At 69.8% G+C, this 52412-nt stretch carries 42 protein-coding genes and 1 pseudogene; 19 read left to right on the top strand and 24 right to left on the bottom strand.

The genetic code is table 11. The features are described 5' to 3' along the window. Positions 1–606: 606 nt before the first annotated feature. Positions 607–753 (bottom strand): hypothetical protein, encoded by a 147-nt coding sequence (locus ACWFR1_RS30170; RefSeq protein ID WP_453556757.1) that lies wholly within the window; start codon positions 751–753, stop codon positions 607–609. Between the two features lie 127 nt (positions 754–880). Further along, the gene (locus ACWFR1_RS30165) at positions 881–1117 is read right to left on the bottom strand and encodes a hypothetical protein (RefSeq protein ID WP_453556756.1); all 237 of its coding nucleotides are present in this window, start codon (positions 1115–1117) and stop codon (positions 881–883) included. Positions 1118–1226: 109 nt separating this feature from the next. Between ACWFR1_RS30165 and ACWFR1_RS30160 the strand changes: the two genes are divergently transcribed. Beyond that, positions 1227–2036, top strand: coding sequence for a Scr1 family TA system antitoxin-like transcriptional regulator (locus ACWFR1_RS30160; RefSeq protein ID WP_453556754.1), 810 nt, complete (start codon positions 1227–1229; stop codon positions 2034–2036). Then, a complete protein-coding gene (locus ACWFR1_RS30155; protein WP_453556752.1) occupies positions 2029–2211 on the top strand; it encodes a DUF397 domain-containing protein in 183 nt (60 codons plus the stop codon). Before ACWFR1_RS30160 ends, ACWFR1_RS30155 begins: the two co-directional genes overlap by 8 nt. A gap of 63 nt (positions 2212–2274) precedes the next feature. Here the strand turns inward: ACWFR1_RS30155 and ACWFR1_RS30150 are convergent, their stop codons facing one another. Together ACWFR1_RS30150 and ACWFR1_RS30145 are read right to left on the bottom strand one after the other, a co-directional pair. Beyond that, positions 2275–3300: a hypothetical protein gene (locus ACWFR1_RS30150; RefSeq protein ID WP_453556750.1), complete on the bottom strand. Its 1026-nt coding sequence runs from the start codon at positions 3298–3300 to the stop codon at positions 2275–2277. 120 nt (positions 3301–3420) lie between these two features. Beyond that, the gene (locus tag ACWFR1_RS30145; protein ID WP_453556748.1) at positions 3421–3915 is read right to left on the bottom strand and encodes a DUF3237 domain-containing protein; all 495 of its coding nucleotides are present in this window, start codon (positions 3913–3915) and stop codon (positions 3421–3423) included. A 320-nt stretch (positions 3916–4235) separates the two neighbouring features. Here ACWFR1_RS30145 and hutH point away from each other — a divergent pair, with 320 nt between their 5' ends. After that, positions 4236–5777, top strand: coding sequence for a histidine ammonia-lyase (gene hutH, locus ACWFR1_RS30140; protein ID WP_453556761.1), 1542 nt, complete (start codon positions 4236–4238; stop codon positions 5775–5777). 101 nt (positions 5778–5878) lie between these two features. Here hutH and ACWFR1_RS30135 read toward each other — a convergent pair whose 3' ends face one another. Next, positions 5879–6148, bottom strand: a complete 270-nt coding sequence (locus ACWFR1_RS30135; protein WP_453556747.1) for a hypothetical protein — start codon at positions 6146–6148, stop codon at positions 5879–5881. Positions 6149–6258: 110 nt separating this feature from the next. Between ACWFR1_RS30135 and ACWFR1_RS30130 the strand changes: the two genes are divergently transcribed. Together ACWFR1_RS30130 and ACWFR1_RS30125 are read left to right on the top strand one after the other, a co-directional pair. Continuing rightward, a complete protein-coding gene (locus ACWFR1_RS30130) occupies positions 6259–6621 on the top strand; it encodes a hypothetical protein (protein WP_453556745.1) in 363 nt (120 codons plus the stop codon). Between the two features lie 211 nt (positions 6622–6832). Then, positions 6833–8104: a L,D-transpeptidase gene (locus tag ACWFR1_RS30125; RefSeq protein ID WP_453556743.1), complete on the top strand. Its 1272-nt coding sequence runs from the start codon at positions 6833–6835 to the stop codon at positions 8102–8104. 70 nt (positions 8105–8174) lie between these two features. On the opposite strand, the gene ACWFR1_RS30120 is transcribed toward ACWFR1_RS30125, so the two are convergent. Continuing rightward, positions 8175–9044 carry a helix-turn-helix domain-containing protein gene (locus tag ACWFR1_RS30120; protein WP_453556741.1) on the bottom strand — a complete coding sequence of 290 codons (870 nt, stop codon included), beginning with the start codon at positions 9042–9044 and terminating at the stop codon, positions 8175–8177. Positions 9045–9172: 128 nt separating this feature from the next. Here ACWFR1_RS30120 and ACWFR1_RS30115 point away from each other — a divergent pair, with 128 nt between their 5' ends. The 4 genes from ACWFR1_RS30115 (at position 9173) to ACWFR1_RS30100 (ending at position 13102) form a co-directional block, all read left to right on the top strand. Continuing rightward, complete coding sequence (locus ACWFR1_RS30115; RefSeq protein ID WP_453556739.1) at positions 9173–10228, top strand: NAD(P)-dependent alcohol dehydrogenase; 1056 nt, start codon at positions 9173–9175, stop codon at positions 10226–10228. Then, positions 10225–10734, top strand: coding sequence for a CGNR zinc finger domain-containing protein (locus ACWFR1_RS30110; protein ID WP_453556759.1), 510 nt, complete (start codon positions 10225–10227; stop codon positions 10732–10734). Before ACWFR1_RS30115 ends, ACWFR1_RS30110 begins: the two co-directional genes overlap by 4 nt. A gap of 159 nt (positions 10735–10893) precedes the next feature. Further along, a complete protein-coding gene (gene metK, locus ACWFR1_RS30105; protein WP_453556737.1) occupies positions 10894–12117 on the top strand; it encodes a methionine adenosyltransferase in 1224 nt (407 codons plus the stop codon). A gap of 1 nt (position 12118) precedes the next feature. Next, a complete protein-coding gene (locus ACWFR1_RS30100; protein ID WP_453556735.1) occupies positions 12119–13102 on the top strand; it encodes a carbohydrate kinase family protein in 984 nt (327 codons plus the stop codon). 104 nt (positions 13103–13206) lie between these two features. Here the strand turns inward: ACWFR1_RS30100 and erm are convergent, their stop codons facing one another. From erm to ACWFR1_RS30085, 3 genes are all read right to left on the bottom strand, one after another. Next, positions 13207–14115: a 23S ribosomal RNA methyltransferase Erm gene (erm, locus tag ACWFR1_RS30095; protein WP_453556733.1), complete on the bottom strand. Its 909-nt coding sequence runs from the start codon at positions 14113–14115 to the stop codon at positions 13207–13209. Positions 14116–14493: 378 nt separating this feature from the next. Next, the gene (msrA, locus tag ACWFR1_RS30090; protein ID WP_453556731.1) at positions 14494–15162 is read right to left on the bottom strand and encodes a peptide-methionine (S)-S-oxide reductase MsrA; all 669 of its coding nucleotides are present in this window, start codon (positions 15160–15162) and stop codon (positions 14494–14496) included. 180 nt (positions 15163–15342) lie between these two features. Beyond that, on the bottom strand, positions 15343–16452 hold the full coding sequence (locus ACWFR1_RS30085) for a hypothetical protein (RefSeq protein WP_453556729.1): 1110 nt from the start codon (positions 16450–16452) through the stop codon (positions 15343–15345). A gap of 72 nt (positions 16453–16524) precedes the next feature. Here ACWFR1_RS30085 and ACWFR1_RS30080 point away from each other — a divergent pair, with 72 nt between their 5' ends. Beyond that, on the top strand, positions 16525–17679 hold the full coding sequence (locus ACWFR1_RS30080; protein WP_453556727.1) for a cystathionine gamma-synthase: 1155 nt from the start codon (positions 16525–16527) through the stop codon (positions 17677–17679). Positions 17680–17737: 58 nt separating this feature from the next. Here ACWFR1_RS30080 and ACWFR1_RS30075 read toward each other — a convergent pair whose 3' ends face one another. The 4 genes from ACWFR1_RS30075 to ACWFR1_RS30060 all read right to left on the bottom strand — a co-directional run bounded on the left by ACWFR1_RS30075 (position 17738) and on the right by ACWFR1_RS30060 (position 19393). Continuing rightward, complete coding sequence (locus ACWFR1_RS30075; RefSeq protein ID WP_453556725.1) at positions 17738–17929, bottom strand: DUF1059 domain-containing protein; 192 nt, start codon at positions 17927–17929, stop codon at positions 17738–17740. 46 nt (positions 17930–17975) lie between these two features. Continuing rightward, a complete protein-coding gene (locus ACWFR1_RS30070; protein ID WP_453556723.1) occupies positions 17976–18227 on the bottom strand; it encodes a hypothetical protein in 252 nt (83 codons plus the stop codon). Next, positions 18224–18706: a sigma factor-like helix-turn-helix DNA-binding protein gene (locus tag ACWFR1_RS30065; RefSeq protein ID WP_453556721.1), complete on the bottom strand. Its 483-nt coding sequence runs from the start codon at positions 18704–18706 to the stop codon at positions 18224–18226. The genes ACWFR1_RS30070 and ACWFR1_RS30065 overlap by 4 nt, the downstream gene beginning before the upstream one ends. A gap of 150 nt (positions 18707–18856) precedes the next feature. Next, positions 18857–19393 carry a MarR family winged helix-turn-helix transcriptional regulator gene (locus ACWFR1_RS30060; protein WP_453556719.1) on the bottom strand — a complete coding sequence of 179 codons (537 nt, stop codon included), beginning with the start codon at positions 19391–19393 and terminating at the stop codon, positions 18857–18859. Positions 19394–19541: 148 nt separating this feature from the next. On the opposite strand from ACWFR1_RS30060, the gene ilvA reads away from it, so the two are divergent. Beyond that, the gene (ilvA, locus tag ACWFR1_RS30055; RefSeq protein WP_453556717.1) at positions 19542–20771 is read left to right on the top strand and encodes a threonine ammonia-lyase; all 1230 of its coding nucleotides are present in this window, start codon (positions 19542–19544) and stop codon (positions 20769–20771) included. A 144-nt stretch (positions 20772–20915) separates the two neighbouring features. On the opposite strand, the gene ACWFR1_RS30050 is transcribed toward ilvA, so the two are convergent. Then, entirely contained in the window at positions 20916–21461 is a 546-nt protein-coding gene (locus tag ACWFR1_RS30050) for a helix-turn-helix domain-containing protein (RefSeq protein WP_453556715.1), read from the bottom strand. A gap of 229 nt (positions 21462–21690) precedes the next feature. On the opposite strand from ACWFR1_RS30050, the gene ACWFR1_RS30045 reads away from it, so the two are divergent. The 3 genes from ACWFR1_RS30045 (at position 21691) to ACWFR1_RS30035 (ending at position 26619) form a co-directional block, all read left to right on the top strand. Continuing rightward, positions 21691–24651: a BTAD domain-containing putative transcriptional regulator gene (locus tag ACWFR1_RS30045; protein WP_453556713.1), complete on the top strand. Its 2961-nt coding sequence runs from the start codon at positions 21691–21693 to the stop codon at positions 24649–24651. A 94-nt stretch (positions 24652–24745) separates the two neighbouring features. Then, positions 24746–25816: an ATP-binding cassette domain-containing protein gene (locus ACWFR1_RS30040; protein ID WP_453556711.1), complete on the top strand. Its 1071-nt coding sequence runs from the start codon at positions 24746–24748 to the stop codon at positions 25814–25816. After that, on the top strand, positions 25813–26619 hold the full coding sequence (locus ACWFR1_RS30035; protein ID WP_453556709.1) for an ABC transporter permease: 807 nt from the start codon (positions 25813–25815) through the stop codon (positions 26617–26619). Before ACWFR1_RS30040 ends, ACWFR1_RS30035 begins: the two co-directional genes overlap by 4 nt. A 111-nt stretch (positions 26620–26730) precedes the next feature. On the opposite strand, the gene ACWFR1_RS30030 is transcribed toward ACWFR1_RS30035, so the two are convergent. The 4 genes from ACWFR1_RS30030 to ACWFR1_RS30015 all read right to left on the bottom strand — a co-directional run bounded on the left by ACWFR1_RS30030 (position 26731) and on the right by ACWFR1_RS30015 (position 32715). Continuing rightward, on the bottom strand, positions 26731–29028 hold the full coding sequence (locus tag ACWFR1_RS30030; protein WP_453556707.1) for a protein kinase domain-containing protein: 2298 nt from the start codon (positions 29026–29028) through the stop codon (positions 26731–26733). A 49-nt stretch (positions 29029–29077) separates the two neighbouring features. Next, positions 29078–31507: a protein kinase domain-containing protein gene (locus ACWFR1_RS30025; protein ID WP_453556705.1), complete on the bottom strand. Its 2430-nt coding sequence runs from the start codon at positions 31505–31507 to the stop codon at positions 29078–29080. Positions 31508–31627: 120 nt separating this feature from the next. Next, positions 31628–32125, bottom strand: a complete 498-nt coding sequence (gene greA / locus ACWFR1_RS30020) for a transcription elongation factor GreA (RefSeq protein WP_453556703.1) — start codon at positions 32123–32125, stop codon at positions 31628–31630. Positions 32126–32313: 188 nt separating this feature from the next. After that, the gene (locus ACWFR1_RS30015) at positions 32314–32715 is read right to left on the bottom strand and encodes a DUF4307 domain-containing protein (protein ID WP_453556701.1); all 402 of its coding nucleotides are present in this window, start codon (positions 32713–32715) and stop codon (positions 32314–32316) included. Between the two features lie 98 nt (positions 32716–32813). Between ACWFR1_RS30015 and mca the strand changes: the two genes are divergently transcribed. From mca to ACWFR1_RS30000, 3 genes are all read left to right on the top strand, one after another. Continuing rightward, entirely contained in the window at positions 32814–33695 is an 882-nt protein-coding gene (mca, locus tag ACWFR1_RS30010; RefSeq protein WP_453556700.1) for a mycothiol conjugate amidase Mca, read from the top strand. Continuing rightward, on the top strand, positions 33688–33933 hold the full coding sequence (locus ACWFR1_RS30005; protein WP_453556698.1) for a hypothetical protein: 246 nt from the start codon (positions 33688–33690) through the stop codon (positions 33931–33933). The genes mca and ACWFR1_RS30005 overlap by 8 nt, the downstream gene beginning before the upstream one ends. A 441-nt stretch (positions 33934–34374) precedes the next feature. Continuing rightward, positions 34375–40749: an RHS repeat-associated core domain-containing protein gene (locus ACWFR1_RS30000; RefSeq protein ID WP_453556696.1), complete on the top strand. Its 6375-nt coding sequence runs from the start codon at positions 34375–34377 to the stop codon at positions 40747–40749. Between the two features lie 70 nt (positions 40750–40819). On the opposite strand, the gene ACWFR1_RS29995 is transcribed toward ACWFR1_RS30000, so the two are convergent. Continuing rightward, positions 40820–41221 carry a hypothetical protein gene (locus ACWFR1_RS29995; RefSeq protein ID WP_453556694.1) on the bottom strand — a complete coding sequence of 134 codons (402 nt, stop codon included), beginning with the start codon at positions 41219–41221 and terminating at the stop codon, positions 40820–40822. A gap of 100 nt (positions 41222–41321) precedes the next feature. Next, a complete protein-coding gene (locus ACWFR1_RS29990; RefSeq protein ID WP_453556692.1) occupies positions 41322–41888 on the bottom strand; it encodes a Uma2 family endonuclease in 567 nt (188 codons plus the stop codon). A 132-nt stretch (positions 41889–42020) separates the two neighbouring features. Between ACWFR1_RS29990 and ACWFR1_RS29985 the strand changes: the two are divergent. Further along, positions 42021–42176 (top strand): annotated as a pseudogene (locus ACWFR1_RS29985) (DUF255 domain-containing protein); the annotation flags it as partial. Between the two features lie 377 nt (positions 42177–42553). On the opposite strand, the gene ACWFR1_RS29980 reads toward ACWFR1_RS29985, so the two are convergent. Then, positions 42554–43189 carry a DUF4276 family protein gene (locus ACWFR1_RS29980; RefSeq protein ID WP_018847249.1) on the bottom strand — a complete coding sequence of 212 codons (636 nt, stop codon included), beginning with the start codon at positions 43187–43189 and terminating at the stop codon, positions 42554–42556. After that, on the bottom strand, positions 43186–44598 hold the full coding sequence (locus tag ACWFR1_RS29975; protein ID WP_390822613.1) for an AAA family ATPase: 1413 nt from the start codon (positions 44596–44598) through the stop codon (positions 43186–43188). The genes ACWFR1_RS29980 and ACWFR1_RS29975 overlap by 4 nt, the downstream gene beginning before the upstream one ends. A gap of 292 nt (positions 44599–44890) precedes the next feature. Here ACWFR1_RS29975 and pglX point away from each other — a divergent pair, with 292 nt between their 5' ends. Beyond that, positions 44891–48457: a BREX-2 system adenine-specific DNA-methyltransferase PglX gene (pglX, locus tag ACWFR1_RS29970; protein WP_453556689.1), complete on the top strand. Its 3567-nt coding sequence runs from the start codon at positions 44891–44893 to the stop codon at positions 48455–48457. A gap of 96 nt (positions 48458–48553) precedes the next feature. Here pglX and ACWFR1_RS29965 read toward each other — a convergent pair whose 3' ends face one another. Continuing rightward, positions 48554–50338 carry a UvrD-helicase domain-containing protein gene (locus ACWFR1_RS29965; RefSeq protein ID WP_453556687.1) on the bottom strand — a complete coding sequence of 595 codons (1785 nt, stop codon included), beginning with the start codon at positions 50336–50338 and terminating at the stop codon, positions 48554–48556. Further along, positions 50335–52326 (bottom strand): ATP-dependent nuclease, encoded by a 1992-nt coding sequence (locus ACWFR1_RS29960; protein WP_453556685.1) that lies wholly within the window; start codon positions 52324–52326, stop codon positions 50335–50337. The genes ACWFR1_RS29965 and ACWFR1_RS29960 overlap by 4 nt, the downstream gene beginning before the upstream one ends. Positions 52327–52412: the final 86 nt, after the last annotated feature.

Below are 52412 nucleotides of genomic sequence, written 5' to 3'. Positions count from 1 at the left end.
GAGTGTCCGGGGAGGGAAAGCTGCCAGTTGAGGATGCGTGCGGCATCGGAGTCGAGGCGCGGATGCCGGATGATGTCGTTGGTGAGCTGGGTGAAGTCGCGTTCGGGCGCGATAAAGTTGCGGTAGATCACGGTGGAGTCGCATTCCACTAGTGGTTCAGGCCCTCGACGATGGGTGCAACCATCGCGGGGGCCGTTTTGTTGCGAACGTACCGCACGGCATATGCCCGGGACGACACGCAGAGTGAAGACCGCCCGTACGAGTGAAGTGCGCTGCGGATTCGTACAGTTGCCCGCCAGGGAGGCCGCGTCTCCGAGTTGACTGGGGGTGGGCCTGCTGCGTGGGCTTCTGGTGGGACCGCCCTCTTTCCGAGAGTCGCACCTTCCGTCACCGCGTCAAGGGCGAGTCGGCGAAGCCGATGGCCTACGGCCACCCTTGACCCGGCGACGGAAGCCGCGCAACAACGCTCGGAGGGCGGTCCGGGGGCCGGGGTCACGCCCCCCGGCCGCCACCCTCGGAACGAGGGCGGCCGCACCAGAAGCCCGCCAGAGACGTTCACCCCCAGAGCCTCGCGCCGACTGCCGCCGCCCTGCCCTGTCCGTCGGGCTACGGGGTGCGCAGCCACAGGGCGGCGCCGAGCGCGCCCACGGCGACCGCGATCAGGAAGAGGGCCGCGCGGGCGAGGTGCTGATGATGCGCACGGCCCCGCGCGGGGTCAGGCTCGCGCGTTCCTCCGGGCTTGCCGACCAGCAATGTTCGACCGCCGCTTCCCAGAGGTATCCGCTGGGGCGCACCAGGGTGAGCAGATTCCCGTGTACGTCCCGTACTTGCCCGGTGAGCGCCCGCTGCGCGTCGGTCACGACGTCGCCGACGCGGTACCTCACGGGGTGGGCCGGGCGGTGCGGAGGAGGGCGGTCAGCCGCTTGGCGCCGCCGAGGCTGACGACACCGAGTCCGTACCGGTGGACGTCGCCACCGGGCGCACGCGTCACGTCGCGGTAGAGGCCGTTGGTGGGGAGCCCGGCGGTGTCCATGGCGGCCTTGAGGTCGCGGTACACGCGGGCGGCCTCGGGCTCGGTGACGGGGCGGATGGGGGGTGTGGTGAGGGGCGTACGCATGGAGGGCTCACTTTCTGATGGATCTCCTCCGGGATGTCTCCACGATGGCGCGGACAGTCCTACTCTCACCAGGAGTTGGGTTTCCGAAGGGGATCAGGAAACGAGGCATATGCCAGCCGAGAAAGAGATCGACCCGAGCGAGAGCTTGGAGAGCTTCATCGCGGACATGGTCCGGGACGCGCGCAAGCGGCACGGATGGCGGCAACAGGACCTCGCGGCGAAGGTGTTCAGCAGCACCACCCGGATCTCGGAGATCGAGAACGGCGACCCGCCGGAGCTGAAGCTCGGCCGACAGCTGGACCAGGTCCTGGAGTTGCGCGGAAAGCTGGCGAATCTGCTGATGATTCGAGACCGGGTGGCATTCCGCGACTATGCGCAGGAGTTCCTCCGGGACCAGGCGCGGGCGCGGACCATACATGAGTTCTCGCTCGTGGTGCCTGGCCTGTTGCAGACGCCCGGCTACGCAAGGGCGATCATGCAGCTTGCGGATCCGGATGGGCGGACCGACATCGAGGCCTCCGTGCGGCGACGCGCCGAGCGGCAAGCGGTGTTCGACGGCCCCCAGCCTCCGTGGCTCTGGGTGGTCCTCGACGAGAACGCGCTGCTTCGGGTCATGGGGTCGAGGCACGTCATGCGAGAGCAGATCGAGAGGCTTCTCGAAGCCACCGAGCGTCCGTACATCAACGTGCAGATCTTGCGCACCGACCGTGCGGCCATCCCGGGGTCAGTGAGTCTCCTGACCTCGCCGTCGGGTGAACTCACGGCGTACACCGAGGGATTCAGTACGGGCCGCTACATGGTCGAACCAGCCGACGCCGACCGTTTCCAGAGGATCTATGATCGGCTCCACGCCGACGCCCTTGGGATCGTTGAGTCACATGAGATCATCCGCGACGCACTGGGGAAGCACGATGACTGAGCCGAGCTGGCACAAGAGCACGTACAGCGGCGACAACGACAACTGCGTCGAGGTCGCCGACAACCTCCCCCGTGTCCATGTCCGCGACACCAAGGACCACGCCCAGGGCGAGCTCACCGCCCCCCCCGCCGCCTGGGCCGCGTTCATCGCGTTCGCGCGGGCGCACGCGATCTGACCCGCGGCCCCCGGCGACTCCCCGGCCCCCGCCACACGCGGGGGCCTTCGTCGTGCTGACGGTCTACTGCACGCTCCAGCGGGGCGGGTGTCCAGGATCGGTGGGGCAGCCGAAGATGTTGAGTTCGCCGTGGTTGCCGACGACGACCCCGGTGGGCAGGGCGAAGGGGTTGGGGCGCAGGCCCTGATCCTCGACAGGGATCCAGCTCCCGCTTCCGCCGTCCCACTCGCCGGTGTCGACGGTCAGTAGCAGGTGCATGGGGGTCGCGCAGGTCAGGCAGTTCATCTCGTACGGGTCGGTCGCGTGCCAGGACGCGTACCCCCCGGCCCGCCAGCCGGGCGGGATCGACAGGTCGTACTGGTAGGCGACGGGCTCGGTCTCGTCCTCCCGCTCCTCGGCCTCCTCTTCCAGAGCCTCCTCCCACGCATCGATCCGCTCGCGCAGCTCCTCGGGCAGCACCCCCGCGAACGGGTACGTGACCACCTGCTCCGGGTGCAGCTCGCAGGGCTCGGGGACGTATCCCTCGTAGCCGACCACCGCAGGCTCAGGGGGCGAGGTCAGTACTGCTCCCACCTCCGCCGCCCTGCGCCAGCGCAGGTGGAGGAACATGCTGTGCCCGGTGGGGCGGTGTGCGTCGAAGGGGCACCAGAACACCTGGAGCAGATCGGCGCCGTCCGGCCCCGGGGGGAGATCCGGGACGTCCCGCGTGTAGAGCTGCGCGAGGCCGATCAGGGGCAGCGGGTCGGTCTCGCTCGCCCCCGGCACCAGGTGGTCGCGACCGAGCGCCGTCACGAGCGTCCGTTCCTCTTCCGTCAGGCCTTCGTACGGTTCCCGCGTGTACGCCGAGGCCAGGACTTCCCGCTCCCGACGGATGTCGGCGGGGCGCCTCCCGCGCCCGCGTCCGTGCGCCTCGCCGCACACCGGCCACGGCTCGTCCGCCGGCCACAGCATCGGCCCGCCGACGGAGCTCGCCGACGGCCCCGGGTGCCCCGGTCGCGGATGCAGCCGGGTGGTCGTACCCCGATGGGCGGCCAGTTCCGGGAAGAGCGCCTCGACGTCAAGTGGCCGTGGCGGCGTGGTCCTTGTCATGGAAGGACTGTAGAAGTCAGTCATCTCATCCGGCTTCTCAGGGCCCGTCGGCATGATCGGCTGCTTGTTCCGGCTGGACGTGCCCGGGCGGCCTTCCCTTGCGGCTTGTCGCGACGGTGGTCAGGTCACGGAGTAGAAGCGGATGGCGACTTCGGAGTCGTCGCCGCGGGCGAGGCCGATGAAGACGGTCCGGGCGAGCCAGAGATGAGCGGGGGCGGCGGTGCGGAAGACGGGGGAGGTTCGGTAGTACACACCTGCCTCGGACACCTGTAGGGCGCCGTCGTACTGGGCGGGGGCGGTGGGGTCGTCCTCGTGGTAGTAACCGCGGTTGGTGATGTCGATGACCGCGCCGTCATCGGCTTGGAGGAGGTATCGGGCATCGAGCTGGTAGACCCCGCCGCGTCGGTCGCACCAGTCGCCGCCGCCGGCCAGGACAGTGCCGCGCAGGCGGGGGCCGTCGACAGTGCCGCCGGTGATGGGGACGTACTCGGTGATCTCGCCGGCGCCGTGCCCGATGTGCAGTGAGGGGGCGAGGAAGGCACGGACCTCGAAGGCGAAGGTGAGGGCGGGGGTGAAACCCGGCCCGACGGCGGTCTGCGGCTCTGGGGAAATCACGGCACTCCGTAAGGCTGCGGGGCTGGCGTGGCGGTATGCCGGATCCTAGACAAGCCATGCCCAGCCGGGTCAACGGTGTTGACATAGCGCCACGACCGGCCCTGGTGGCGCGCACGGGATCGGCCGGCGCCGCGCCCTCTCCGGCGCCCCTCCGGTGCCGCATCCTGCGCCGTCGGGGTCGTCGGGCGGCAGACTGGAACCCCCACCGGAGATCACCGGTCCGACGGCCGTCACCCGGTAAGGGGTCGTCCCCTGTCGAGCCAGTGACAAATCACCTAGTGACAGGTCGGTCTTCAATCCGTAGGGTGCTGAATATGGATATGCAGACAGTCGTCCTCGGCACGTCCGGCACGACCCCGCAGGACGTCATCGACGTCGCCCGCCACGGCGCCCGCGTCGAGCTGTCGACCGAGGCCGTGCGCGCCCTCGCCGCGTCCCGGGCCGTGATCGACGCCCTCGCCGCCAAGCCCGAACCCGTCTACGGCGTCTCCACCGGCTTCGGCGCGCTCGCCACCCGGCACATCAGCCATGAGCTCCGTGCCCAGCTCCAGCGCAACATCGTCCGCTCGCACGCCGCCGGCATGGGCCCGCGCGTCGAGCGCGAGGTCGTGCGCGCGCTGATGTTCCTCCGGCTGAAGACCGTCGCCTCCGGTCACACCGGCGTCCGCCCCGAGGTCGCCCAGACCATGGCCGACGTCCTCAACGCCGGCATCACCCCCGTCGTCCACGAGTACGGCTCCCTCGGCTGCTCCGGCGACCTCGCCCCGCTCTCCCACTGCGCCCTCGCCCTGATGGGCGAGGGGGACGCCGAAGGGCCCGACGGTGTGCTCAAGCCCGCCGGCGAGCTGCTCGCCGCGCACGGCATCGCGCCCGTCGAGCTCAAGGAGAAGGAGGGGCTCGCCCTCCTCAACGGCACCGACGGCATGCTCGGCATGCTGATCATGGCCCTCGCCGACCTCGACACCCTCTACAAGTCGGCGGACATCACCGCCGCGCTCTCCCTCGAAGCCCTTCTCGGCACCGAGAAGGTCCTCGAACCCGAGCTGCACGCCATCCGCCCGCACCCCGGCCAGGCCGCCGCCGCCGCCAACATGCTGGCCGTGCTCAAGGGCTCCGGCCTCACCGGCCACGCCCTCGCGGGCGAGGCCCCCCGCGTCCAGGACGCCTACTCGGTGCGCTGCGCCCCGCAGGTCGCCGGCGCCGGCCGCGACACCATGGCCCACGCCCGGCTCGTCGCCGAGCGCGAGCTCGCCGCCGCCGTCGACAACCCCGTCGTCCTCTCCGACGGCCGCGTCGCCTCCAACGGCAACTTCCACGGCGCCCCCGTCGCGTACGTCCTCGACTTCCTCGCCATCGCCGCCGCCGACCTCGGCTCGATCGCCGAGCGCCGTACCGACCGGCTCCTCGACAAGAACCGTTCGCACGGCCTGCCGCCGTTCCTCGCCGACGACGCCGGCGTCGACTCGGGCCTGATGATCGCCCAGTACACCCAGGCCGCCCTGGTCAGCGAGATGAAGCGGCTCGCCGTCCCGGCCTCCGCCGACTCCATCCCGTCCTCCGCGATGCAGGAGGACCACGTCTCCATGGGCTGGTCCGCCGCCCGCAAGCTGCGCACGGCGATCGGCAACCTCAACCGGATCATCGCGGTCGAGCTGTACGCCGCGACCCGGGGCATCGAGCTCCGCGAGGGTCTCACCCCGGCGCCCGCCTCCCGGGCGGCCATCGACGCGCTGCGCGCGGCCGGAGTCGAGGGGCCCGGCCCGGACCGGTTCCTGGCGCCCGACCTGGCCGCCGCCGACGCCTTCGTCGCCGCGGGCAAGCTGGTCGCCGCCGTGGAGCCCGTCACCGGCCCGCTGGCGTAACACGCGCTGTGCGCGAAGGGCCCGCCGATCCGGAGCGGGCCCTTCGTCATGTCCGTATGCGCGTACGGGCGCATGTCCGCGAGCCAGGGCGCTCGGCACGCTCAGTGCACCCGGCCCCGCCGTCTCATCGCCAGTGCCACGAAGCCCGCGCCGACGCCCAGGAAACCCGTCCCGCCGAGCAGGTACGGCGTCGTGTCCAGGTTTCCGGTCTCCGCGAGGCGGGCGCCGCCCGTGGTCGCGTCGTCCTGGACGACGCCGACCCGCACACCGCCGTGTTCGTCGGTGGCGTTGGCGGACGGGACGAACCACAGGGCGCACAGTAGTGATCCCGCCGCGGTGGCGGTGAGGAGTGGGCGTCGGGCGGCGGACACGGAAATTTCGATCCCCCTTGCGGAAACCGCGCATCGGTCGGTGCGTCGATGCTAATGAACACAGCGGGTCGCGGGAAAGCCGGGAGCCCGGTGACCCTACGCTCCGACACATGAGTACTTCCGAGACAGCGCGCTATGTACGCCTTCGGGTCGATGTCGTCCTGGAGATCGACGGTCCCGCCGAGCTGACCGAGGCCGCCGAGGGCCGGATCGACAGTGACGAGTTCATGCCGGAGGAGGAGCGCGTCCAGGCCCGCGCCGCCGCCCGCGAGGACAGCGCCGAGGCCCTCGCCTACCTGGTCGAGCCCTTCGACCTGATCCGCGACGTCCCCGGCATCGAGATGGTCCAGGCCTCCTGGAGCACGGAGGAGGTCGTGTACGACCCCGATGCCCTGGAGTGGGACCTCGGAGAGGAAGATGGGGACGAAGAGGAAGACGCGGAGGACTTCGAGGGCGACGACGCGCGGGCATAGGGGCGAGGGCCGGCCAGAGGGCCGGGCAACGCCCTGATCACAGGTCCCGGGACGGCGTTCCGGGACCTTTCGCGTGCTCCGGGAACCGTACGCGTCACCCATGCGTGTCGATCAGTGGTGTTCCCCACAAACCGTCCGGTTCCGGAACCGGACGGGGTGTCATGGGTATGTAGACAATCAGCGCAACAAGCGTGGGCAGGACTCGGCGACGATGGAGATGCGTGTGATGACGGACGGCAAGCGCCGCAAGAGCCTGACGGTCGCGGCCGCGGTGCTCGGCGGCGTGTTGGTGCTCTCGGCGTGCAACGACGGCGACCAGGGTGGCAGCGCCTCCGGTACCCCGACGCCACCGTCGCAGTCCCAGGTCGACGAGGCGGCGGAAGCGGCCAAGACGTCGAAGGCGCAGATCACCATCGCGCCCAAGACCGGCTCGCAGAACGCGTCCATCAACAACGGCACCAAGGTCAGCGTCACCGAGGGCAAGCTCACCGACGTCACCATGACGTCGGCCGAGGGCACCGAGGTCAAGGGCGAGATAGCGGCCGACGGACTGAGCTGGAAGCCGAGCGAGCAGCTCGAGCGGGCCACGGTCTACAAGATCGCCGCCACCGCCACGGACGCGGACGGCCTGGAGGCCCACGAGAACTCGTCGTTCACGACGGTCTCGAAGGCCAACAGCTTCATCGGCAACTTCACCCCCGAGGACGGCTCGACCGTCGGCGTCGGCATGCCCGTCTCGATCAACTTCAACAAGGCGATCACCGACAAGGCGGCCGTCCAGGGCGGCATCACCGTCACCTCCAGCAGCGGCCAGGAGGTCGTCGGGCACTGGTTCAACTCCCAGCGCATCGACTTCCGCCCCCAGAAGTACTGGACCGAGGGCTCGACCGTCACGCTGAAGCTGGACCTCGACGGCGTCGAGGGCGCCGACGGCGTCTTCGGCGTCCAGCAGAAGACCGTCACCTTCAAGATCGGCCGCAACCAGGTCTCCACCGTCGACGTCGCCACCAAGACCATGACGGTCACCCAGGACGGCAAGACGATCAAGACCATCCCGATCTCCGCCGGCTCCCCGGACAACCCGACCTACAACGGTCAGATGGTGATCTCCGAGAAGTTCAAGGAGACCCGGATGAACGGCGCCACCGTCGGCTTCACGGACGACGACGGCAAGGGCGAGTACGACATCAAGGACGTGCCGCACGCGATGCGCCTGTCCACCTCGGGCACGTTCATCCACGGCAACTACTGGGGCCCGGACTCGATCTTCGGCTCCGCCAACACCAGCCACGGCTGCGTGGGCCTCAACGACGTCAAGGGCGCCGGCGACCCGAACCAGCAGGCCGCCTGGCTCTACGACAACTCGATCGTCGGTGACGTCGTGATCGTCCAGAACTCCAAGGACAAGACGATCGCCCCCGACAACGGCCTCAACGGCTGGAACCTGAGCTGGGCCGACTGGAAGGCCGGCTCGGAGGCCTGACAGCGCGCGTGAAGGCCCCCTCCCGTTCTTGGGCTCGGGGGCCTTTCCCGTGCGCCCCCGTGTGCCGGGACTACTTCCGGATGTCCACCGGCTCGTCCACACCCCACTGCGCGAGCAGCCGCAGCGCGTCCGCCGACGGCGTCCCCGGCTCCGCCTGGTACGTCACGAGCACCAGGTCCGGGTCCCCGCCGGCCACCTGCATGCTCTCGTACGACAGCGTCATCTCGCCCACCAGCGGATGCCGCAGCCGCTTCGTCCCGTGCCCCTTGTCCGCCACCGTGTGCGCCGCCCACAGCGAGCGGAACTCGTCGCTCTTCACCGACAGCTCGCCCACCAGCGCGAGGAGCGCCGGATCGTCCGGGTGGCACCCCGCGTACAGCCGCAGCACGCTCACGACCTCGGTCGCCTTGCACTCCCAGTCCAGGTAGAGGTCGCGCGCGTTCTCCCCGAGGAAGATCATCCGCGCCATGTTGCGCTCGTCCGGGTCCATCGCCGTGAAGTCGCCGAGCAACGCCCGCGCCATCCGGTTCCAGGCGAGGAGGTCGAGGCGCCGGCCGACGACGAAGGCCGGGACGCCGTCCATCGAGTCCAGCAGATGCCGCAGCCCGGGCCGCACCAGCTGGGGGCGGGCGATCGCCGCCCGATGCTGCTTCTTCTTCGCCGTCGGCTTGGCGAGATGCGTCAGGTGCGACCGCTCGGAGTCGCTCAGCCGCAGGGCCCGCGCGATGGCGTCCAGGACCTCCATGGACACGTTGCGCCCGTTGCCCTGTTCGAGCCGGGTGTAGTACGCCACGGACACCCCGGCCAGCTGCGCCAGCTCCTCCCGGCGCAGCCCCGGTACGCGGCGATGCCGCCCGAACTCCGGCAGGCCCACGTCCTCCGGCTTCAGCCGGGCCCGGCGCGAGCGCAGGAATTCGCTGAGTTCGGCACTGAGATCCATGCGTCCCGATTATCCCAGGTCGTACGACCGGACGGACGCGCGTTCCTGTCCCTGCCAGTGGTAGGCACACTGGACGTAGGCAGAACAGAGGCCTGGGTACGCCCGCCGGACTCCGGCAGCCTTGAGGCATGACCACGAACGTGACCACCGTCCCCGCCTACGCCGCCCCCGCCGCCAACGCGCCCCTGGAGCGCACCACCGTGCCGCGCCGCCCCGTCGGCGAGCACGACGTCCTCATCGACATCAAGTACGCCGGCATCTGCCACTCCGACATCCACCAGGCGCGGAACGGCTGGGGCGAGGGCATCTTCCCGATGGTCCCCGGTCACGAGATCGCCGGCATCGTCGCCGAGGTCGGCCCCGGCGTGACGAAGTTCCAGGTCGGCGACCGGGTCGGTGTCGGCTGCTTCGTCGACTCCTGCCGCGAGTGCGAGTACTGCGAGCAGGGCCTGGAGCAGTACTGCTCGGGCACCGGCATGACCGGCACGTACAACGCGCTCGACAAGAACGGTGAGCCGACCTACGGCGGCTACTCCACGCACATCGTCGTCGACGAGAACTACACCCTGCGCATCCCCGAGGGCATCGCCCTCGACGAGGCCGCGCCGCTGCTCTGCGCCGGCATCACCCTCTACTCGCCGCTCGCCCACTGGCAGGCCGGCCCCGGCAAGAAGGTCGCGATCGTCGGCCTCGGCGGCCTCGGCCACATGGGCGTCAAGATCGCCCACGCGCTCGGCGCCGAGGTGACCGTGCTCAGCCAGTCGCTGAAGAAGCAGGAGGACGGCCTCAAGCTGGGCGCCGACCACTACTACGCCACGAGCGACCCGGAGACCTTCACGAAGCTCGCCGGCACCTTCGACCTGATCATCTCCACCGTCTCCGCGCCGCTGGACTTCGGCGCCTACCTGAGCCTGGTGAAGACGGACGGCGCCCTGGTCAACGTCGGCGCGCCCGAGGAGCCCGTCGCGCTCAACCTCTTCTCCCTCATCGGCGGCCGCAAGACCCTCGCCGGGTCGATGATCGGCGGCATCGCCGAGACGCAGGAGATGCTCGACTTCTGCGCCGAGCACGGTCTGGGCGCCGAGATCGAGGTGATCGCCGCGGAGCGGATCAACGAGGCGTACGAGCGGGTCGTCGCGAGCGACGTCCGGTACCGCTTCGTGATCGACACCTCGACGATCTGACATCCCCGCGGGAGCGCCGGAGCGCCGGAGAGCCGGAGAGCCGGAGAGCCGGAGAGCCGGAGAGCCGATCGGGCGCTCCGGCACTCCGGGGACCGGTCACGTACCAGAACTGGGAGCGGTCTGGGCGGAGTTCGACGACCGCCTGCAACGCCTACGGCCCTCGCCCGGGCCAGGACCTTCCGGGGCGCCCTCTACCGCTGTCTCACCGACCCGGCCGACCTGCGCCTCCGCGCGGTCGCCGCCACCGCCGAGACCGCCGCCCGGTCGGCCGTCCTCGACCTCGGCGAGGACGGGCTCGCGCACTGGCGCCTCCGCCCTCGACGGGCCTGGACCATCCGCTCCTCGCCACCGCCCGTGCGGCCGTCGACCTCCTCGCCGACCCCCGCCGCCTCACACTCCGGGTCTGCCCGAGCGAGGACTGCGGCCGGCTCTTCCTGGACGCTACGGGCCGCCGCCGCTGGTGCTCGCCGGCGACCTGTGGCGGGGGTGGCGGAGGTCACCAGTAGGGGCTGAGCCAGGGAGATTTACGGGTCGCTTCTGGGGGCAGAGTCTCTGGCGGTGTCCGGAGCGGGCCGGTTTCAATGTGATCCGGTCCGACCGTCCGCCGGCCGGTCGCTTCCGGCCTGTCATGAGTAGTCAGCAGCCGCTGCAACCCAGGGAGCGTTGTGTCCCGTCGTCTGTTCACCTCGGAGTCCGTGACCGAGGGTCACCCGGACAAGATCGCTGACCAGATCAGCGACACCATCCTCGACGCGTTGCTGCGGGAGGACCCCACCTCGCGTGTCGCGGTCGAGACGCTGATCACCACGGGTCTGGTGCATGTCGCCGGTGAGGTGACCACGAAGGCGTGGGTGGACATTCCCGCGCTGGTGCGGGGCCGGATCCTGGAGATCGGGTACGACTCCTCGAAGAAGGGCTTCGACGGCGCTTCGTGCGGTGTGTCGGTGTCCATCGGGTCGCAGTCCCCGGACATCGCGCAGGGCGTGGACACCGCGTACGAGAAGCGGGTGGAGGGTGCCTCGGGGAGGGGCGAGGAGGACGAGCTGGACCGGCAGGGCGCCGGCGACCAGGGCCTGATGTTCGGTTACGCCTCCGACGAGACGCCGGAGTTGATGCCGCTGCCGATCCACCTCGCGCACCGTCTCTCGCGCCGGCTGACGGAGGTCCGCAAGAACGGGACCGTCCCGTATCTGCGTCCCGACGGCAAGACGCAGGTCACCATCGAGTACGACGGCGATCGTGCGGTCCGCCTGGACACGGTGGTCGTGTCCTCGCAGCACGCCTCCGACATCGACCTGGAGTCGCTGCTCGCCCCCGACATCCGCGAGTTCGTCGTGGAGCACGTCCTCGCGCAGCTCGTCGAGGACGGCATCAAGCTCGACACCGAGGGCTACCGCCTGCTGGTGAACCCGACCGGGCGCTTCGAGATCGGCGGCCCGATGGGCGACGCCGGCCTGACCGGCCGGAAGATCATCATCGACACGTACGGCGGCATGGCCCGCCACGGCGGTGGTGCCTTCTCGGGCAAGGACCCGTCGAAGGTGGACCGTTCGGCGGCGTACGCGATGCGCTGGGTCGCGAAGAACGTCGTCGCGGCCGGTCTCGCCTCGCGCTGCGAGGTGCAGGTCGCGTACGCGATCGGCAAGGCCGAGCCGGTCGGTCTGTTCGTCGAGACCTTCGGCACGCACACGGTCGACACGGAGAAGATCGAGAACGCCGTCGGCGAGGTCTTCGACCTCCGCCCGGCCGCGATCATCCGCGACCTCGACCTGCTCCGCCCGATCTACGCGCAGACCGCCGCCTACGGCCACTTCGGCCGCGAGCTGCCCGACTTCACGTGGGAGCGTACGGACCGCGTGGACGCCCTCAAGAAGGCCGCGGGTCTCTGACATGCGCATAGCCGTCACCGGGTCGATCGCCACCGACCACCTGATGACCTTCCCGGGCCGCTTCACCGAGCAGATCCTGCCCGACCAGCTCACCCACATGTCCCTGTCCTTCCTCGTCGACACGCTGGACATCCGGCACGGCGGCGTCGCCGCCAACATCGCGTACGGCCTCGGCCTGCTCGGCCGCCGCCCCGTTCTCGTCGGCGCCGTCGGCAAGGACTTCGACGGGTACGGGGAGCTGCTCCGCGCCGCGGGCGTCGACACCGACGCCGTACGGGTGTCGGAGCGGCACCACACCGCCCGCTTCATGTGCACCACCGACGAGGACGGCAACCAGCTCGCCTCGTTCTACGCGGGCGCGATGGCCGAGGCCCGCGACATCGACCTCGCCGAGACGGTCCGGCGCCCCGGCGGGCCCGACCTCGTCCTCGTCGGCGCGGACGACCCGGAAGCGATGGTGCGCCACACGCGGGTCTGCCGCGAGCTGGGCGTCCGCCGCGCCGCCGACCCCTCGCAGCAGCTCGCCCGGCTGGAGGGCGACAGCGTCCGGGAGCTCGTCGACGGAGCCGAGCTGCTGTTCACGAACGCGTACGAGCGGGCGCTGCTCCTCAGCAAGACCGGCTGGACCGAGGCGGAGGTGCTCGCCCGCGTCGGCACCTGGGTCACCACGCTCGGCCCCAAGGGCTGCCGCATCGACACGGCCGGCCGGCCCGGGATCGAGAGCGCGGCCGTGCCCGCGACGGACGCCGTGGACCCCACCGGCGGCGGCGACGCGTTCCGCGCGGGCTTCCTGGCGGCGCTGTCCGCCGGCCTGGAGGTCGTCGACGCGGCCCGTGCCGGTGCCGCCATGGCCACCTTCGCCCTGGAGTCCGTCGGTCCGCAGACGTACGCGGTCACCGAGGAGGGGCTCCACGAGCGGCTCGTCGCCGCGTACGGCCCGGAGACCGCGGTGATCGCCCCCGCCCTCTTCGGCCGAGCCGTGTGAGGAAGCGCTTGGCGCCCTGCGGGGCGCCAAGCGCGGGCTGGCAGCCGGGCGGGCGAGCGGCCGGCGGCTGGCCGGCCGGGCGTCGGATGCGGACCGGCCGCGGGTCAGGACCTCCGCCGCCGCCCCCTGCCCCACCCCGGCTCGGTCCCGGTGGAGCTCCGGTCGGCCGGCCCCCGGCCGCGCCCGCCGTCGGCCGTGCCGCGGGTCAGCTCCCACAGCGACGCCCAGTGGCCGGGTTTGAGGTCCTTCGGCAGCGCGTGCGGCGAGATCTCGTTGTTCCGCAGCCACGCCGCCAGTTCCCACTGCGAGATCCGTCCGGTGCGCCGCAGGATCTCCCTCAGCCCGTTCCCCTTGCCGGTGAACACCTGCCGTACGAAGTGCTGGTACGTCGTCACCTGGTCGACGAGCGGTGCGGACCGCCGCCGGATGACCAGGATTCCCCCGTCCACCCCCGGCATCGGGCGGAAGGCGCGCGCGGGTACCCGGGAGTGCAGGTCGAACGCGTACCAGGGCGCCCAGCCGGCCGTCAGCAGGGTCGCCCCGCCGACGCCGGCCCTGCGCCGGGCCACCTCCCACTGGACGAGGAGGACGGCGGTGTGCCAGTGCCGGTCGTCGAGCAGCCGCCGCATGATCGCCGTCGTCAGATGGAAGGGGACGTTGCCGACGATCACGTGCGGGGCGCGCGGCAGCGGGTAGCGCAGGAAGTCGTGGTGCACCACGGTCACATGACCGGGGGTACGGGCATCGAGCCGCCGCGCCCGCCGGCCGTCGAGCTCGACGGCGGTGACCGGCCTGCCGTGCCTGCTCAGCGGGAGGGTCAGGGCGCCGTCACCGGCACCGATCTCCAGTATCGGACCCCTGGTCCTGGCCACCAGGCCGTCCATCTCGTCGATCACGGACCGGTCGACGAGGAAGTTCTGGCCGAGCTCGTGCCGGCCGCCCTGTGGTGAAGACGGGGAAGTCGGGGCATGCGAGGAAAACGGGGAGTGCGGGGAAAGCGGGGAAGAAGGCATGAGTGTGCTCCGCGGAACCGTTCGGAGCCGGGGCAGCACGAGGAGCCGCACCGGCGGGACCCGGAAGCGGAGGGCCTGAACGAACGCGCGAGCGCGCGTACCGACGCAGGAGTGCGAAGACAGGAACGCGCGGAGATGCGAGACGCGTGAAGAGGGGCCCGCCGCTAGGCGCGGCGCAGCCTCATGTAACGGGCCTGAGCGTGACAGAACTGCATGCCATCACCCTAACACCGCCGGAATCCGGCCCGGTTGAGGATTTCCGGGGGACCGAAACACGCCCCGATACACCCCCCGACGGCGCCCCGACACACCCCACCCGACGGCGCCCGACACACCCCGGCGCCCCCGCCGTTCCCGGCGGAGGCGTCGGGCGCGAGGTCACACCCCCGGCGCCGGGGCGACGCCGATCGGGCAGGAGACACCGGTGCCGCCGATGCCGCAGTAGCCCGCCGGGTTCTTGTCCAAGTACTGCTGGTGGTACGCCTCCGCCGGATAGAACGGACGCTCCTCGTCCGCGGGCAGGACGTGCGTGGTGATCTGGCCGTAGCCGGAGCCGGCCAGGACCTTCTGGTACGCCTCGCGGGACGCCTCGGCCTTCGCGGCCTGGTCCGCGGTGTGGGTGTAGATCGCCGAGCGGTACTGGGTGCCCACGTCGTTGCCCTGGCGGAAGCCCTGGGTCGGGTCGTGGGACTCCCAGAAGAGCTTCAGGAGGGACTCGTACGAGACCTTCGACGGGTCGAAGACGACCCGGACGACCTCGGTGTGCCCGGTCAGACCGGAGCACACCTCCTCGTACACCGGGTTCGGCGTGATGCCGCCCTGGTAGCCGACGAGGGTCGTCCAGACGCCCTCGGTCTGCCAGAACTTGCGCTCGGCGCCCCAGAAACAACCCAGGGCGAAGTCGGCGACCTCCAGGCCCTCGGGGTAGGGGCCGAGGAGCGCGTTGCCGAGGACCGTGTGGCGATCCGGGACGGAGAACTCCGGCTCGGGCCGGCCGCGCAGGGCCTGCTCGGGGGTGGGGAGGACGGGGGTGCGGGACAGGAACATGCTGCATCTCTCCTCGACGGTCGGCAGTCGTAGAACAAGGGAGGGCCGGAAGGGATTCCCCCCCGGCCCGGCCCTCCTCGGGCCCGTCGGCCCGGCCCTCCTCGGGCCCGTCGGCCCGGCCTCCTCGGGCCCCCCGGCCGTCACCGGCCGGCCCCCTGCCGACGCCCGTCGCCGCCCGCCTCAGCGCGGCAGCGTCACCGGGCTCCCGCCGTTCGCCTCGTACCCCGCCACCGCCAGGTTCCGGAAGATCGTGTACTCCGCCGCCGGGTCCCCGCTCAGCGTCCACGGCACCGCGCCCACGTGCCCGTCGACGTGCACGAGCTGGTGCATGGCCTCCGCCCAGCGCTCGCCGCGCACCAGGAACCAGACGAGCAGGTGCCGGACGTGCGCGAGCATCGGGTCGTCGGGCCGCGCCGAGTGGACCGCGTACAGCGCGCCCTCCGTCGCCTTGCTCACCACGGCCGTACGGAAGAAGTCCTGCACGAGCACCACGTCCGGCACGTGCTCGTACACCGCGAACAGCGGCAGCGCGGCGAGCAGCGAGCCGCGCGGGGCGCGCGCCGCGGCCGTCGTCGCGAAGTGGTCGGCCTCCTCGCGCGAACCGTGCCACTTCTCGCACCAGTAGTGCAGGGCCGCCAGATGCGCCCCCATGTGCTGCGGCGCCCGGTCGATGACCTTCGCCCACACCTGGTCGAACTGCTCGTGGCTGTAGCCGAGGCCGCGCGCCACGGCCAGCTGCGTGATGTACGGGACGGGGTCGCCGGGCGCGAGCAGCGCCGCCTCCTCGGTGACCTTCAGCGCCTCCTCCAGAATGATCCGGAAGTCGTCGGTCCCGGCCGCCGAGGAGCGCCACGCCTGCTGCACCAGGAACTCGGCGTGCACCGCCGCGCCGCCCGCGTCCTTCGGCGCGTCCGCCCGCCAGGCCCGCAGCCACGCCCCGCCGACGCCGGGCCGCTCCTGGAGCTCCAGGGAGGCGGCGCCCGCGAAGGCCTGGACGCGCTGCCAGCGCACCTCGCCGTCCTTGCCGGTCTCGGCGAGCAGCCGCGAGGCCGCCCGCCAGTCCTGCGTGGCCTGGACGACGTCGAGGACGTGGAGGAGGTCGTCGTCGGCGCCGGGGAGCCGTACGTCCTGCTCCTCCTGCCGTGCGAAGCCGTACGCCTCCGGGTCCGCCGCGTCCGGCGCGCCGGGGGCGACCTGCCGGATCCCGCCGCCGCCCCGGCGGCCCAGCACGTAGCGGCTGAGGAAGGCGACCAGCAGCCCCAGCGAGATCAGGATCAAGAGAATCTCCATGCGTCCATTCTCCAGGACACCCGGTGAGACGATCGAGGCGCCGGGGAGCGTCCGGCACTACGCTCCTGACTCATGAGCGACCAGCACTCCCACCAGAGCTTCGAGACCCGCGCGATCCACGCGGGCAACACCGCCGACCCGCTGACCGGCGCGGTCGTCCCGCCCATCTACCAGGTGTCCACCTACAAGCAGGACGGCGTGGGCGGGCTGCGCGGCGGATACGAGTACAGCCGCAGCGCGAACCCGACCCGTACCGCCCTGGAGGAGAACCTGGCGGCCCTGGAGGGCGGCCGGCGCGGTCTCGCCTTCGCCTCCGGTCTCGCCGCCGAGGACTGCCTGCTCCGCACGCTCCTCGCGCCCGGCGACCACGTGGTCATCCCGAACGACGCGTACGGCGGCACGTTCCGGCTGTTCGCGAAGGTCGTGCAGCGCTGGGGCGTGGACTTCTCGGTGGCGGACACCTCCGACATCGACTCGGTGCGGGACGCCGTCAACGACCGGACGAAGCTGATCTGGGTCGAGACCCCGTCGAACCCGCTCCTCGGCATCACCGACATCGAGGCCGTCGCCGGCGTCGCCCGCCAGACCGGCGTGAAGCTCGTCGTCGACAACACCTTCGCCTCGCCCTACCTCCAGCAGCCGCTGGCGCTCGGCGCGGACGTCGTCGTGCACTCGCTCACCAAGTACATGGGCGGTCACTCGGACGTCGTCGGCGGCGCCCTCGTGACGGCCGACGAGGCGCTCGGCGAGGAGCTCGCGTACCACCAGAACGCGATGGGCGCGGTCGCCGGTCCCTTCGACTCGTGGATCGTGCTGCGCGGCATCAAGACCCTCGCCGTGCGCATGGACCGCCACAGCGAGAACGCGACGAAGATCGTCGAGATGCTGACCCAGCACCCGAAGGTCACCCAGGTCCTCTACCCGGGCCTGCCCGAGCACCCCGGTCACGAGGTCGCGGCCAAGCAGATGCGCTCCTTCGGCGGCATGATCTCCTTCCGCGTCCAGGGCGGCGAGGAGGCGGCGGTCGAGGTCTGCAACCGCGCGAAGCTCTTCACCCTCGGTGAGTCGCTGGGCGGCGTCGAGTCCCTCATCGAGCACCCGGGCCGCATGACGCACGCGAGCGTCGCCGGCTCCGCCCTTGAGGTCCCGGCGGACCTCGTCCGCGTCTCGGTGGGCATCGAGAACGTCGAGGACCTCCTGGCGGACCTCCGCCAGGCCCTCGGCTGACCGACACCGGTACGGAGGGCCCGGGGCCCGGTCACCCGGGGCCCGGGCCCTCCGTCACTCAGCTCCCGGGCACCGGGTCCTTCAGATGGGCCCGGATCTCCTCGCGGAGCTCGGGCGTGTCCGTGTGCTCGTGCACGGAGACGGCGTGCTCGGTGGCGGCGCGAAGGACTTCCTCCTCCTCGCCCGAGATATAGAGCGAGCAGCCGGAGACGCTCGGGGCGTCCCGGCAGTCCGTTGCTTTCCTGGCCATGACGACCTCCAGTAGGCCCCTCCTCCAGGCTAGGCCCGGCCTCGCGTCACCACCCTTCGAGCGGTGGCGTCGTCTTCGCCGGCGGGACCTCCCACGGCCGTTCCACCGACGCCCACACCACGAACACGACCGCGGCGACGACGAACAGGCCCCACAGCACCCGGCGCGCCACCCGCTCCCGACGGGCCCGCCGCGCCCCGCGCTCCACGGCCCGTACGACGAGGTCCGCGGGCACCGGTGGGTGCGGGGTGTCCAGCATCCGCCGGACCGCCGCCTCCTTGTCCTCGTGCCGGGTCACGTGGCGATCCCCCGCCCGTGGGGGGTGCCCGTGTCGCGCGCCGCCGCCCGGAGCGAGGCGACCGAGCGCGCGCAGACGGCGCGGACACGCGCCTCGGAGAGCCCGAGGAGGGCCGCGACCTGCTCCTCGGCCACTCCCTCGTACAGCCGCAGGACGACGACGAGCCGCTCCTGCGGGCCGAGCGCGGCCAGCGGGCCCTGCCCGCCGTGGTGCCGCCACGCGGTGCGGGCGAAACGGGCGGCGAGATCACGGCGCGCGAGGTCGTACGGATCGTCGTCGCGCAGCCGCGCCCACACCGCGTACGTATGGGCGAGAGCGGCGCTCAGCAGCGCCCTGGCGTGGGGGTTGGCGGTGCGGGACTCGGCGGTGAGCAGCGTCGCGGTATGCAGCAGCCGCCCCGCCGCCCCGGCCACGAACGCCTCGAACTCCCGGGTGCGGTGGGCCTGTTCGCCACCAGGTCCGAACCGATGCTCGCGCACTCCCTCATAGGAGGGCAGCGGGCGTCCGGGGTCAAGAGTCCCGGCGCGAGAGCCTCGGCCCGAGAGTCTTCGCTCGACAGCCTCCGCGCAAGGGCCTCGGCTCAAGGCTCTCGGCTCAGGGCTCTCGGCTCTCGGCTCAGGGCTCTCGGCTCAGGAGGCCGGTGCGGACTCCGGGGCCGTCCCCCCGGACGGGGGTGCCGGGTGGCCCGTGTGCGCCGACTGCCGTACGGACAGGGCGGTGTTGAAGCGCGTGAGCAGCGTGCAGAACGACTCGCGCTCGGCCTGCGTCCAGCCGTCCGTCACCTCCACCATCAGCTGGCGGCGCGAGGAGCGGACCTCCTCCAGACGGGCGAGGCCGCGCGGCGACAGCTGGAGCACGACGGCGCGCCCGTCCTCCGGGTGCGAGGTCCGCTTGACCAGGCCGGTGTCGACGAGCGGGGCGACCTGCCGCGTGACCGTGGACGAGTCGATCCCCATGCCCTCCGCGAGCGCCTTGACGCCCATCGGCCCTTCCTGGTCAAGCCGGTTGAGGAGGAGGTACGCGGCGCGGTCCATGGAGTTGCGGAGCTGCCCCGTGCCGCCGAGGCGGGTCTGCTCGGCCCGGCGGGCGAAGACGGCCACCTGGTGCTGGAGGGCGTCGAGGAGACCGGGGTCGAGCTCAGTCGTCATGTCCTGAGATGTGGGCATGGCTGTGGGTCTCTCTCGTGCGGGGTGGTCGGTTGGTGGGGGACAGAGTACGCGTACGAAACGGGGTCCGTACCGGGGCTGCGCAAACCGGGTTCGGCACCCGTTCGCCGAGCGGCCACGAGGGCGGTGAGCTGCGAGACTTGCTGTCATGAGCTTCCGTACGCGAGACCCCTTGCACCACCTGATGCTGGACGACGTGCGCGGGGCGCAGAAGATGCTGTCAGGGGTGGCCCGGGTGACCGCGATGGAGGGCAGTCGGCACCTGTCGTCGCTGGTGGGGGCTCCTGTCCAGCTCAAATGTGAGAACCTCCAGCGGACCGGCTCCTTCAAGCTGCGCGGGGCGTACGTACGGATCGCCGGGCTGCGGCCCGAGGAGCGGGCCGCCGGGGTCGTCGCCGCCTCGGCGGGCAACCACGCGCAGGGTGTCGCGCTCGCCTCGAAGCTGCTCGGCGTGCACGCGACGGTCTTCATGCCGGTCGGCGCCCCGCTGCCGAAGGTCGCGGCGACCCGGGAGTACGGCGCCGAGGTCAGGCTGCACGGCCATGTCGTGGACGAGACGCTGGCGGCGGCGGAGGAGTACGCCCGGGAGACGGGCGCGGTCTTCATCCACCCCTTCGACCACCCCGACATCATCGCGGGCCAGGGCACGGTCGGCCTGGAGATCCTGGAGCAGTGCCCGGAGGTCCGGACGATCGTCGTGGGCATCGGCGGCGGCGGTCTCGCGGCCGGCGTGGGGCTCGCGGTGAAGTCGCTGCGCCCCGACGTGAAGGTGATCGGCGTGCAGGCGGAGGGCGCGGCGGCCTATCCGCCCTCGCTGGCGGCCGGGCATCCCGTGGTGATCGAGTCGCCGGCGACGATGGCGGACGGGATCAAGGTGGGGCGGCCTGGCGACGTGCCGTTCGCTCTGGTCCGGGAGTACGTGGACGAGGTCCGTACCGTCTCCGAGGATGAGCTGTCCTCGGCGCTGCTGCTCTGCCTGGAGCGGGCCAAACTGCTGGTGGAACCGGCCGGCGCGAGCCCGGTGGCGGCCCTCCTCGCCGATCCGAGGGCCTTCCAGGGGCCCGTGGTCGCGATCCTGTCGGGCGGGAACGTCGACCCGCTGCTCCTCCAGCGGATCCTGCGGCACGGCATGGCCGCCGGGGGCCGCTATCTGAGCCTGCGGCTGCGGGTGACGGACCGCCCGGGGGCGCTCGCGACGCTGCTCGCGGTCCTCACGGTGGTCGACGCGAACGTCCTCGACGTGAGCCATGTGCGGACGGATCCGCGCCTGGGCCTCACGGAGGCGGAGGTCGAGCTGCACCTGGAGACGAAGGGCCCGGAGCACTGCCGGGAGGTCGAGGAGGCGCTGCGGGACGCGGGCTACACGATCCTCGGCTGACCCGACGGGCGCCGGGTGGCGCCTGCTTCCCTTTGCCCCGCGCCGGGTGGCGCCTGCTTCCCTTTGCCCCGCGCCCGGTGGCGCCTGCTTCCCTTTGCCCCGCGCCCGGTGGCGCCGTGCCCCGCGCCCCGTGGCGCCTCCCCCTCAGCGCGGCCGGTGAGGCAGGGCCGCCCGGGCGAGCTCGGTCGCCACACCGCCGAGCAGGGCGCCCGCCACGACCAGGCCGAGGGGCCGGACGCCCGCCCGCCGGACGGGCCGCCGGTGGACGCGCGGCGCGGGGGGCAGGGCGGGCCCCGGAGCCCCGCCCGCGCCGCCCGACCAGGCCGGCCCGCCCGCCCCGCCCGGCCAGGCGAGCCCGCCCGACCCGCCCGACCCGCCCGACCCGCCCGACCCGCCCGCCCCGGCGGCCGTGCGCGCGGCCGACTCGTGCGCGAGCGAGTGCTCAAGGCGGACCAGGAGCGGCCGGGGGTCCTGCCCGGAGGCCGCCGCGAACTGCTCGACCGCGACCCGGGTCGGTAACTGCTTCTGGTTCAGGAACCGTTCCCACGAGGAACGGCTGTAGTGCGTGCGCTGCGCGAGCTTGCCGTAGCTGAGCTCCGTGACGCACTTGATCCGCCGCATCTCGGCCGTCAGTTCCGCCCAGGGCGCCGCCTCGCAGCCCCCACATCCCCGGCCACCGTTCGCCGCCATCCCGGATCCCCCGATCACTCGTGCCTCACGCCGGCGACCACACCCTCGCCCGCGGGTCCAACGGCCCACCAACGAAGCACCAACGGGGGCGGAAGCGGTGGCCGGAAGGCACCGTCCCGGTACCCTCCCGCGTCCCAGGGACGGCGACCCGCCCACCATGCGAAACCCCCTCACGAACGGCCCGTCCCCGACCTACGATGCGTCCGTCGGATCACCTCCCCAGTGGCTGGTGAACGGCTCTGGGGGGAAGGTCGCCGTGCGCTTCGGGCTGCTGGGTTCGTTCGTCGTGGAGGACACCGGGGGTACGCCCCGGCGGGTCGGGACGCCGAAGGCGCGGGCTCTTCTGACCGTGCTCCTGCTGCGCCCCAACGCGCCGGTGTCCTGGGACACCGTGAAGACCGCGATCTGGGGGGAGTCCGTTCCGGCCACCGCGCGCGCCTCGCTCCACAACCACGTGGCCCGCCTCCGACGCGACCTGGAACCGTGCGGTGACCGGAACCGCGGTGACCGGGAGGCCTCCGGCCGAGAGGCCGGGGACCAGGACACCGACGTCCCGGAGTCCCGGATCCAGGTCACCCCGGCCGGCTTCCGCCTGAGGGTCCTGGACGACGAGCTGGACGTCACCCGCTTCGACCGGTACGTCTCCCGGGCGCGGACCGCCCGCCTGGCCGAGGACTGGACGGCGGTCGAGGAACTGACCGGCTCGGCGCTCGCCCTGTGGCGGGGCGCGCCGCTCTCCGACGTCCCCCTGCCCGACACCGAACGGGAACCGTTCGTGAGACGCCTGGAGGAGGCTCGGCTCCAGGTCCTGGAGTGGCGCTACGAGGCCGATCTGCACCTGGGCCGTCACCAGGGCATAGCCGCCGAACTCGCCGAGCTGGTCGCCGCCCACCCGCTGCGGGAGACGTTCGTCGGCCAGCTGATGCTGGCCCTCCACCGCAGCGGACGCCCGGCCGACGCCCTCCTCGCCTACGACACCGCGCGCCGGACGATCCGCGGCGAACTGGGCGTCGACCCGGAGCCGGGGCTCGTGGAGCTGCACCGCCGCATCCTGACGCTCGACCCCGAGCTCACCGCCCCGCAGGCCCCCGCGGAACCGACCCCGCCGCCGGGGCCGCCCCCCTCCGCGCCGCAGCCCGCGCCCCCCTCCGCGTCCCCTTCCACGCCCCCGCTCGCCGACACCCAGCCCGTACCGCATCAACTCCCCTCCTCGCCGGCCGACTTCACCGGCAGGGAGGACGAGCTGGGTCGCATCGTCGGAGAGCTGACGGCGACCGACCGTCCCGGCGGGGCGACGGTCCTCGTCCACCGGGTCTCCGGCGGCGGGGGCATGGGCAAGACGACCCTGATGGTGCGGGCGGCGCACCAGATCCGCGAGCGCTTCCCCGACGGTCAGGTCTTCCTGGACCTCGGTGGCATGACGGCGATGCCCATGGCCCCCGAGGCCGCGCTCGGGGTGCTGCTGCGCACGCTCGGCGTCGCTTCGGAGGAGGTGCCGTGCGGGCTCCAGTCCCGCAGCGCGCTGTTCCGCAGCGTGATCGCCGACCGGCGGATGCTGATCCTCCTGGACGACGCGGGCGACGCGGCCCAGATACGGCCCCTGCTGCCGGGCGCCGCCGGCAGCGCCGTCCTGGTGACCAGCCGCCGCAGGCTGGCCAGCTTCCCCGGCGTACGCATCGACCTCGGCGCCCTGCCGGACGACGCGGCGCACCGGCTTCTCGCCTCGATCGTGGGCGAGGACCGGGTCGCGGCCCAGCCGGCGGCCACCGCGGAGGTGTTGCGCGCCTGCGGCGGGATGCCGCTGGCGCTGCGCCTCGCCGGCTCCCGCCTCGCGGCGCGCCCCGCCTGGTCGGTCCAGGACCTGGCCCTGCGGCTCACCAGTCACGGCTGCGTCCTGCGGGAGCTGTACGCCGACGACCTCCACGTCCGCACGGCCCTCCAGATGAGCTACGAGCTCCTCCTCCAGGAGTCCGCGGGGCGAACCGGCCCCGCGCGGGCGTTCCGGCTGCTCGGCCTGATGCCGAGCGTGGCGTTCGGCACGGCCGCCGCGGCGGCCCTCCTCGACTGCGACGAGCTGTCCGTCGAGGACTGGCTGGAGGCGCTCGTCGACGCCCACCTCCTGGAGTCGCCCGCGCCCGGCCGCTACCAGTTCCACTGCCTGCTCCAGGCGCTCGCCAGGGAGCTGGCCGACGAGACGGACCCCGAGCGGGAGCGCAGGCGGGCCGTCGACCGTTTCGTCCTGTGGTGTCTGCGCGGCGCCGACGCCGCCACCGCCCGACTGGCACCCGCCGCCCGTCGCGTACCCCTCGATCCCGATACGCGACGGCCCGTCTCCTTCGCCGGCTACGACGAGGCGTACGCCTGGTGCGAGCGGGAGCGGGAAGTGCTGGTCGCCGCCGTGACCCTGGCCCACGAGACCGGACTGCACGCGCACTCCTGGAAGCTCGCGGCGGCCCTCTGGGCGTACTTCAGGCTCGGTCTCAGCGACGACTGGCTGGCCACGCACACCGTCGGCCTCGCGGCGGCCACGGCCACCGGGGACGACCGGGCCGAGGCCTGGATGCTGAACGGCATCGGGAACCAGGTGCAGAATTCGGGCCGCTCCGCCGAGGCGATCACGTACTTCCGGCGGGCTCTGCGTGTCCACGAGGGGGAGCCGGACAGGGACGCCGAGCTCTCCGCCGTCCTCAACAACATCGGTACGTGCTTCACCGACCTCGGCGACCACGCGTCCGCGCTCCAGCACTACCAGGGATCCCTCGTACGGGAACCGGAGAGCTGCGCCACCATGAACAACATGGCGGACGCGCTGTCCCACCTGGGCCGCCACGAGGAGGCGCTCGCCGTGCTCGACCGGGCGGAGGAGATCCAGCGCGCGACGCGCGACCTCGTCAGCCTCGCCATCGGCCTGCGGGTCCGGGGCGACGTCCTCAGCGGCGCCGGCCGCGCGGCGGAGGCGGTCGAGGCGTACCGGCGCGCGCTCGCCCTCCAGCGGCTCGGCGGGGACCAGCACAGCGAGGCCGTCTCCCTCATGGGGCTCGGGGACGCCCTCGCCGCCCTCGGTGACCGGGCCGAGGCCGAGGTCTGCTGGGGGAAGGCGCTCCGCTGGATGGAGACCCTCGGCGACCAGGGCAGGAGCGTCGATCTGCGCGGACGTCTGGCCCGCTCGTGTGCGCGCCCGACGCCATGATCGTGTGGCGGGGATCACATATTCACTGGGCGAGGCCCGTCCGGCAAACCTAGGATCGGTAGGAAACGCCCGAATCTCCCTGGGGGTAACCCACATGCCAGGCGCGATCTACGCCGAAGGTCTGGTGAAGACCTTCGGTGACGTACGAGCTCTGGACGGCGTCGACCTCGACGTACCGGAGGGCACTGTCCTGGGCCTGCTCGGCCCGAACGGCGCGGGGAAGACCACCACCGTGCGCGTGTTGACGACGCTCCTCCAGCCCGACAGCGGCCGGGCCGTGGTCGCCGGGATCGACGTCCTCAAGCACCCCGAGAAGGTCCGCCGCTCGATCGGTCTCTCCGGCCAGTTCGCCGCGGTCGACGAGTACCTCACCGGCCGCGAGAACCTCCAGATGGTCGGTCAGCTCTACCAGATGAAGGCGAAGGCGGCGAAGGTACGGGCCGACGAACTCCTCGAACGGTTCAGGCTCGCGGACGCGGCCGACCGCACCGCCAAGACGTACTCCGGCGGCATGCGCCGGCGCCTCGACCTCGCGGCCGCCCTCGTCGTCTCCCCGCCGGTCATGTTCATGGACGAGCCGACGACCGGCCTCGACCCCCGCAACCGGCAGGCGCTGTGGGAGGTCATCAAGGAACTCGTCGCGGGCGGTACGACCCTGCTCCTCACCACCCAGTACCTGGAAGAGGCCGACCACCTCGCCCACGACATCTGCGTCGTCGACCAGGGCAAGGTCATCGCGCGCGGCACCTCCGACCAGCTCAAGGCCCAGACGGGCGGCGAGCGCGTCGAGGTCGTCGTCCACGAACCGGCGATGATCCCGGGCGCCCGCGACGTCCTCGCCCGCTACGGCATGGCGGGCCGGGGACAGAGCGAGGTCGCCGTCGAGGACCACACCCGCAAGCTCACCGTCCCCGTCTCCGGCGGCGCCAAGCTGCTCGCCGAGGTCATCCGCGACCTGGACGCCGTCGGCGTCGAGATCGACGACATCGGCCTGCGCCGCCCCACCCTCGACGACGTCTTCATCTCCCTGACCGGCCACGCGGCCGCGCTGACGGAGGAGGAGAGCGGCGGTACGCCCCCACCGACGCGCCGTGACGGCAGTGACGGGCGAGACGGCAGTGACGGGCGAGACGGCCGTGACCGGATGAAGGAGACGACCACGTGAGCACCGTGAACGACTCCCTGGTCATCGCCCGCCGCAACCTCATCCGCATGACCCGGATCCCCGAGATGATCCTGTTCGGGCTGATCCAGCCGGTGATGTTCGTGATCCTCTTCACGTACGTCTTCGGCGGCTCCATGAGCATCGGCGGCAGCACCGATCCGGACGTCTACAAGAACTTCCTGATGGCGGGCATCTTCGCGCAGACCGTCACCTTCGCCACGGCCGGCGCGGGCGCGGGCATCGCGGACGACATGCACAAGGGCCTCATCGACCGCTTCCGCTCCCTGCCCATGGCGCGCGGCGCGGTCCTCACCGGCCGCACCCTCGCCGACCTCGTCCAGACCGCGCTGACGCTCCTGGTCCTCGCGATCGTCGCGCTGATCATCGGCTGGCGCCCGGGCTACGCGGAGCCGACCAACTTCGGCAGGGTCATGGGCGGCTTCGCCCTGCTGCTCCTCCTCGGCTACGCCTTCACCTGGATCGGCGCCCTCATCGGCCTCTCGGTCCGTACGCCGGAGGCGGCGACGTCCGGCGGCCTCATCTGGCTCTTCCCGGTCACGTTCATCTCGAACGCCTTCGTGGACTCCAGCCAGATGCCGTCCTGGCTCCAGCCGATCGCCGAGTGGAACCCTTTCAGCGCCACCGTGCAGGCCTGCCGCACGCTCTTCGGCGACCCGGGCGTCTCCCCGTCCGACGCCTGGCCGATGCAGTACCCGGTGTGGGCGTCGCTGATCTACTCGGTCCTGATCGTCGCGATCTTCCGCACGCTCGCGGTCCGCAAGTACCGCCGCGCGGACGGCTGACAACTCCGGTCAGGGCAGGACACGGAGATTCACAGCAGGTGCGCGGAGATCCAGGGCAGGACACCGAGATCCAGGGCAGGACACCGAGATCCAAGGCAGTTACGCGGAGGCTCAGGGCAGGTACGCGGAGATGACGAGGCCTTCGGGGAGGGCGAGGAACACCGCCCCTCCGGCGGCCAGCGCGTCTCCGGCCACCTGCGGGGTGACGAAGCCGGCGGGCAGGCTGGGCCGGTACTCCTCGATGTCGTCCTCGCCGAGAGGCCCCGAGGCCGGATAGGAGGCCATGCCCTCCGTGCCCGCGACCACGACTCGGTCGCCCGCGAGATAGACGCGCTGCCCGGAGCGCCCGGAAGCCCGCCACTTCTCGCGACCGCTCGCCAGGTCGTACGTGACGACCTGGTCGTCATCGTCGATGACGGCGACGAGCCCGTCCGCGTTCACGGCGGGCCCGGCCGAGACCTGGCGGCCCAGGGTGCGGCGCAGCTTGAGCGTCGCCGGGTCGAGGACGCTCAAGCCGTCGTCCCGCCCCCCTGAGCACAGCACGCTGCCGCTCTTCTCATGGACGGTGAACTCGCCGCAGGCCTCCGCCTCCGTGCCCCGTGCCGCCTCCTTGCCCGTACGGGCGTCCAGGGCCACCGGCACGATGCCGAGCGGGAAGAACACCCGCCCGGCCGCCGCGACCGGGCGCTCCGGAATGGCGTCGAGCGGAGTCCGCCACAGCTCCTCGCCGTCGGAGAGACGCACGGCGGTCGCGAGCCCTGTCCCCTCGGAGCGCATGTCCACGTACGTGGAGTACAGGACCCCGTCAAGGAGGTCGGTGCCCTTCACGGCCCAGTCGCCCCCAGGCTTCGGGATCCGCTTCCGCTCCTTGCCGTCGAGGATCCCGTACGCGACGACCCCGTCCGGCCCCGTCACGTACGCGGTGTCGCCGACGACCGCCGGATACTGGGCTCCGCTGCGCTGCCCCTCGCCCCGCCCCGGCACCTTCCACAGCTGCTTGCCGTCCGCCGCGTTCAGCGCGGTGGCCGCGCCGCCGGGCCCGGGGCAGACGAGGACCTTCGGGGAGAGCGCGCAGGTGCCGCTGCCCGGCTCCACCTCGGTGATCCAGGGCGACCACTCCGCCGGGCGGTACGCGCGGTCCGTGCCCGCCTTGCCGAAGTCGTTGGCGTGGCCCTCGCCGCCGTACGGCAGGACGACCTGGCTCAGCGTCCGCGGCGCCGGAGCTCCCGACGACGTACCGGGGGACGTGCTCGGCGGCGCCCCCGCGTTCCCGCCGGCCGAACCCCCTTCCGTATCGGCCCGGTTGAGCAGCACGACACCCACCGTCGCGAGCACCGCCACCGCCACCGCCCCGGCCACGACAGCGCCCCGGCGCCGCCGACGCGGCTCCCCTGGCGGGGTGGCCGGCGCCACCGGCCGGTCCGTCATCGCGGTGGGGGAGTACGGCACGACCGGCCCGAGCGTCGGCAGGTCCGCCACGCCCGCACCCGAGGCCGCCGCCTCCCCGATGCTCCGCGCCGCCTCCCCGTACGAGGCGAGCAGCGACAGCACCCCACCGGGCCAGGGGAAGACCTCGGGGGTGTCCCCGCCGCCGAGCAGCTCCGCCAACTCCACCGCCGAGGGCCGCTCCGCCGGATCGAGCCGCAGACAGCGCTCCACCACCGGCCGCAACTCGTCCGGGACCCGGGACAGTTCGGCGTCGGCCCGGGTGATCCGGTAGATGACCGCGGCCATCTCCTCGTCGTGGAAAGGCCCTTGGCCGCTCGCCGCGAACGCGAGCACCGCCCCCAGGCAGAACACGTCCGAAGCCGGCACCACGGCCCGGCTCCCCACCAGGTGCTCCGGCGACATGAACCCGGGCGAGCCGACCACCAGACCGGTCGAGGTGAGCGCCGTCGCCTCGAAGGCCTGGGCGATGCCGAAGTCGATCAGCTTCGGCCCCGCCGCGCCGAGCAGGACGTTCGCGGGCTTGAGGTCCCGGTGCAGCACCTTCACCCGGTGCACGGCCGCCAGGGCCGTGGCGAGGGAGACCCCCAGGGCCCGTACGGCCGCGACGGGCAGCGCCCCCGACCGTACGACGGCCTCGGAGAGCGAGGGTCCCGGCACGTACTCCGTCGCCAGCCACGGCGAGGGCGCGTCCGCGTCGGCGTCCACGAGCCGCGCCACACCCGGCCCGTCCACGGTCCGCGCCGCCGCGATCTCCCGCCGGAACCGCGTCCGGAAGTCCCCGTCGACCTCCAGGTCCTCCCGCACGGTCTTCACGGCGGTCATCAGGTACGGATCGGCCGTCGGCTCGTCGGTCCGGCAGGCGAGATGCACCTCGCCCATGCCGCCCGCACCGATCCGGGCGAGCAGGCGGTAGGGCCCGACGAACCGCGGGGGCTGCCCCGACGGAAGAGCTTCCAGCACCGAAAAGGTCCTCTCAGGACGTCACGTGAGTGCTACCGCCTGCGCGGGATCACTCGGGGAGTTCGACCGACGCGACGACGCCCTTGTCGAAGACGACGTACGCGATCCCGCCCACCGGCAGGACCTCCGGCTCCCGGATCTGCTTGGCGTAGAGGTTGCCGTACTGCGGGTCGTAGTCCTCCTCCGCGGCGCGCGGCCCCGGCGCGCCCGGCACCGGGGTGACCTTCAGCCCGGCGGGGGTCCCGTCGGGGCCGAGCCGCACCGAGTAGACGGCGGAGTAGTCGGCGTACACGATCCGATCACCCGCGAGGAGGGGCGAGGACCAGGAGTGGGAGAGCCCCTGGGGCGCCGCCTTCGCCGCGAACGAGCCGGTCTGCCTGCCGCTGCGCGGGTCGAAGAGCTTGAGCCCGCCGTCGAAGGCGGCGACGGTGTTCGCACTGATGACGGACGGTCCCCGCCCCTTCCCGGGGCCCAGTCCCTGCGGCGCCGGCAGGGTGCCCTTGGTGGCGAGCGTGGCGGCGTCGAGGAGATGCACGCTGATCGTGCCGGCGCTGTTGATCCGGCCCTCGGCGCAGTACGCCGACGAGCCCAGGACCTTGATCTCCAGACAGGTCTTGGCGTCGTGGTCCACCTGACCGCGCAGCGTGCCCGTCTTCCCGTCGTAGGCGACGAGCCCTCCGTCGCTGACGGCGTAGACGGTTCCCCGGGCGTAGGCCACCGGCTCGTAGGAAAGTGCCTCGGCCCGGCTGATGCTGGCGTTGGTGAGCGACTTCGTCCACAGTCGCCGGCCGTCGGAGAGGGCGTAGGCCTCCAGGGCGAACCTGCGCGCGAGGTCGTCGTCACCGGAGTCCACCGAGACGAAGACCGTGCCGTCGCCCACGAGCGGTCGGGTACGGGCCTCGAACTGGTCGCCGGCGGCCTTCTTCTCCCAGCGGACCGCACCGGTGCGCGCGTCGCGCACCTGGAGCAGCTCGCCGGAGACGAGGGCCACGACCCCGTCGTGGACGGTGGGCCGGGTGCTTCCCCCGGCGATGAAGACCCCGCCGGAGCCGCTGGTGTAACTGTCCTGCGGGTAGCGGTCGGAGCCGGCGTCCGTGCTCCACAGCTTCTTCCCGCTCGCCGGGTCCAGCGCTTCGTACCGTCCGTCCACCATCCGGCACACCAGGACCTTCTCGCCCGCCGAGCAGCCGTACGCCGGCGCGCTCAGCTTCGCCCGCCACGGCTTCCAGCCGGCCGGCCGCTGGGCCGCGTTCTGCGGGACGACGCCCGAGGAGTCGGCGAGACCCCGGTCGTCCACGCCCGGGACACGCGGACCGGCGGGCGGGGCGGCCTTCGACGGCGCCGAGGGCTTCTCGGCCTCGCCCTCCGGCCACAGCAGATACGTCCCGAGGCCTCCGGCCACGACCGCGAGCGCCAGTACGGCGGCGAGCACCCGCCCCCGCCGTCGGCGCGGAGGGGCGTCGGGCCGCGCGACCGGCCCCTGCGTCGGTACGGAGTGCAGTCCCGGCACCTCGGGCGTCACCACGGGTCCCCGGGGATCACCCGAGGGCGTGGCCGGGACCTCCAGGAGCGGCCCGCCGGAGGCGATGAGCTGGGCGAGCTCCGTCCCGTACTCGCCGATGTGGTCCCGTACGCCCTCCGGCCACGGGAAGCGCCGTCCCGCGTCCCCGCCGAGCAGTTCCGCGAGCTCCTCCGGCGCGGGCCGGTCCGCCGGGTCCAGGGCCAGACAGGCGGCGACGGTCCCGCGCAGCTCCTCCGGCACCCGGCTCAGGTCGGCCTCGGCCTGCGAGACCCGGTACAGGACGGCGGCGAGCGGCCCGTCGCCGAAGGGGTCCTCGCCGGTCGCGGCGTAACAGAGGAGCGAGCCGAGGCAGAAGACGTCGGAGGCGGTGGTCACCCGCCGCGCGCCGGCCACGTGCTCGGGGGACATGAAGGCGGGGGTGCCGACCATCATCCCCGTCGCCGTCATGGTGGTGGCGGTGCTGCTGCGGGCGATGCCGAAGTCGATGAGCCGGGGGCCGTCGACGGAGAGCATGACGTTCCCGGGCTTGAGGTCCCGGTGCAGGACTCCGGCCCCGTGCAGGTCGGCGAGGGCGCGGGCGACGTCGGCGCCGACGGCGCGCACGGTGGCGACGGGCAGCGGGCCGCCGCGCCGCACGGCCTGGGAGAGGCTGGGCCCGGGGACGTACGCGGTGGCGAGCCAGGGCACGTCGGCGTCGGCGTCGCCGCCGACGGGCGCGGCGGCGTAGGGGCTGGAGACGAGAGCGGCGACCCGGATCTCGCGCCGGAACCGGTCCCGGAAGGCGGGGTCGCCCGCGACGTCCCGCCGCACGGTCTTCAGGGCGACGTAGACCCCGTCGGCCGCCCCCCGGGCGAGGAAGACCTCACCCATGCCGCCGGCGCCGAGCCGGGCCAGCACCTCGTACGGTCCGATCTGCCGTGGCGTGCCCTCGCGTAAAGGTCCCAGCACTTCGCCCATCCCCCAGTGACGTGCGGTCAGAGCGGCATCATTACATGTGCATGCAAGGCGAAGGGCCGGATCCCCGAGGGGTCCGGCCCTTCACGCACAGGCTCGCGCCGAAGACGGCAGGGCGAAGGCTCAGCCGGTGTACGGCTTCGCGCTGAGGATCTTCACCTGGGCCTTCTTGCCGTTCGGCAGCTCGTACTCGGCGTCGTCACCGGCCTTCTTGCCGTTGACGCCGACGCCGAGCGGCGACTGCGGCGAGTAGGTCTCGATGTCGTCACTCGCGTACTCGCGGGAGGCGAGCAGGAAGGTCATCGTGTCGTCCTCGTCGCCGTCGAAGGCGATCGTGACGACCATGCCGGGCTCGACGACGCCGTCGTCCGCCGGGGCCTCGCCGACCTTGGCGTGCTGGAGCAGCTGGGTGAGCTGGCGGACCCGGAGCTCCTGCTTGCCCTGCTCCTCCTTGGCCGCGTGGTACCCGCCGTTCTCGCGCAGGTCGCCCTCTTCGCGCGCCGCCGCGATCTTGGTCGCGATTTCGGTACGCGCGGGACCAGACAGGTACTCAAGCTCTCCCTTGAGCTTGTTGTACGCCTCCTGGGTGAGCCAGGTGACGTTGTCGCTGGTCTGGGTCACAGGTGCTCCTCGTAGGTACTGGGAATACAAAGCATCGCCCTACACGGGCAGCAGGCGCTTCCCGGTGGGCGAAACCACGAGCCTAACAATGAGTGGCGAAAAGCGGGAGGACATAAACCATCAAGATGGCGTCACCCCAGGTCACGCCCGTGACCCGCCGGGACTCGTCACCCGGTCCCTACCCACCGCTACCGGGCCGTACACACCACGAGCTCGGCACTCGTCGCGAGCGCGGTCGTACGGAGCGTGAAGAGGCTGTCGACGCGGGCGGCGGGGTCGTCGATCCGTACGTCCTTGCGGGCGACCTCGGTGCCGTCCTCGGCCCGCGACCGCAGCGTGCAGACGCCCTTGACGCCCTCGTCCTTGCGGACCTCCAGGTGCACCTGCACCTCGGTGGGGCTCACCACGTCGAACTTGATCATCTCGGCGCTGATCTTGCTGTCGACGACGTAATGCCAGCCGAACCAGCCCATCATGCCGAGGAAGAGGACACCCAGCACCGCTCCGGTGATCCTGAGCTTGCGGTCGGCCCGCTCGTCCGCGGAGCGGCCGTAGCGCCCTTCGGGCAGCTGCTCTCGCACCGCGCTCATGGTGGATCCTCTCGAAGCCGGGGGTGGCGGAATTTTCACTCCCCCGATTCCGTCACTATAGAAGCCTCCCTCCGCGTCGAATCACTGAGGATCGAGTCTTGACCGAGCAACTGCGACTGATGGCCGTGCACGCCCACCCCGACGACGAGTCGAGCAAGGGTGCGGCCACGATGGCCAAGTACGTGTCCGAGGGGGTGGACGTCATCGTGGTGACGTGCACGGGCGGCGAGCGCGGCTCGGTCCTCAACCCCCAGCTCCAGGGTGACGCCTATGTCGAGGCGAACATCCACGAGGTGCGCCGCAAGGAGATGGACGAGGCCCGCGAGATCCTCGGCGTCTCCCAGGAATGGCTGGGATTCGTCGACTCCGGCCTGCCCGAGGGCGACCCGCTGCCCCCGCTCCCCGAGGGCTGCTTCGCCCTGGAGGACGTCGACACGGCGGCCGGCGCGCTGGTCCGCAAGATCCGCTCGTTCCGCCCGCAGGTCATCACGACCTACGACGAGAACGGCGGCTACCCGCACCCCGACCACATCATGACCCACAAGATCACGATGGTGGCCTTCGACGGCGCGACCGACGCCGAGAAGTACCCCGAGGCCGAGTTCGGCCCGGTCTGGCAGCCCCTGAAGCTCTACTACAACCAGGGCTTCAACCGTCCCCGCACCACCGCCCTCCACGAGGCGCTGCTGGCCCGCGGCCTGGAGTCCCCCTACGGGGAGTGGCTGGAGCGCTGGAGCGAGTTCGAGCGCAAGGAGCGGACGCTCACGACCTTCGTGCCGTGCGCCGACTTCTTCGAGATCCGCGACAAGGCCCTGATCGCCCACCGCACCCAGATCGACCCCGACGGCGGCTGGTTCCGCGTCCCGATGGAGATCCAGAAGGAGGTCTGGCCGACGGAGGAGTACGAGCTCAGCAAGGCGCTGGTGCCGACCTCCCTCCCCGAGCAAGATCTCTTCGCGGGCATCCGCGACAATGCCTGACATGAGCGCACACCTGGCACTGACCCAGCTTGTCCCCTTCGCCGCCGAAGAGCTGGACAAGAACAAGGTGACCCCCGGCGTCCTCGGCTTCGTCGTCTTCGCGGTCCTGGCCCTCGCGGTCTGGCAGCTGATGAAGTCGATGAACCGCCACATGGGCAAGGTCTCCTTCGAGGAGGCCCCGGACCCGGCGGCCACCCCGGACACCCCGGCGGCCAAGGCCGGCGCCACCGGGAAGTAGACCCAGCCCCACCGGCCAGGCCCCGACCCTGCCCGCCACGACGGCCCGTACCCCCGCGGTACGGGCCGTCCGCGTTTTCGGGACGGGCCCCATGCGGAATTCCGGAAGTGAATATTCCGTTTGCTGTCGTCGGTGATATCGCGCTGGTAATGCGCGTCCATCCCGTCGGTGCCCGGTGTCCTTGGTGGTGTCGCCCAAGCCTCTCGATATCCGATGGCGGCTGAGGTATTGCCCGTGATCCACGGCGCCCCCACCGCCCCTCGCCTGCCCCTTTGTTGTGATCTTGGTGTGTCCACCCTATATACCCGTCAAGATCGACTTTGTTTTTGTTTTCACCAAGAAAAGACGAATGGGCCGCCTGTTAATCTGTGGCGTTCTATTTCGGGTTTTAATAAGGGGTGGGGTGTGAAACGTCTCAGGGGACGTGCATTTTCAGCCGCATTGATAGCCACGGTTCTGGCCGGAGCGCTGCCGGGCGCGGCCATTGCGGCGGACCGGAACGGGGGCGCGCCGCGAACGGAGCTGAAGCAGCCGAAGGCCGTTCCGGTGAAGCCGATGGCCGCGGGTGGCGCGAAGCGCAAGGACGATGCCGCCGCGCACCCCTGGCGGGGGGCTCCGAAGGTCACGTGGCCCGCGGCGGGTAGCGCGGACTTCGATCTGGCCGCCCCAGACCCTGTGAAGGGTGCGGCTCCGAAGGCGATGCGCGGCCCGGTCGAGGGCACCGGACCGCTGCCGGTGAAGGTGGCGCCGGGCGGCGCGTCGGCACGGCGGGCGGGCGCTACCGCCCAGGGATCCCAGCCCGCCGCCGAGGCCGCCAAGGTCAGGGTCACCATCGCCGACCGGGCCGCGACCCGAAAGGCGGGAGTCGACGGCGTACTGCTGTCGGTGGGGGGCAGCGACGGATCCGGAATCCAGGGTCCGGTCGAGGTCCAGGTCGACTATTCGGCGTTCCGCAGCGCGTACGGCGGCGACTGGGCCGCCAGGCTGCGCCTCGTGCAGATGCCGGCGTGTGCGCTGACCACGCCCGAGAAGGCGGAATGCCAGAGCCGCCGGCCGCTGGAGACGAAGAACGACACCGAGACGGGCAGCGTGTCGGCCGAGGTCGAGGCGGCCCCGCGGTTCACGGCGGCCTCCGCTCGGACCATGGCGATGTCCGGGGCGACGGCACTGGCGGTCACGGCCGGCTCAGGAGGCTCCTCCGGCGACTACAGCGCCTCACCGCTGGAGGCGTCCGGCTCCTGGAGCGCGGGCGGCTCGACCGGCGCCCTGAGCTGGTCCTACCCGATCGGTGTTCCCACGGTGCCCGGCGGCCTGATGCCGGGGGTGGCACTGAACTACAGCTCCCAGTCCGTGGACGGGCGTACGGCCGTATCGAACAACCAGCCCGGCTGGCTGGGTGACGGCTGGTCGTACGAGCCGGGGTTCATCGAGCGCAAGTACAAGTCGTGCAACGACGACAAGACCGGCGGCACGAACACCACCAAGTCGTGGGACCAGTGCTGGTTCAGCAACAACGCCACCCTGTCACTGGGCGGCAAGTCCACCGAGTTGGTCTACGACCCGGTCAAGGGCTGGCACCCGGAGTCGGACTCGGGCGAGAAGGTCGAGAAGCTGACCGGTGCCGTCAACAACGACAAGGGCACCGCGGGCGTCGACGGCGAGGGTGAGCACTGGAAGGTCACCACGACCGACGGCACCCAGTACTTCTTCGGCCTGAACCGCCTGCCGGGCTGGAGGGACAACGGCACCGCCGCCGACGACCCGGTCACCAACTCCGCCTGGACGGTGCCCGTCTTCGGCAACCAGCCGGGAGAGCCCTGCTACAACGCCACCTTCGCCGGCGCCTGGTGCCAGCAGGCCTGGCGCTGGCAGCTCGACTACGTGGTGGACCTGCACGGCAACGCGATGGCCTACTACTGGGACGCCGAGAAGAACAACTACGGCCGCGCCTTCTCCGAGACGACCGGCAAGGGCACCAACACCCCCTACACCCGGGGCGGCTGGCTGAACCGCATCGACTACGGCCTGCGCTCCGACGCCGTCTACACGGGCAAGGCCATGGGACAGGTGCAGTTCGGCGTCTCCGAGCGCTGCCTGACCACCTGCGGCACCTTCGACGCGGCCAACGCCGCGAACTGGCCGGACACGCCCTTCGACCAGATGTGCCTGGACGGCGCGGAGTGCGCGGACCAGTTCTCCCCGACCTTCTGGTCCCGTAAGCGACTGACCAACATCACGACCAAGGTGCTCACCGCGGGCACCTACAAGGCCGTGGACTCCTGGGCCATGGCCCAGGACTTCCCCGCCGCCGGCGACGGCATCTCCCGACCGATGTGGCTGAAGTCCATCTCCCACACGGGGAAGGTCGGCGGCGACCAGACACTGCCGCCCGTGACCTTCACCGGTGAGCAGCTGCCCAACCGCGTCGACAAGACCGGTGACGGCCTCGCCCCGTTCATCCGCCTGCGGATGTCGCAGATCACGTCCGAGACCGGCGGCGTCATCGGGGCCTACTACTCCCCGCCCGACTGCACCGCCACCACCCTTCCCGCCGCCGACGGCACCAACACCACCCGCTGCTTCCCGGTGAAGTGGGCGTACGAGGGCTACACCGCCCAGCTGGACTGGTTCAACTCCTACGTCGTCACGCAGGTCGTCGAGGGAGACAACCTCGCGTCGACCCCCGACACGGTCACCTCGTACAGCTACCTCGGCGGCGCGGCCTGGCTCAAGAGCACGGACGAGTTCACCAAGGCCGAGGACCGCACCTACTCCGTCCCGCGCGGCTACGGCCGTGTGCAGACGCGGACCGGTGCGGCTTCGGACCCGAAGACCCTGAGCGAGACGCGCTACTTCCGGGGCATCGACGGGGCGGCGGTGGACGACTTCGCCGACGTCGCGGTCACCGACCGGGAGCAGTTCGCCGGCATGCCGCGCGCGACGGCCACCTACAACGGCGACGGCGGCGCGCTGGTCTCCGCGACCTCCTCCACACCGTGGAGGTCGGCCGCGACGGCCTCACGTGCCCGCCCCGGCCTCCCCGACCTCCAGTCCCACCTGACGGGTGTGGAGAAGGAAGGGACGCTGACCGCCGTCACCGGTGGACAGCGCAAGACCTCCCTCACCCGCACCTTCGACGCGTACGGCATGGTCACCCAGACGTCCGACCTGGGCGACGAGGACAAGACCGGCGACGAGACCTGCACCACCGCCTCCTTCGGCCGCAACACCGCCGTCTGGCTGCTGGACAGGGTGTACCGCACGGAGACGGTAGCCGCCGCCTGCGGCGCCACGGTGAGCCGGCCCGCCGACGTCATCTCGGACAACCGCGTCTACTTCGACGGTGCGACGACACCCGGCACCGCACCCACCAAGGGCGACGCCACCAAGCTCGAACAGATCAACGGCGCGGGCACCGGCTACGACATCGTCAGCACCACCCCGGTCGCCGACTACGACATCTACGGCCGCGCCCTCAGCACGACCGACGTCTACGGCAAGAAGGTCACGACCACCTACACGCCGGCCACCGGCGAGGTCCCGACCACCACGGTGGTGACGAACCCGCTCGGCCACCAGGTCACCACCACGGCCGACCCGCTGCGCGGCCAGCCGCTCAGCGTCACCGACGCCAACGCGCGGGTGACCACCACGGCGTACGACCCGTTCGGCAGGGTCGTCAAGATCTGGCACCCGGGCCGGTCCGCCGCGACCTACCCCGATTCGCCGAGCTACACGTTCTCCTACCTCGTGCGCAACGACGGTGCCAATGTCGTCACGACGAGAGCCCTGGACCACGAATCGGTCTACCAGACGTCCTACGCGTTCTACGACGGTCAGCTGCGCTCCCGTCAGACCCAGTCCCCGTCGCCCGACGGCTCGGGACGACTGGTCAACGAGACCTCCTACGACACCCGCGGCCAGGCCTGGCGCTCCTCCGGCATGTTCTACGCCAGTGACAAGCCGGAGCCCGTCCTGGTGACCGGCGCGGAACTCACCTACCCGGCGTCCACCGACACCCTCTTCGACGGTGCGGGCCGTGTCACCGACGTCATCGCCCGGAGGTTCGGCGACGAGACCAAGCGAACCACCACGGTCTACACCGGCGACACCGTCACGGTCGTCCCGCCCGTCGGCGAGAGCGCCAGGACGACGGTGCAGGACGCCAGGGGACGTACCACCGAAATCAAGCAGTACCTGGACAGCACCCGTACGGACTCGCAGTCGACGACGTACGTGTACAACAAGCACGGCAGGCTCGCCCAGGTCACCGACCCTTCCGGTGCCGTCTGGAAGTACGGCTACGACGTACGCGGCCGCCAGACCCACGTGGAGGACCCGGACAAGGGAATCTCGGACACCACGTTCGACAAGGGCAACCGCGCCACCGACGTCACGAACGCCCGTGGCACCCTGCACACCGACTACGACGAGCTGGGCCGCCAGACCGCACGCAAGCAGGGCGCCACCACCCTCGCGACGTGGACCTACGACACGGCCACCGGCGGCAAGGGCAAGCCGGCGACGTCCACCCGCTGGATCGGCGGCAAGGCGTACGAGTCCGCGATCACCTCCTACAACGCCCTCTACAAGCCGGTCGTCAACCAGGTCACCATCCCGGTGGCCCCGGAGACGGGCGCGCTGGCGGGCACCTACAAGTGGACGACCTCCTACAACCCCAACACCGGCCAGCCGATGTGGACCCTGCAGCCGGCCATCGGCGGGCTCCCGGCCGAGAAGGTCGCCAACAGCTACACCACCACCGGCGGTCTGCTGAAGACCATGGGCGCCGGCGCCGACCCGATCGTCTCGGCGATGACGTACGACCACTACGGCCGGGCGACGCGAGCCGAGTACGGCGCGTTCGCCGCGCACCTGTGGAGCTCCTACGAGTACGACGAGCACACCGGCGCACTGACCCGCTCCTACACCGACCGCGAGCTGGCGCCGCAACGCATCGACGACACCCACTACACCTACGACCCGACGGGCAACATCACTTCGGTGACCACCGCGTCCGGCCAGGACGCACAGCGGGTGACGGACACGCAGTGCTTCTCCCTTGACGGCCTGCGCCAGATCACCGAGGCATGGACGGCCGCCCCGACCGCTACCGACGGCTGCGCGGCAGGACCGTCGGCCACCACGGTGGGCGGCCCGGACGCGTACTGGACGTCGTACTCCTACGGCCCGACCGGAAACCGCACCAAGGAGATCCAGCACAAGACGCCGTCGGGCCCGTCCGGCGACATCACGCGCACGTACGGCACTCCGGCCGCGGGCAAGCATGCGCTGCCGTCGGTCAGCCAGACCGGCCCGGCGGGCACCACCGCGGAGACGTACACGTACAACGGGACCGGCGACACGCAAACCCGCAAGATCGGTTCCGCGCCCGTACAGAGCCTGGACTGGGACGCGGAAGGCCACCTGGCCGGCACCACGCAGGGAACGGCGGTCACCGGCTACCGGTACGACGCCGACGGCCAGCGGCTCATCCGTACGGATTCCGGCGGCACCACGCTGTACCTGCCGGGCGGCAACGAGGCCAAACTGGGCAAGACCGGCACGGTCGTCGGCACCCGCTACTACAGCGCGGGCGAGACGGTCGTGGCGATGCGGACCGGCGGGAAGCTCACTTTCCTCTTCGCCGACCACCACGGCACCGCCACCACCCAGGTCGACGCGGTCACGCAGGCGATCACCCGCCGCAAGACCGGTCTCTTCGGCGGTCCCCGCGGTCCTCAGCCCACCAACTGGGCCGGGGACAAGGGCTTCGTCGGCGGCACCCGGGACACGGACACGGGTCTCACCCACCTCGGCGCCCGTGAATACGACCCGTCCATCGGGCGCTTCATCAGCGTCGACCCGCTCATGGACCTGACCGACCCACTCCAGATGGACGGGTACGGCTACAGCCACAACAACCCCATCACACGCAGCGACCCGACGGGCCTGTACGACCCGGACGAGCGGGATTACTGCCAGAAGAACCCCGGCCAGTGCGAGGGCGGGAAGATCAAGCACGTCAAGCCGGGCAAGGCCCTGACGGCCGACACGGACGGCAAGGGGACCATCACCAAGGTCTACGACAAGCAAGGTGTGCCGCACCACATCATCAACAAGACCGACGGCCCGACGGCGACGACGGCGTTCGACACGATGAACGACGACCTGCGGAGAGCGGGCCTGTACTACGACCCCAAGACCGGTAACGGTGAGATGTACCTGATCCAGGACGACACGAATCCGGACGTCAAGAAGCAGGCGCCCATCAAGGATGAGAACGGCAACTCGGTGAGGGCCGGCACGACCGCCGACTTCGTCAAGGTCACCTGGAGGAACGGCCAGATCGTGGATGTCGACTCGTATGACGCCACGGGTTCCACCCAGGCAGCGGCCAAAGCGCGCACGACAGTCGACAAGAAACTCCGCGAGCAGACGAACAACGTCGTCTTCGTCGCCAAGGACCTGACCCAGGCGCAGGAGATGTCAGCCCTCTACGAGGGCGATCCCCACGTGAGGGTGATCTACCCGGACGGGGACTTCGACTCGCGACGGGTCTTCGTGGCTCCGGCCGTGACGCCCGCGACGCCCGGGGGGTCGAAGGGGTCGAAGGGGCCGAAGGTACGTGCCTTCGGCGTGATCGGCGGAGCCCTGGCCGTGGCGCAGGCCCCGAGTTACGTCCGTGAGTACGGGTGGGCGCGAGGCGGCTGGGAGATGTTCAAGGATTCGATGGACCCCTTGGGCCTGTCCGACGACACGCCGGATCCCTTCATCACCGAAGGTCAGTGCAACATCGACATCGAGTGTGCCTGAGTCCCCGGTCACCTGAGTCAGGCTCGATGAGGGGCCCCGCGCCTGCCGTACGGCGGTGCGGGGCCCCACCTCATGCGGAGGGTGTGTCGGTCCGGGAGAGGTATCCGGTGACGCTGTTCTCGTAGGGCTCCCGCCTGGTGTGCGGCAGAGGCACCTCCACCAGGGAACCGTCGTAGATCATCCACAGCCCGAAACACGCGTCGTCCTCGTCACGCACCAGTACCTGGACCGACTGCGGGTCAGGCCAGGGGAGCGATTCGAGGTGCGTCAGCAGCCCGTGCCAGTTGAGGCGGGTGAACTGGATGATCCACGCGTAACACTCGTCGGAGGGCATGCCCGAACCGGAGAACACGCCGTCGTCGACGCGCGTGAAGCACTGGTGCCACTCCCGGTTCCCGTCAGGCCGGGTGAGCGGCTCCATCACCTCCTCGGCGCCCCTCGCAAGCACGATGACCTCAGCGAATCTGCTCATGGGCCCAGTATCCCAACAGGCCCACACCGAGCGGACACCGCAGGCGAGCCGACCCCTGGCCGGCTCGGACAAGGCCGAGAACGGGGAGACCGCTCCGTCGTTACACGACCCTGAGATCGACCGCGACGGAGAAGGGCGCGGCGGCCTTCACCGTGCCGGTGAACATCTCGCCGTCCCTGTAAGCCCTGGTGGCGGGGTCGAGGACATAGGTGTAGACGATCGGGACACCGGTGGCGGCCTGCTCGACCCGCCAGTAGAAGGGGATCCCGGCCTTGGCGTACTGGTCCACCTTCACGATCCTGTCGGTGGTCTCCGAGCCGGGTGACACGACCTCGACGACGAGGAGTACGTGCTCGGGGCGGGTGGGCGTGAGGTCGATGGTCTCCGCCCGATAGACGATGACGTCCGGACGGCGGTTTGTGAGCGGAACGTCCTGCAGGCGGACGTCGAAGTCCGTGTCGGCGTTCCAGCCCGGGCCCGCGGCGGCGTCCAGGGCGTTGGCCAGGATCCGCGCCAGCCGGCTGTGCCGTTTGGAGGCGCTCGGACTCACGACGACCATCCCGTCCACGACCTCGATGCCGGCGCACTGCTCCTCGGACCAGGAGTCGTACTGCTCCGCGCTGATCTGCGTATGCATCCACGCGGGCGCCACCATCTCGGCGGTCATGGAGTACCTCCTTCGAGGAGCCTCGGCAGGTCCGGCGCTGCTGCGCCCCAGCCTACTGTTCCGAGGTGTCAAGCGAGGCGGGCTCGCGAGCGGTTCGCCGGTCGTTGCAGGCGCTGTGAGAGGCTGGGCCGTATGAACCGGTTGGCTGGTATGACCTCGCCTTATCTGCTTCAGCACGCCGACAATCCGGTCGACTGGTGGCCGTGGGGGCCGGAGGCGTTCGAGGAAGCGAAACGGCGCGATGTACCCGTTCTGCTGTCGGTCGGTTACTCCGCGTGCCACTGGTGCTAGTGAACTTACAAAACCAGGTAGTCCGTACCTGGGGTGTTTCCAGAGGGTAGCCACGTGGGCGCGTACGATGAGCGGCTAGGTGGAGACATGGACGCCTGGGGCGAAGGCCAGCTGGCAGCCTCTCCCGAGTGGACGCCCGAGCAGTAGTCGTTGCCGCTGTTGCTTGACTAGAGGGCGTAAGCGCACGACGATGGCCCGCACTCGAGACCAAGGGTGGGATCAGCTAGCCGTGATCAAGCCATGGGCTGAAACGGAGCCGACCACAGTGCGGCGGCAACCGGGGTCCAATCGCAATCGGTCCGGGCATCGCCGAGAGCGGCTGCCGCCACCACGTTCTCGTTCTTCACCACGCCTCAACCTGAGGTTGGAAAGGCTCAGAGGCTGCTCAGCACCTCGCTCAGGTCGTGGGTGAACGACTGCCATGATGCGAGCTGCTTGACGGGACCCTCGCGATCTAGCATCTGGAGGAGCCGCGCGCGGTTCTCTGAGAAGCGCGCCTGGACTTTCTTGAGGCCGCGGCCCTTCTCCTCACTGGCCGTGGCGATGGCTTGCTTGAGCAGTGCTTTCGGGTCCGCCACGGACTCCGCCCGGTTCGGTTTCGGAAGGTTGAGTGAAACTCTGCCGTTGGGGTTCCCCGCCACCTCCCGGATCGCCCTAGGGTCGAGGATCAGCCAGGCCTCCAGCATACGCACGGGGATCACGGGCACGTGGGCCAAACCGGGGCTCACCGAGGCCACCGCGTCGGCGATCTCATCGCGACGTGTCTGCTGGGGATTGCCGTCGGAGTCGCGGTGGATCACTACCAGGTCGTACTCGTCTGCGTCGTGGCTGAGCTGCCGCGCGGCTCGCAGCTTGTCCCCGACCGAGTGCCCAGGCTTGTTCGGCAGGCGGTGCAGGTCCGGCACGGTTACGTGGATCTCCCGGCCAGTCTCGACCGCGATCGCCTCAATGTGAAAGCGCAGGCCGGTGTCGCTGGATCCCTCGCAGAGGTAGAGGGCGCGAAGGGTCACGAGGCGCTCTCCTCAAGAGTCAGCCGGGCCTGTGGGGGAGAAGTGAGGTACGCAAGGATGTCGGCCACTGTGCCGTAGCCCTTCTCCACACCGCCTGCACGCCAAGTGCCGGCCAGCGGCCGGAGCCGCAAGGCGCGCGCGGTCTTGCTTCCCTCCCTGGGAACGGTGGCCGTGTCGGCGATGAGCAGGTCCGCGGGATCGACGAGTTGCACGACCCCCGGTGAATGCGTGTTGATCAGGACCTGCCGGAAGGGGTTGTCCTCGTCCACCGGTTCGGAGGGGTCCACCGCCAGATCCCGTACAAGGTTCACCATGGCGAGGAGATTGGCCGGGTGAATACCGTTCTCCGGCTCCTCCATGCAGAGCAGGCCCTGCGCGCTGGGGTCCTCCAACAGCACGCAGAGGGCCAGGAAGCGCAGGGTCCCCTCAGACAGGCTACGAGCAGGCAGTTCCATGCCGTTGATCTCATGGAGCTTGATCGTGAGCAGCTCACGTGTGTCGTCGGCCTCGACGTGCAGCGTGCGTACGTGCAGGCCTGACAGGTCCGACAGGCGTCCCGCGACCCGCGAGTAGACCCGCGCGGGATCGTCCGGGGACTTCTCCCGCGCGATCCGGTCCAGGCTCCGTGGCAGGTGCAGGCCATCGGGCTGCATTGTGCTGGGGTCCTGATAGCGGTCCGAGGTGCGCAGGGCCGAGGGCTCAAGGGCCAGCCGTCGCCAGGATTGCATCTCCCGTCTGGCCGCCAGAATGGTGGGGTCGTCGTTCCGGTTGATCGTGGAGAGCATGGTCCCAGGTGCCCGGCTCGCAGGCGCGGGACGCGGCTGGCCCCTGCGGCCGTCGGCGTGGATCTGGACGACGGCATCGCCTGTGTCGAGAGACGTGGAGATGTAGGGGGCCGTTGACGGGCGGCCGCGGACCACGGTGTTCCGAAAGCCCTTGGCGCTGTGCGGAAACCGCAGTTGCGACGCGGCATCACGGGGCCTGATCTTGCTGAGATCCTCGTACAGCAGCGTCAGTCTGCCGCCGCGCTCCCCGCCTCGCGGTGGTTGGTAGCCGAGCCTGAGCTCGTAACGCAGAAACGTGGACGTCGGCTCGGCGAGTCGGCCGAAGTCGTCCTCTACTTCCCCGGGGATGATCATCTCCGCGGCGAACGTCATCAGGTGTTCGCCCTCCGCGTAGCCGTTCCAGAACAGGTCGCGCGCGTCACCGTGCAGCGAACCATGGGTCCCGCGCACAGCCTGGGCAGCCTCGATCATGGAACGGTCGGCGAGCAGGCTCAGAAACTGGATCGCGTCGAAGACGTTCGATTTTCCCGTGCCGTTCTCCCCCGCGATACAGGTGAAGGGACCGAACTCGACCCTGAGATCCAACAGGTTCTTGAAGCCATCGACTTCGAGTCGCGTCAGCATGTATCCCCTCGATGGTCTACCCCGGCCTGACCCAGGTACCCGCGGTTGCCGACTGGGTCCTGTGCCGGTGCGCACAGAATGATAGGGGTCGGGGATGTGCCTGGTGGTGTCTATCCGGCCGGTCACCGGCGACGGACGCGGCCAGCCAGCCGGGGAGCTGGCAGGATGTATCCGACAGGACAGTGGATCGTGGACGTCGACGACGTACGGAGGAGAGGTCGCCGCTGTGCCTCCGACTGGCGGAGCCGAGACGGGGACGTCCTCGCTGGACCGTGCCGCACTCGTCTCAGACGTGCGGAAACAGGTTCTGGCACTGCGGACGGACCTCCGCGAGCGCAGCGACAATGTCGACCGTTACCGCAGCCGCCTGCGGAACGCATACGAGCAGGCGAGGGCGGCTCGGCGCACGGCCGACACGTATGGTGTCTGGCGGGACGAGCGCATCACGCAGGCGGCGGTGGCGTGGGTGCTCGGCACAGTGTTCGTGCGCTTCTGCGAGGACAACGGGCTCATCCGCTGGCCGTTCATCGCGGGGCCGGGACGGAGGCTGGCACAGGCGGAGGAACGGCAGGACGCCTATCGTGCGGAGCACCCCGGGAACGGCGACCGGGAATGGCTGCTGGAGTCGTTCACACACCTGGCCCGGTCCCACCGAGCGATGGCCCGCGTCTTCGACAGACGGCACAGCCCACTGTGGCAGTTGTCGCCCTCTCCGCAGGCCGCGGCCGAGCTGGTCTCGTTCTGGCGCCGGCGCAACAGGGACGGCTCGATCCGATTCGACTTCACCGACCCGGAACTCGATACCCGGTTCCTCGGAGATCTCTATCAGGACATCAGTGACACGGCCTCCAGGTCCTACGCCCTGGTCCGGACACCTGAATACATCGAGGCTTTCATCCTGGACCTCACCGTGGATCCGGCTGTCGCGGAGTTCGGCCCTCGAGGCTTCCGCGGTATCGACCCGGCCTGTGGGTCGGGAACCTTTCTGCTCGGGCTCTTCGAACGCCTTCTCGGTGCCTGGCGCGCGCGAGAGCCTGGAACCGCGGATCGCGAGCTGGTTTGCCGGGCCCTGGAATCAGTCCACGGCTGTGACCTGAATCCGTTCGCCGTGAGTATCACGCGGTTCAGGCTGCTGATGGCCGCCACACGGGCGAGTGGTGAGCGCGTGCTGGGGGAGGTTCCCCAGCACATGGTCAATGTGGCTGTCGGAGATGCTCTGTTGGGAGGGCGAGGCGCCCCGGGGCAGTCGCCAGCGAAGCCCCCAGGGGACTGGGAGGACGAGGGCGTTGGGACTGCTGAGGATATTGATGAGTTCTCCGAGCGATGCGACCTGCTGGGGGCCGGTTCCTACCATGTCGTGCTGGGTGAGCCCCCCTTCACGGTCGTGCGTGACAAGTTCAAGAGGGCTGCGTACAGGGAGGCGTATGCCACGGCCGTCGGCGCGTTCCCGCTCTCGGTTCCCTTCGTGGAGCGCATGTTCCAGCTTGCGGTGAGGGGAACCGGCGGAGAACCCGGTGGCTACGTCGGGCAATGGATGCCCAGTTCGTTCACGAGGCGTGGTTTCGGCGAGAAGCTGATCGAGGAGTTCCTTCCGCGTGTCGGGTTGACGCACGTGATCGACACGTCTGGAGTCTTCGTACCGAGCCATCGGACCCCGACCCTGATCCTGATCGGGCGGAATGATCCGAGCCCACGTGACGCCCCGGTGAGGTCGGTGCTCGGCGTGCGCGGGGAGCCGGCGATGCCGCAGGATCCGGCCGAGGGAATTGTGTGGCAGGCGATCGTCGACCAGATCGACCGGCCCGGCACCACCTCGGAGTGGGTGAGCGTCCAGGACGAGCCGCGGCAGCGTTACTCGCGCTTCCCGTGGACGATGACGGGAGGCGGTGGAGCGGACCTCATGGATGCGCTCTCGGAGGCCCCGCGACGGTTGTCGGACTTCCTCTCTGGTCCGCCCCGAGTCGTCGCCGACCCGGGGCAGCGAGATGTCTTCACCCTCGGGCGGTCGTGGTTCACCCGGCACCCAGACTCGGCCAGTGCGGGCCGCGGCATGGTCACGGGCGAGACGGTACGGGACTGGCGCGTGAGAGCGTCGACCGAGGTACTTGCTCCCTACGACGATCACGGCTCTCCGCTCGCGCTGGACCTCGACACCGCGTGGGGACGCCATCTCTGGGCGATGCGCCAGGTTTTGCGGACAGCGCCGGGCGCAAGGGATGCATCCCGGTCCCGCCCTTGGTGGACCTGGAGGGTCTGGTCGCTGGGCGACGATCGCGAGCCGGCGATCACGTTCGCGTATGCGGCGACGCACAACCACTTCGCGCTGGAGCCCGGTCGGAAGGCGTTCAGCCGGACCGCCCCTATGCTCCGGCTGCCCTCAGCCACAGACGAGAACGACCTCTTCGCAATTCTGGGGGTTCTCAACTCATCGGCAGTCTGTTTCTGGCTGAAGCAGGCCAACGCCACCACAGGGGCCGACGGGCTCGATTCCCCCCTGCCTGGTCAGGAATGGGCCCGACCCTACCTCTTCGCGGCGGCTTCCTTCTCACGCCTTCCCTTGCCGGGCGGCACTCCACCGGACCACGCGCGGGAGCTGTATGACCTGGGGCTGGTTCTCGATGCCCACGAGCCGGGCGACGTGTGCACGGGTGAACACCCGCCCAGCCGAAGCACACTGAACGCGGCGAGAGTCGTCCAGGAGAGGGCACGTCATCGGATGACCGCGCTTCAGGAGGAACTGGACTGGGACGTCTACGCCGCCTACGGGCTGCTGTCCGCTGATGAGCGGACTCGTCTGACCACCGTCCCCGGCACCGACTTGCCGCCGCTCCGGCCGGGCGAGCGTGCCTTCGAAATCGTGCTGGCACGCAAGGTCGCCGACGGTACTGCCTCGTCGTCCTGGTTCCAGAGGTTGTCCTGGTTCGAAAAGCAGGGAGTCACGCCGGTCACCGACGTCCCGAACCACTGGCCGGCCGCCTACCGGGACGTTGTGCAGGCCAGGGTCGACGCCATCGAGTCGGGACATCCGATCGCCCTCGTGGAACGTCCGGAGTACAAGCGGCGCTGGCTGTCGGACCCATGGGCGAAGCGTGAGGAACGAGCGCTGCGTTCCTGGTTGCTCGATCGCTGTGAGGACGAACGCCTGTGGTTCGAGCTCCGGGGTGGTGCCAAGCACGCTCGCCCCCGGACGATCGATCAGCTCGCACGGGACCTCGGAGACGACGCCGACGTGACTGCCGTGGCCACGCTCTATGCGGCCGACCACCTCGGGAGGCGGGAAGCAACGCTTGGTGAAGTGCTGGCGTCGGTGCTGGCCGAAGAGCATGTGCCGTACGCGTCAGCGAAGCGATACAAGGAGTCGGGACTGCGTAAGCGTGCCCAGTGGGAGCAGGTCTGGGAGCTTCAGCGTCGCGAGGACGAAACAGGCGAAGCACTGGGGATTCCCGTTCCGCCCAAGTTCGTGAGCGCCGATTTCCAGCACGCGTCCTATTGGTCGATCCGAGGCAGCCTCGACATCCCCCGGGAACGCTTCATCTCCTATCCCGACGCTGTTGCCGCTGGCCAGGGCCTGCTGCTCGGCTGGTCCGGCTGGAACGAGGCAGACCGGGTGCGCGTCCTGCTGGAATTGGCCCGCGCGCACCACCAGCAGCCTCATCCGAGCGCATACCGGATCACCCCCCTCCTGATCGGCATCCAGGAACTGATTCCCTGGATCCACCAGTGGGAGGCTTACCCCGGATCCGGGATGAGGCCCGGCCAAGCGGACGAATTCCAATACGAGTTCGAGCAACTGCGCAGCGCGTACCAGCTCACCACGCACGACTTGACCTCTTGGCGGGCACGGAACAATGCCCCCTGAGTGGGGTGGACGTCGCTAGAAAGGGGAGAGCCGCGCCGTGTTTGCCCTCCGGCAGACTCGGCCCTGAGCACGCAGTCAGGGCTGAACCAGAATCGCTCAGACGGTGATCCGAGGAGTGCCATCAGGGGAGTAGTCGACCGCAATGATGTTCGATGGGCCGACCCATTCCTCCAGGGTCTTCAAGGCTTCCTCGGAGAGCTCGGTGGTGAAGAGCGTCACGAGGTTCTCTTGAGCGCGCGAGCAAGCGACGTAGAAAAGGTTTCGTGACCGTTCGAACCTCTTGTGATCCTCATCGCTGAGGGACTGGCTACGAGGGAAATCAGCGAGCATCTTCGGGAAGTTATACCGGGTCCAGCCGCCGAATACGGCCAGTACGGATGGGTATTCCTCGCCCTTGACGCCATGCTGTGTGGAGAATGGCGTTTTTTCGTTCACGTAATCACGGAGGGCTATGATCTGGCGGTACGGGACGTCTCTCAGCTTGCCGTATTCAACGATCTGTCGTGGATCGGACAGCAACTCCCCGGGCCGGAGAGAACTCAGCGCTTCTGTCCACTTCCGCTGACGGTCGTGAACGGCACGAGAAGGCGAGAAGTATTTCTGCTCTAGTACGATGTCCAGGACATCTCCGACCGTACCGATGTCGCGGGCCTCGTCGATTCGGTGGAAGAGATCCGCCCATCCGGTTTTATCGCTGCGATTCCTCATGCGGGGGCGAGAGCGTTTCAGGGTTTCCAGCATCAGTCCGAATCGCTTCGTGTGAAAGAATTCGCAAGCCGGCTCCAGGGTCTCCAACAGGAACGCCATGACATCATCCTGCTTGCGGACGTAGTCGTCGTTGTACTTGAAAACCTCATTTATCTGACCGAAGCCTAGCTCGCTGGCGATCGACGAATGGGTGAGCATGAGGGTCTTCAGCGGTTCGCCCTGGGGGATATGATTTCGTATCCGGGCATCCTCTGCGACGTGGCGAAGAGTTTCTTTCAAGGTCAGATCAGGGATCTGGCCCTTCTTGGAGCGCGCCCCCCGAGGTCCGGTCCAGGAATTCGTTTGGTAGACCACGACGGAGCCGGTCTTGCGGCCGGGAACCGGAGCTTGAGGAAGCTCAGGTCGCATGTGGTTGAGGAGGCTCACCACTGCCGGGCTGGAACGCCAGTTTGCTCGTTTGTCGATCGCGGTGACCGGAAGGTGGTCTATCTTTCCGCAGGTTCGATCGTAGATCTGCTGCCAATGATCCCCGAAGAACCCGTAAGTCGACCCGGTGGGCGGAGATGCAGTATTGCCAATCATGGCTTCTGCCAAGCCGGAGGGTGTGTCCTGGTATTCGTCGACGAAGATGATGGGGAACCGGTCGGCGACAAGTGACCGGAATTTCTTTCGCTCGAAGAGTCTGGTCGCGAGTGCAGGGACATCGTCGTGATGGAGCCAGGCGACGCCGTCTCTGATTCGGCGAAATCCCAGATCATAGCTGACAGAACAGCCATCGGCGGAGCCTTCTTCGGCCAGCAACTGCTTCCAGCCGGGAAGCGCGCAGATCTCTTGCGAAAGTGTTTTCTGGAAGCCGGAAATAATCTCCCAAAGGAAACCGTGGATCGTTCCGGCGAAGACATGGGGGCTGGCGTCGGTGCGGTTCACGATCTCATCGCGGGCGACGTTGGTATAGGTGACGCATGCCACCTGCTGGCCTTCTCGGGGCAAGTATTCTGGACGGTTTTCCAGGATGTGTCGAAGCGTGTCGATGAGTGAATGGGTCTTGCCCGCGCCGGCACCAGCTTCCAATTTGAAGTTGCGGCGACTGTCCAGGGAGGCGAGGATCTCGCGCAGCGCATGCCGGCTTTCCTGGTCCGCAGTGGCGCCATCTTGGAAAGTCGATACCTTCATTTCACTGCCACCTGGCCTTCGGGTGATTCACCGGGTTCGGCGTCGGGCTCCGGAATGTTCACCTCGGTCGGCATCGGTGTCTGGCGAAGCAGCCATTCGAGACCGCGCCTGATGTAGCGCGGGGTCATCCAATCCTCCTCCACAACTGCGAAGCGGAGGGCGAAATTGCTCTTCTTCTGTCCTCTCGCCAGCTCTCGCGCCTGCTGCTCCTGATCCGCAACGCTCTTGCTTCGGAAATCTTTCAGCTTGAAGATTTCGGGGTTGGCCAGGATGAATGCGTCCTCGAATGTTCGCCCGCATGCACCGCCAGGGATTTCCGGTACCTGGTAGGCCAGCCCGCGTCTTTCGATCACAGGCAGCTCGTCAGCAGCCGACTTCTCCAGTTCGGCGAGGGTGATTTCCTCTTTGTTGAACCACTTCTTGATCCCCTCGTTGGAGGTTGTGGTCCCCTCGGTCACACAGCAGCTTTTGAGCTTCTTAGCGGAGTCAGGCTTTACCGCGTCAACGTCGGTGATGACGAGCGTCGGAATCCCCAAGAAGTCCAGGAACGGGTAGAAGAGGTGGGCGTAAGCCCCGCCTACCTCCATCGCGGTGACGTACTGGCTTGCCAAGCTCCCCCACCCTTCCCCGCCGTTTTGGTCCAATCTCGCGATTGCGGCGGGGATAAAGAGGCGTTCGCTGGTTCCCTCGATCAAGATGGCCTTGTCGGCGAAGAAGAGGTCGGCCCTCGTCAACGTCAGGTACTTGTGGAGGAACTCCTTGCTCACTCCTGGGGCATCGGCAAGATTAAGGATCTGTGAGCTTGTGGCCCCATCCGGTTCGATGTGTGTGTCCAGCCGGAAGTATCGAACCGCAGGGAAACCCACCCTGTTGGCGATATGGGCGGAGTGGGTGGTCACAAGGAATTGCGCGTTCCAGGAATCCACCCCTTGGTCCGCAGCGGGAAATTCCTTCTTGAAAACTCCGAGCTGGTGAATGAAGACCTCCTGCATCTGGGGGTGCAGGTGAGCTTCGGGTTCCTCGATGAAGACTAAGTGGATGCAGGACTGGTTGCGTTGGGTCGCGTAATCCCGATAGTAGCTGAAGAGTGTGAGCAGGATGAGGAGGAGATTCCGTGACCCCAGGCCGCTGTATGACTCGGGCAGTTCGATTCCGGCTGATCCCGGGTACCTGATGCTGGTGAAGTTCGATAGAAGACGTTTCGCGTCCAGCGTGGTCCGGGTGGAGAAGTCTCGGCCCCCTAGGCCGGGGTATCCAAAATCGGTGACTGTGGGTGCCATCCTGTCATACATCTCCTGGATTTTTCCGTCCAGGCTTGAAAAGATCTCTCCCAGGGCGGTTTCCGCATCATCGGCGAAGTTCTTGAGTGGAGAATTCTCGTCTGCCTTGGAGGCGCCGATAAAGAGTGATTCGAAGACTCTGCCGATCGGCTCTTTGGGTCGCTCCGTCTCGTCGTCGAGGCCTCGTTGTGCTCTGACGAAGTCGACCTTGATCGCCCTGGCGACCTCGCTCATCGAAACGTTGCGGAAGTTCGTCGGATCGGCTGGGTCCACGGCTATAGCGGACCGTTCGAAGAGGTGAGGGATTCGAGGGCCTATAAGGGAGAGGAGGAGTGAATCGCCCCAACCCTCCACCAAGTCGTCTGGCCCATCACGGAAGAACTCCTTCATCACACCGGGCTTCAGGGCGTAACGGACAGTCACAACCGCTTCGGTGCAGTCCGGGTCGAGGTCGACGATGAGTGAGCCGAGGGAGCCGTACTCGGTGGTCTCCTTGTCGTAGCTGATGAGGACGGTCAGCGAGATCTCCGGGAGCAGCTTTCGTGCTGCTTCCTCGTCACCGGCGGTGAACGCTTTGTACGCCTGAGAGAACTCCGAGTAGGCCTCAGTGGAGAAGTCCTCCACACGGAGCCTGATGTCACCAGGGCGGAGAAACCTGCTCAGTACCTCCGCCAGTGACGTCTTGCCGGTGTTGTTACGCAGGGTCATTGCGTGATCGAGATCTGTCCGGGTTCGTCAGGTGAGGCCGAGGGCCTGTAGGGGCCGGTGGTAGTCACGGCCGGCATGGCGGACGG

The organism is Streptomyces sp. NPDC055103 (genome assembly GCF_053607625.1).
Note: the sequence above shows the minus strand (reverse complement) of the source record. Positions and strands in the feature narration are given on the sequence as shown.

What these genes read in the sequence shown, in the direction of transcription:
- ACWFR1_RS29960 (WP_453556685.1), bottom strand. Translation starts at nt 52,326, where the DNA reads ATGACCCTGCGTAACAACACCGGCAAGACGTCACTGGCGGAGGTACTG.
- ACWFR1_RS30155 (WP_453556752.1), top strand. Translation starts at nt 2,029, where the DNA reads ATGACTGAGCCGAGCTGGCACAAGAGCACGTACAGCGGCGACAACGAC.
- ACWFR1_RS30050 (WP_453556715.1), bottom strand. Translation starts at nt 21,461, where the DNA reads ATGGCGGCGAACGGTGGCCGGGGATGTGGGGGCTGCGAGGCGGCGCCC.
- ACWFR1_RS30120 (WP_453556741.1), bottom strand. Translation starts at nt 9,044, where the DNA reads ATGGATCTCAGTGCCGAACTCAGCGAATTCCTGCGCTCGCGCCGGGCC.
- ACWFR1_RS30160 (WP_453556754.1), top strand. Translation starts at nt 1,227, where the DNA reads ATGCCAGCCGAGAAAGAGATCGACCCGAGCGAGAGCTTGGAGAGCTTC.
- ACWFR1_RS30025 (WP_453556705.1), bottom strand. Translation starts at nt 31,507, where the DNA reads ATGGGCGAAGTGCTGGGACCTTTACGCGAGGGCACGCCACGGCAGATC.
- ACWFR1_RS30100 (WP_453556735.1), top strand. Translation starts at nt 12,119, where the DNA reads ATGCGCATAGCCGTCACCGGGTCGATCGCCACCGACCACCTGATGACC.
- ilvA (WP_453556717.1), top strand. Translation starts at nt 19,542, where the DNA reads ATGAGCTTCCGTACGCGAGACCCCTTGCACCACCTGATGCTGGACGAC.
- ACWFR1_RS30060 (WP_453556719.1), bottom strand. Translation starts at nt 19,393, where the DNA reads ATGCCCACATCTCAGGACATGACGACTGAGCTCGACCCCGGTCTCCTC.
- ACWFR1_RS30040 (WP_453556711.1), top strand. Translation starts at nt 24,746, where the DNA reads ATGCCAGGCGCGATCTACGCCGAAGGTCTGGTGAAGACCTTCGGTGAC.
- ACWFR1_RS29975 (WP_390822613.1), bottom strand. Translation starts at nt 44,598, where the DNA reads ATGCTGACGCGACTCGAAGTCGATGGCTTCAAGAACCTGTTGGATCTC.
- ACWFR1_RS29965 (WP_453556687.1), bottom strand. Translation starts at nt 50,338, where the DNA reads ATGAAGGTATCGACTTTCCAAGATGGCGCCACTGCGGACCAGGAAAGC.
- ACWFR1_RS30150 (WP_453556750.1), bottom strand. Translation starts at nt 3,300, where the DNA reads ATGACAAGGACCACGCCGCCACGGCCACTTGACGTCGAGGCGCTCTTC.
- ACWFR1_RS29990 (WP_453556692.1), bottom strand. Translation starts at nt 41,888, where the DNA reads ATGACCGCCGAGATGGTGGCGCCCGCGTGGATGCATACGCAGATCAGC.
- hutH (WP_453556761.1), top strand. Translation starts at nt 4,236, where the DNA reads ATGCAGACAGTCGTCCTCGGCACGTCCGGCACGACCCCGCAGGACGTC.
- ACWFR1_RS30130 (WP_453556745.1), top strand. Translation starts at nt 6,259, where the DNA reads ATGAGTACTTCCGAGACAGCGCGCTATGTACGCCTTCGGGTCGATGTC.
- msrA (WP_453556731.1), bottom strand. Translation starts at nt 15,162, where the DNA reads ATGTTCCTGTCCCGCACCCCCGTCCTCCCCACCCCCGAGCAGGCCCTG.
- ACWFR1_RS30125 (WP_453556743.1), top strand. Translation starts at nt 6,833, where the DNA reads ATGGAGATGCGTGTGATGACGGACGGCAAGCGCCGCAAGAGCCTGACG.
- ACWFR1_RS30075 (WP_453556725.1), bottom strand. Translation starts at nt 17,929, where the DNA reads ATGGCCAGGAAAGCAACGGACTGCCGGGACGCCCCGAGCGTCTCCGGC.
- ACWFR1_RS30005 (WP_453556698.1), top strand. Translation starts at nt 33,688, where the DNA reads ATGCCTGACATGAGCGCACACCTGGCACTGACCCAGCTTGTCCCCTTC.
- ACWFR1_RS29995 (WP_453556694.1), bottom strand. Translation starts at nt 41,221, where the DNA reads ATGAGCAGATTCGCTGAGGTCATCGTGCTTGCGAGGGGCGCCGAGGAG.
- ACWFR1_RS30080 (WP_453556727.1), top strand. Translation starts at nt 16,525, where the DNA reads ATGAGCGACCAGCACTCCCACCAGAGCTTCGAGACCCGCGCGATCCAC.
- erm (WP_453556733.1), bottom strand. Translation starts at nt 14,115, where the DNA reads ATGCCTTCTTCCCCGCTTTCCCCGCACTCCCCGTTTTCCTCGCATGCC.
- ACWFR1_RS30085 (WP_453556729.1), bottom strand. Translation starts at nt 16,452, where the DNA reads ATGGAGATTCTCTTGATCCTGATCTCGCTGGGGCTGCTGGTCGCCTTC.
- ACWFR1_RS30115 (WP_453556739.1), top strand. Translation starts at nt 9,173, where the DNA reads ATGACCACGAACGTGACCACCGTCCCCGCCTACGCCGCCCCCGCCGCC.
- ACWFR1_RS30165 (WP_453556756.1), bottom strand. Translation starts at nt 1,117, where the DNA reads ATGCGTACGCCCCTCACCACACCCCCCATCCGCCCCGTCACCGAGCCC.
- ACWFR1_RS30015 (WP_453556701.1), bottom strand. Translation starts at nt 32,715, where the DNA reads ATGAGCGCGGTGCGAGAGCAGCTGCCCGAAGGGCGCTACGGCCGCTCC.